Source organism: Glutamicibacter sp. NPDC087344, from assembly GCF_044744225.1.
In the GTDB taxonomy this organism is placed as follows: Bacteria; Actinomycetota; Actinomycetes; order Actinomycetales; family Micrococcaceae; genus Glutamicibacter.
Genome location: NZ_JBIUXY010000016.1, coordinates 1 through 48,797 on the forward strand (window position 1 = coordinate 1; position 48,797 = coordinate 48,797).

Annotated in this window: 45 protein-coding genes and 1 tRNA gene; 18 read left to right on the forward strand and 28 right to left on the reverse strand. The window is 59.9% G+C overall.

Going from position 1 to position 48,797, the window contains the following annotated elements; genetic code table 11:
* Window positions 1-123: 123 nt before the first annotated feature.
* Entirely contained in the window at window positions 124-2,022 is a 1,899-nt protein-coding gene (locus ACIOWL_RS19870; RefSeq protein ID WP_400389270.1) for a DEAD/DEAH box helicase, read from the reverse strand.
* Between the two features lie 304 nt (window positions 2,023-2,326).
* Here ACIOWL_RS19870 and ACIOWL_RS19875 point away from each other — a divergent pair, with 304 nt between their 5' ends.
* Window positions 2,327-2,755, forward strand: coding sequence for a hypothetical protein (locus tag ACIOWL_RS19875; protein ID WP_400389273.1), 429 nt, complete (start codon window positions 2,327-2,329; stop codon window positions 2,753-2,755).
* An 89-nt stretch (window positions 2,756-2,844) separates the two neighbouring features.
* Here ACIOWL_RS19875 and ACIOWL_RS19880 read toward each other — a convergent pair whose 3' ends face one another.
* Window positions 2,845-4,002 (reverse strand): cystathionine gamma-synthase, encoded by a 1,158-nt coding sequence (locus tag ACIOWL_RS19880; RefSeq protein WP_400389275.1) that lies wholly within the window; start codon window positions 4,000-4,002, stop codon window positions 2,845-2,847.
* Between the two features lie 25 nt (window positions 4,003-4,027).
* Window positions 4,028-5,392, reverse strand: a complete 1,365-nt coding sequence (locus ACIOWL_RS19885) for a cystathionine beta-synthase (RefSeq protein WP_400389277.1) — start codon at window positions 5,390-5,392, stop codon at window positions 4,028-4,030.
* A gap of 136 nt (window positions 5,393-5,528) precedes the next feature.
* Between ACIOWL_RS19885 and ACIOWL_RS19890 the strand changes: the two genes are divergently transcribed.
* On the forward strand, window positions 5,529-6,500 hold the full coding sequence (locus ACIOWL_RS19890) for a DNA-3-methyladenine glycosylase family protein (protein WP_400389280.1): 972 nt from the start codon (window positions 5,529-5,531) through the stop codon (window positions 6,498-6,500).
* Between the two features lie 18 nt (window positions 6,501-6,518).
* Here the strand turns inward: ACIOWL_RS19890 and trxA are convergent, their stop codons facing one another.
* Both trxA and ACIOWL_RS19900 read right to left on the reverse strand, forming a co-directional pair.
* A complete protein-coding gene (gene trxA, locus ACIOWL_RS19895) occupies window positions 6,519-6,893 on the reverse strand; it encodes a thioredoxin (protein WP_400389283.1) in 375 nt (124 codons plus the stop codon).
* Between the two features lie 127 nt (window positions 6,894-7,020).
* Window positions 7,021-7,102, reverse strand: a tRNA-Tyr gene (locus tag ACIOWL_RS19900).
* Between the two features lie 181 nt (window positions 7,103-7,283).
* Here ACIOWL_RS19900 and ACIOWL_RS19905 point away from each other — a divergent pair.
* Window positions 7,284-7,772, forward strand: coding sequence for a YajQ family cyclic di-GMP-binding protein (locus tag ACIOWL_RS19905; protein ID WP_400389286.1), 489 nt, complete (start codon window positions 7,284-7,286; stop codon window positions 7,770-7,772).
* Between the two features lie 93 nt (window positions 7,773-7,865).
* On the opposite strand, the gene htpX is transcribed toward ACIOWL_RS19905, so the two are convergent.
* Window positions 7,866-8,744: a zinc metalloprotease HtpX gene (gene htpX, locus ACIOWL_RS19910; protein ID WP_400389288.1), complete on the reverse strand. Its 879-nt coding sequence runs from the start codon at window positions 8,742-8,744 to the stop codon at window positions 7,866-7,868.
* A gap of 255 nt (window positions 8,745-8,999) precedes the next feature.
* Here htpX and rarD point away from each other — a divergent pair, with 255 nt between their 5' ends.
* Window positions 9,000-9,938: an EamA family transporter RarD gene (gene rarD, locus ACIOWL_RS19915; RefSeq protein ID WP_400389290.1), complete on the forward strand. Its 939-nt coding sequence runs from the start codon at window positions 9,000-9,002 to the stop codon at window positions 9,936-9,938.
* 111 nt (window positions 9,939-10,049) lie between these two features.
* On the opposite strand, the gene gabT is transcribed toward rarD, so the two are convergent.
* The 3 genes from gabT to ACIOWL_RS19930 all read right to left on the reverse strand — a co-directional run bounded on the left by gabT (window position 10,050) and on the right by ACIOWL_RS19930 (window position 13,328).
* Entirely contained in the window at window positions 10,050-11,393 is a 1,344-nt protein-coding gene (gene gabT, locus ACIOWL_RS19920; RefSeq protein ID WP_400389293.1) for a 4-aminobutyrate--2-oxoglutarate transaminase, read from the reverse strand.
* A gap of 195 nt (window positions 11,394-11,588) precedes the next feature.
* Window positions 11,589-11,726, reverse strand: a complete 138-nt coding sequence (locus ACIOWL_RS19925; RefSeq protein WP_400389296.1) for a methionine/alanine import family NSS transporter small subunit — start codon at window positions 11,724-11,726, stop codon at window positions 11,589-11,591.
* A 3-nt stretch (window positions 11,727-11,729) separates the two neighbouring features.
* On the reverse strand, window positions 11,730-13,328 hold the full coding sequence (locus ACIOWL_RS19930) for a sodium-dependent transporter (RefSeq protein WP_400389299.1): 1,599 nt from the start codon (window positions 13,326-13,328) through the stop codon (window positions 11,730-11,732).
* Window positions 13,329-13,444: 116 nt separating this feature from the next.
* Here ACIOWL_RS19930 and ACIOWL_RS19935 point away from each other — a divergent pair, with 116 nt between their 5' ends.
* The 3 genes from ACIOWL_RS19935 to ACIOWL_RS19945 are packed head-to-tail and all read left to right on the forward strand — an operon-like array spanning window position 13,445 to window position 15,814.
* Window positions 13,445-14,848: a PucR family transcriptional regulator gene (locus tag ACIOWL_RS19935; RefSeq protein ID WP_400389302.1), complete on the forward strand. Its 1,404-nt coding sequence runs from the start codon at window positions 13,445-13,447 to the stop codon at window positions 14,846-14,848.
* A 19-nt stretch (window positions 14,849-14,867) separates the two neighbouring features.
* Window positions 14,868-15,302: a hypothetical protein gene (locus ACIOWL_RS19940; protein WP_400389305.1), complete on the forward strand. Its 435-nt coding sequence runs from the start codon at window positions 14,868-14,870 to the stop codon at window positions 15,300-15,302.
* Entirely contained in the window at window positions 15,302-15,814 is a 513-nt protein-coding gene (locus tag ACIOWL_RS19945; RefSeq protein WP_400389308.1) for an HIT family protein, read from the forward strand. The genes ACIOWL_RS19940 and ACIOWL_RS19945 overlap by 1 nt, the downstream gene beginning before the upstream one ends.
* A gap of 79 nt (window positions 15,815-15,893) precedes the next feature.
* Here the strand turns inward: ACIOWL_RS19945 and ACIOWL_RS19950 are convergent, their stop codons facing one another.
* A complete protein-coding gene (locus ACIOWL_RS19950; protein WP_400389311.1) occupies window positions 15,894-16,991 on the reverse strand; it encodes a polyprenyl synthetase family protein in 1,098 nt (365 codons plus the stop codon).
* 308 nt (window positions 16,992-17,299) lie between these two features.
* Between ACIOWL_RS19950 and ACIOWL_RS19955 the strand changes: the two genes are divergently transcribed.
* The 4 genes from ACIOWL_RS19955 to ACIOWL_RS19970 all read left to right on the forward strand — a co-directional run bounded on the left by ACIOWL_RS19955 (window position 17,300) and on the right by ACIOWL_RS19970 (window position 21,292).
* Window positions 17,300-18,637 (forward strand): isochorismate synthase MenF, encoded by a 1,338-nt coding sequence (locus tag ACIOWL_RS19955; protein ID WP_400389314.1) that lies wholly within the window; start codon window positions 17,300-17,302, stop codon window positions 18,635-18,637.
* A gap of 170 nt (window positions 18,638-18,807) precedes the next feature.
* Complete coding sequence (locus ACIOWL_RS19960) at window positions 18,808-19,605, forward strand: ABC transporter substrate-binding protein (RefSeq protein ID WP_400389316.1); 798 nt, start codon at window positions 18,808-18,810, stop codon at window positions 19,603-19,605.
* A gap of 96 nt (window positions 19,606-19,701) precedes the next feature.
* Window positions 19,702-20,493, forward strand: a complete 792-nt coding sequence (locus ACIOWL_RS19965) for an amino acid ABC transporter permease (RefSeq protein ID WP_400389318.1) — start codon at window positions 19,702-19,704, stop codon at window positions 20,491-20,493.
* Window positions 20,494-20,506: 13 nt separating this feature from the next.
* On the forward strand, window positions 20,507-21,292 hold the full coding sequence (locus tag ACIOWL_RS19970) for an amino acid ABC transporter ATP-binding protein (RefSeq protein ID WP_400389321.1): 786 nt from the start codon (window positions 20,507-20,509) through the stop codon (window positions 21,290-21,292).
* A 102-nt stretch (window positions 21,293-21,394) separates the two neighbouring features.
* Here the strand turns inward: ACIOWL_RS19970 and menD are convergent, their stop codons facing one another.
* From menD to ACIOWL_RS19985, 3 genes are all read right to left on the reverse strand, one after another.
* Window positions 21,395-23,095 carry a 2-succinyl-5-enolpyruvyl-6-hydroxy-3-cyclohexene-1-carboxylic-acid synthase gene (gene menD / locus ACIOWL_RS19975; protein ID WP_400389324.1) on the reverse strand — a complete coding sequence of 567 codons (1,701 nt, stop codon included), beginning with the start codon at window positions 23,093-23,095 and terminating at the stop codon, window positions 21,395-21,397.
* Window positions 23,096-23,247: 152 nt separating this feature from the next.
* The gene (locus tag ACIOWL_RS19980; RefSeq protein ID WP_400389327.1) at window positions 23,248-25,347 is read right to left on the reverse strand and encodes a PhoX family protein; all 2,100 of its coding nucleotides are present in this window, start codon (window positions 25,345-25,347) and stop codon (window positions 23,248-23,250) included.
* Between the two features lie 122 nt (window positions 25,348-25,469).
* A complete protein-coding gene (locus ACIOWL_RS19985) occupies window positions 25,470-26,465 on the reverse strand; it encodes an o-succinylbenzoate synthase (RefSeq protein WP_400389329.1) in 996 nt (331 codons plus the stop codon).
* A gap of 80 nt (window positions 26,466-26,545) precedes the next feature.
* On the opposite strand from ACIOWL_RS19985, the gene ACIOWL_RS19990 reads away from it, so the two are divergent.
* A complete protein-coding gene (locus tag ACIOWL_RS19990) occupies window positions 26,546-27,400 on the forward strand; it encodes a phosphatase PAP2 family protein (protein ID WP_400389332.1) in 855 nt (284 codons plus the stop codon).
* Between the two features lie 12 nt (window positions 27,401-27,412).
* Here ACIOWL_RS19990 and ACIOWL_RS19995 read toward each other — a convergent pair whose 3' ends face one another.
* From ACIOWL_RS19995 to pdhA, 4 genes are all read right to left on the reverse strand, one after another.
* Window positions 27,413-28,399: a hypothetical protein gene (locus ACIOWL_RS19995; RefSeq protein WP_400389335.1), complete on the reverse strand. Its 987-nt coding sequence runs from the start codon at window positions 28,397-28,399 to the stop codon at window positions 27,413-27,415.
* Window positions 28,400-28,626: 227 nt separating this feature from the next.
* Window positions 28,627-30,063 (reverse strand): dihydrolipoamide acetyltransferase family protein, encoded by a 1,437-nt coding sequence (locus tag ACIOWL_RS20000; protein WP_400389338.1) that lies wholly within the window; start codon window positions 30,061-30,063, stop codon window positions 28,627-28,629.
* Window position 30,064: 1 nt separating this feature from the next.
* Complete coding sequence (locus ACIOWL_RS20005; RefSeq protein ID WP_400389341.1) at window positions 30,065-31,147, reverse strand: alpha-ketoacid dehydrogenase subunit beta; 1,083 nt, start codon at window positions 31,145-31,147, stop codon at window positions 30,065-30,067.
* A gap of 1 nt (window position 31,148) precedes the next feature.
* Window positions 31,149-32,312, reverse strand: a complete 1,164-nt coding sequence (pdhA, locus tag ACIOWL_RS20010) for a pyruvate dehydrogenase (acetyl-transferring) E1 component subunit alpha (protein ID WP_400389344.1) — start codon at window positions 32,310-32,312, stop codon at window positions 31,149-31,151.
* Between the two features lie 226 nt (window positions 32,313-32,538).
* Here pdhA and ACIOWL_RS20015 point away from each other — a divergent pair, with 226 nt between their 5' ends.
* Window positions 32,539-32,991, forward strand: a complete 453-nt coding sequence (locus tag ACIOWL_RS20015) for an Lrp/AsnC family transcriptional regulator (protein WP_400389347.1) — start codon at window positions 32,539-32,541, stop codon at window positions 32,989-32,991.
* Between the two features lie 291 nt (window positions 32,992-33,282).
* Here the strand turns inward: ACIOWL_RS20015 and ACIOWL_RS20020 are convergent, their stop codons facing one another.
* From ACIOWL_RS20020 to ACIOWL_RS20060, 9 genes are all read right to left on the reverse strand, one after another.
* Entirely contained in the window at window positions 33,283-34,068 is a 786-nt protein-coding gene (locus tag ACIOWL_RS20020) for an enoyl-CoA hydratase/isomerase family protein (RefSeq protein ID WP_400389350.1), read from the reverse strand.
* Window positions 34,069-34,086: 18 nt separating this feature from the next.
* The gene (gene paaE / locus ACIOWL_RS20025; protein ID WP_400389352.1) at window positions 34,087-35,247 is read right to left on the reverse strand and encodes a 1,2-phenylacetyl-CoA epoxidase subunit PaaE; all 1,161 of its coding nucleotides are present in this window, start codon (window positions 35,245-35,247) and stop codon (window positions 34,087-34,089) included.
* Window positions 35,244-35,741, reverse strand: coding sequence for a 1,2-phenylacetyl-CoA epoxidase subunit PaaD (paaD, locus tag ACIOWL_RS20030; protein WP_400389355.1), 498 nt, complete (start codon window positions 35,739-35,741; stop codon window positions 35,244-35,246). Before paaD ends, paaE begins: the two co-directional genes overlap by 4 nt.
* A 40-nt stretch (window positions 35,742-35,781) precedes the next feature.
* A complete protein-coding gene (gene paaC, locus ACIOWL_RS20035) occupies window positions 35,782-36,642 on the reverse strand; it encodes a 1,2-phenylacetyl-CoA epoxidase subunit PaaC (RefSeq protein WP_400389358.1) in 861 nt (286 codons plus the stop codon).
* Window positions 36,639-36,929, reverse strand: coding sequence for a 1,2-phenylacetyl-CoA epoxidase subunit PaaB (gene paaB, locus ACIOWL_RS20040; protein WP_400389361.1), 291 nt, complete (start codon window positions 36,927-36,929; stop codon window positions 36,639-36,641). The genes paaC and paaB overlap by 4 nt, the downstream gene beginning before the upstream one ends.
* A gap of 1 nt (window position 36,930) precedes the next feature.
* The gene (paaA, locus tag ACIOWL_RS20045) at window positions 36,931-37,917 is read right to left on the reverse strand and encodes a 1,2-phenylacetyl-CoA epoxidase subunit PaaA (protein WP_400389363.1); all 987 of its coding nucleotides are present in this window, start codon (window positions 37,915-37,917) and stop codon (window positions 36,931-36,933) included.
* Between the two features lie 166 nt (window positions 37,918-38,083).
* Window positions 38,084-38,506 carry a DoxX family protein gene (locus ACIOWL_RS20050; protein WP_400389366.1) on the reverse strand — a complete coding sequence of 141 codons (423 nt, stop codon included), beginning with the start codon at window positions 38,504-38,506 and terminating at the stop codon, window positions 38,084-38,086.
* A gap of 245 nt (window positions 38,507-38,751) precedes the next feature.
* Window positions 38,752-39,507 carry an amino acid ABC transporter ATP-binding protein gene (locus ACIOWL_RS20055; protein WP_400389369.1) on the reverse strand — a complete coding sequence of 252 codons (756 nt, stop codon included), beginning with the start codon at window positions 39,505-39,507 and terminating at the stop codon, window positions 38,752-38,754.
* Complete coding sequence (locus ACIOWL_RS20060; RefSeq protein ID WP_400389371.1) at window positions 39,504-40,970, reverse strand: amino acid ABC transporter substrate-binding protein/permease; 1,467 nt, start codon at window positions 40,968-40,970, stop codon at window positions 39,504-39,506. The genes ACIOWL_RS20055 and ACIOWL_RS20060 overlap by 4 nt, the downstream gene beginning before the upstream one ends.
* A gap of 202 nt (window positions 40,971-41,172) precedes the next feature.
* Between ACIOWL_RS20060 and ACIOWL_RS20065 the strand changes: the two genes are divergently transcribed.
* The 5 genes from ACIOWL_RS20065 to ACIOWL_RS20085 all read left to right on the forward strand — a co-directional run bounded on the left by ACIOWL_RS20065 (window position 41,173) and on the right by ACIOWL_RS20085 (window position 46,967).
* A complete protein-coding gene (locus ACIOWL_RS20065) occupies window positions 41,173-43,335 on the forward strand; it encodes a S9 family peptidase (RefSeq protein ID WP_400389373.1) in 2,163 nt (720 codons plus the stop codon).
* A 40-nt stretch (window positions 43,336-43,375) separates the two neighbouring features.
* Entirely contained in the window at window positions 43,376-44,389 is a 1,014-nt protein-coding gene (locus ACIOWL_RS20070; RefSeq protein WP_400389375.1) for a GNAT family N-acetyltransferase, read from the forward strand.
* Between the two features lie 116 nt (window positions 44,390-44,505).
* Window positions 44,506-44,952, forward strand: a complete 447-nt coding sequence (paaI, locus tag ACIOWL_RS20075) for a hydroxyphenylacetyl-CoA thioesterase PaaI (protein ID WP_400389377.1) — start codon at window positions 44,506-44,508, stop codon at window positions 44,950-44,952.
* 33 nt (window positions 44,953-44,985) lie between these two features.
* Window positions 44,986-46,305 carry a phenylacetate--CoA ligase family protein gene (locus tag ACIOWL_RS20080; RefSeq protein ID WP_400389380.1) on the forward strand — a complete coding sequence of 440 codons (1,320 nt, stop codon included), beginning with the start codon at window positions 44,986-44,988 and terminating at the stop codon, window positions 46,303-46,305.
* 32 nt (window positions 46,306-46,337) lie between these two features.
* Entirely contained in the window at window positions 46,338-46,967 is a 630-nt protein-coding gene (locus ACIOWL_RS20085; RefSeq protein ID WP_400389383.1) for a TetR/AcrR family transcriptional regulator, read from the forward strand.
* A 4-nt stretch (window positions 46,968-46,971) separates the two neighbouring features.
* On the opposite strand, the gene ACIOWL_RS20090 is transcribed toward ACIOWL_RS20085, so the two are convergent.
* Complete coding sequence (locus ACIOWL_RS20090; RefSeq protein ID WP_400389386.1) at window positions 46,972-47,841, reverse strand: Fic family protein; 870 nt, start codon at window positions 47,839-47,841, stop codon at window positions 46,972-46,974.
* Window positions 47,834-48,544, reverse strand: coding sequence for a helix-turn-helix domain-containing protein (locus ACIOWL_RS20095; RefSeq protein WP_400389389.1), 711 nt, complete (start codon window positions 48,542-48,544; stop codon window positions 47,834-47,836). Before ACIOWL_RS20095 ends, ACIOWL_RS20090 begins: the two co-directional genes overlap by 8 nt.
* Window positions 48,545-48,797 lie beyond the last annotated feature (253 nt).

The following is a 48,797-nucleotide window of genomic DNA, read 5'->3' on the forward strand; positions in this document are numbered from 1 at the left end:
CTTGATGGTTTGGTGTCGGTAAGCGGTCTCGATGAAGCAGGAACTAGACAGCATCAGGCTACTTGAAACCTGTTTGCATAGGTTCTAGAGAACGGTTTGTACTATTTCCTAAGCCGTTAGTGCTTAGTAGTCACGGCGTCGAGCCGAATCGCTGAAGCGATCCTTGCTGCGGCCGCCAAAACGCTTCTCGCCACCGCCACGGCGGTCATCACCGCGGAAGCCACCGGAGCGCTTGCGGTCGTTGAAGCTGCCACCGCGACCGCCGCGGTAGCCGCCACGGTCCGACTCGTCTTCACGGCGCGGCTTGCGGCCATTGTCCAGCTCCAGGTTGATTGGCTCTCCGCCAATCCGGGTGTTGGACAGTGCACGCCACTGATCCTTGCTCAGCTCTGCTGGCAGCTCGACCAGGGTGTGGTCCGAACGGATCTCAATGCCGCCGATTTCCGAGGAGTTGAAGCCACCCTCGTTGGCCAGTGCGCCAACGATGGAGCCCGGCTGAACGCGGTTGCGACGGCCAACAGCCAAACGGTACATGGCGTTGCCCTCGGCCGCGGTCTTGCCACGGCGTGGGCCGCGCTCGCCACGATCGCCGCGCTCCCCGCGCTCTGCACGGTCACGCTCCAGGCGGGCCTTCTTAGCTGGTGGCATGACCGGCTCGGTCATCAGCAGCGGGCGACCACCCTGGGCCATGAGGGCCAGGGCTGCCGCGATCTCCAGGTGATCAAGGTCTTCATGCTGAGAAGCGAACTGCTCAACGATCTCGCGGAAGGTTCCCAGGTCCTGACCGGTGATGGTGGCATCGATGCGGTCGGTGAACTTCTGGATACGACGGTTGTTGACCGAATCCAGGGAAGGCAGCTGCATCTGGGTCACCGACTGGCGGGTAGCCTTCTCGATGGCGCGCAGCAGGTACTTTTCACGCGGGGTCATGAACAGGATCGCGTCGCCCTTACGACCGGCGCGGCCGGTACGACCGATACGGTGCACGTAGGACTCGGTGTCGTGAGGGATATCGAAGTTCACCACGTGGGAGATGCGCTCAACGTCCAGACCACGGGCTGCCACGTCGGTGGCGACCAGGATGTCGATCTTGCCCGAACGCAGGTTCTCCACGGTACGCTCACGCTGCTGCTGCGGGATGTCGCCGTTGATGGCCGCTGCGGTGAAGCCGCGGGCCTTCAGCTTGTCGGCAAGGTCCTCGGTAGCCATCTTGGTACGGACGAAGGCGATCACACCGTCGAATTCCTCGGATTCGAGGATGCGGGTCATGGCGTCCAGCTTGTGGGCACCCATCACCTGCAGGTAACGCTGGGTGATGTTGGCGCCGGTCGTCTGCTTGGACTTGACCGCCACTTCCTGCGGGTTGCGCAGGTATTCCGAGGCGATGCGGCGGATGGTGCGCGGCATGGTGGCCGAGAACAGGGCAACCTGCTTCTCTTCCGGGGTTGCTTCCAAGATCTTGTCGACCTCTTCGGCGAAGCCCATGCGCAGCATTTCGTCGGCCTCATCCAGCACCATGTACTGGAGGTTGGACAGGTCCAGCGAACCCTTGTTGATGTGGTCGATCACGCGGCCGGGGGTACCGACAACAACCTGGGCGCCGCGGCGCAGGCCAGCCAGCTGCGGGCCGTATGGCGAGCCGCCGTAGACCGGCAGCACGGTGAAGTCAGGCAGGTACTTGGCATAGGAGGTGAAAGCCTCGGCAACCTGCAACGCGAGTTCGCGGGTTGGAGCCAATACCAGGATCTGCGGGGTGGTGGCCGGACCGTTCAGGTCGGCCAGCTCTGCCATGCGGGACAGGGCAGGCAGGGCGAAGGCGGCGGTTTTGCCGGTACCGGTCTGAGCCAGACCAACAACATCGCGGCCGTCGATCAACAGCGGAATGGTGGCGGCCTGAATTGGTGATGGCTTTTCATAACCAAGGTCAGCCAGTGCTGCAAGCACGCGGGCATCCAAACCAAGTTCGCTGAAGGTAACCGTTGGTTCCTCGGTGGTCTGGGCGTCGGCAGTGTTTACGGGCATGTCAGAAGACACGAAGAATTACCTCATTCGTTAGGGGAAAGGCCTAGCCGTCCCCAAAAGAAACGACGCAAGGCTACACAGTCAGATACAAGTCACGCTCATCAAGCGCTCCCCTATGACATAAAGACCCGCACACACTTTGCGGAAATACAACACGAGAAGGCTCTAACCTCAAAAATTGGGCCAGATGCAAGGGATACCCTGATGTTCGCGAACACTTAATGCTAGCGAACATTACCCCTGTTTGTCAGCGCCGGGGCTGTGTGAGATCGGGCACCGCAACAAAACCAGTAGGGTTAAACACGTGAATATTCGTGATTTTTTCAGGCGTCCGGACGAGCCAGTTCCCGGCGGGCTGCTGATCTCGCAGCTGCTCTGGGCGCTGGCGGGTTTGCTTTTTGTCGGATTCGGCGGCTTCCTGATAGTCGAGCAATCCAACCGCGGATCACTTGATCTTGGCTCCATTGCACTGGTCCTCGTGCTGTTGGCCGCCGGGGTTGCCTTCGGCATCTTGGGTTATCGACTATTCCTTGGCCAACGTTCGGCCCGCGCGCAGTTGACGTGGGTCGGCTTGATCGCCGCCCTGCCGATGGCGCTTCGGATGGGCAGGTATTCAATCCTTGCCGCGATTGTTTTGTTCAGTGTGGCCTTGATGTGGGCCCCGGCAAGCAATCGCTATTTCAAGATTGTCTCTCCCAAGCCACGCAAGCGCCCGCCCGGCCCCAGGCGCTAGCCGAACCTACCGGCTGGGAGCCCGCAAAAACTGATGCGCACCGAACCTGAGGGTTCGGTGCGCATCAGTTTTTTGGTGCTGTTTTTGAGCTACAGCGCGGCGAAGGCCCGCTCTAGGTCATCAATCAGGTCCGCGGTGTCTTCAATACCCACCGACAGGCGTAGCAGGTTCACCGGAACAGCCAACTCGGTGCCCTTGACCGACGCGTGGGTCATTTCCGAGGGGTAGTTCATCAACGATTCGATGCCGCCGAGCGATTCGGCCAGGGTGAACAGGCGAGTGCTTTCGGCCACCGTGCGTGCCGCGGCTTCGCCGCCGGCGAACTGCACCGAGACCATTCCGCCGAAGCCGCTCATCTGCGCCTTGGCGATCTCATGGCCCGGATGGTTTTCCAGCCCCGGGTAGAGCACCCGCTCAACTTCTTTACGCTCCAACAACCACGCAGCCACCTGTGCGGCGTTTTCCGAGTGGGTGCGCATCCGAACGCCCAAGGTTTTCAACCCACGGGTAGTCAGGAAGGCATCCATCGGGCCCGACACTGCACCCACGGCGAACTGGATGAAACCGATCTTCTCGGCAAGTTCGGCATCCTTGACGATGAGCGCACCACCCACCACGTCGGAGTGGCCACCGATGTACTTGGTGGTTGAGTGCACCACGATGTCGGCGCCCAGGGCCAAGGGCTGCTGCAAAAACGGGCTGGCGAAGGTGTTATCGACCACCAGCAGGGCGCCGGCCGCGTGAGCAATCTGCGCAGCCTTGGCGATGTCGGTGATTTTCATCATCGGATTGGAGGGGGTTTCCACCCAAACCAGCTTCGCGTTGTTTTTCTCGATGGCCGCGGTCAGGGCGGCCTCGTCGCTCATGTCTACCGGGGTGTTCCCGATCCCCCAGGCGCCCAGTACGCGGTCGATGAGGCGGAAGGTTCCACCGTAGGCGTCGTTACCCAGCACAATGTGGTCCCCTGGGCGCAAGATGGCACGGATCAGGGAATCCTCGGCAGCCAAACCGGACCCGAAGGAGAAGGCGTGGGTGCCGTGTTCGGCGGCAGCCAGCTGCAGCTGCAGCGCATCACGGGTTGGGTTGCCGCCACGGCCGTACTCGTAGCCGCTGCGCAGCTGGCCGATGCCCTCCTGCGCGTACGTGGAGGAGAAGTGCAACGGGGGCACCACGGCACCGGTGACCGGCTCAAACGCCTGGCCGGCGTGGACAAAACGAGTGTTGGAACCCTGAGGATTCTGAGTCATTGAATATATATCCTTTTCGAAATCTCTAGCGGGTGACGTATGCCAGGAGGTCCGACGCGGTCACGGCGGCGACAACCTCGCCATCTTCGGTTAACAACACGGCAGGATTTTCGGCCAACAGCGCCTGGGCATCTTCCAGGCTCTGCCCGACACCAAGTAGCGGAATGGGCAACGAGTCCAGCTGCGCCAGCGTGCTTTCCGGGGCGGCGCCGGCAAGCAATGCTTCGGTAAGCTGCGCGGCACCGATCACCCCACGGACTTCGCCGATGCGGGCGGGCAGCTGCGCACTGGCTGCCACCAACGCGTCCGCTCCCGATTCTCGCAATGACGCGGCGGCTTGCGCCAGGGTGGTGTCCACTGAAATGGTCATCACCGGTTCGGTGGCCAGAGCGGTGGCCATCCGGCGCAGCTCGGAGCTGTCATCCCCGGTGAAGCCCTGGGTCAGCATCCAGGATTCGTTGTAGATCTTGGCAAGGTAACCTCGACCGCCATCCGGGGCGATGACCACCACAACGTCATCTTCACCCAGGTCCTGGGCAACACGCAGGGCGGCGGCCACGGCCATGCCGGAGGAGCCTCCCAAGAGCAGGCCCTCTTCCTTGGCCAGCCGGCGGGTCATCGCGAAGGCTTCCGCATCGGTCACGGCCTCAACCACGTCCGGTACCGCCGGGTCATAGTTGCCCGGCCACATATCTTCGCCTACGCCCTCAACGAAGTAGGGACGCCCGGTACCCCCGGAATAAACCGAGCCATCTGGATCGGCCGCAATGACCTTAACCGGGCCCGTTGCACGGTCAGCAGAGATCTGTTTCAGGTAGCGTCCGGTGCCGGTGATGGTTCCACCGGTCCCCGCACTGATCACCACGTGGGTCAACGTACCGTCGGTATCGGCCCAGATTTCGGGGCCGGTTGTTTCAAAGTGGCTGTCTGGGGCGCCGGGATTGGAGAACTGATCTGGTTTGTATGCACCGTCGATTTCGGTGACCAAACGGTCGGAAACGCCGTAGTAGGACTCCGGCGAATCAGGGGCAACCGCTGTGGGGGTCACCACAACCTGCGCACCGTAGGCACGCAGCACATCACGCTTTTCCTCGCCAACCTTATCCGGGGTGACAAAAATGGTGTTGTATCCCTTGAGCTGCCCCACCATGGCAAGTCCCACACCGGTATTGCCGCTGGTTGGTTCGACGATGGTGCCGCCGGGCTTCAAGTCGCCGCTGCGTTCGGCACGTTCAATCATCTTCAGTGCAATTCGGTCCTTGATGGAGCCGCCTGGATTCAGGTATTCGAGCTTCACTAGGACCGTGGCTTTGATGCCTTCGGTAACACGATTAAGTTTAACGAGCGGTGTGTTGCCGATCAGGTCCAACACGGTAGGCGCATACTTCATGTCAAGAACTTTACCGGCGCGCGTCATACTTGTCGTTGCCCGTCGTAGCTTAACGTCACGCAGTCACCGGTTGGCCAATTGTGGTGTAGTTGGATGAGCCCTTGAAAGATCTCGGGAGCAAAGGAAACACTTGTCGGTGACTAAAGATCAGTCCACGCACAGCGGAACTTATGACCCTCAGCGGCCCGTTTCTTTAGCCAAGTCATTGGGTGTTCTACGGCGCGGGCTCGGAGATCCCACGATTCGTTTGTCCCCCACCGAGGTGTGGTTTGCGCTGGGAACACCAACCGGCGATGCCTCGTTACGAATTTGCAAGGCTTCGCTTAATGATCCCGCAATATTTCAGGCGTGGGGCCCTGGCGCAGAGTGGGCCGTGAGATATGCACCGGATCTTTTAGGTGCCGGCGACAATTGGAGCGAGTTTGACGCCCCGGAGTTCGCCGCGGGGCTCCCCGAAATTGTGCAGCATACACGCAGCCTGCACCGGGATGTCATTCTCCCCCGCACCAATCGAATTTTTGATCATCTGCTGGGTGCAGTCCTCGAACAGCGGGTCACCGGTATCGAGGCGAATTATGCGTGGCGGTGGCTCATCCGCCACAAGGGGCGCCCAGCGCCCGGGCCTGCGCCCGATGGGTTGCGCATCGCCCCGGGAGCCTCGCAGATCGCAACGATGACCCGCTGGGAATGGCAGGAGGCTCGGGTAGACCAGCAACGGGCGCGGACCTTGCGTCAACTCGCGCCGGTCGCCCGAAGCCTTGAATGGTGGGCGGAAAAACCGATGGAGACCAGCAAACCCGGAGCGCAACCGCCAGGCACCCTACAGGCCGCGCTGTTATCCCTGCCCGGCATCGGGGCGTGGACCGTCGCGGAGACGCTTCAACGATCCCACGGAGCCACAGATCTGATCTCCGTGGGAGACTTTCATCTGGCCGGATTCGTAGGCCAGGTACTGACCGGGCGCCGTGTAGACGATTCCGGGATGCTCCAGTTGCTTGCTCCGTTCGCCCCGCATCGACAACGGGTCATCCGCCTGCTGCAGCTTTCGGGCGAGCGAAAACAAAGCTTCGGGCCCCGCTACGCGCCATTGGACCACCGGGAACGCTAGAACCCGAAGCGCGGGTTCCTAGGACTCTGCCTGCGCGGCTTCCTGGGCGATCTGCGCGTGGACCTCACCCATATCAATACCCTTAACCGCGGTCACCAGGTCTTCGAGCTGGCTGGCGTTCAGGGCGCCGGCCTGCGAGAAGACCAGTACCTTTTCACGGAAAGCCATGATGGTTGGAATTGAGGTGACGTTCGCGGCCCGGGCCAGACCCTGTTCCGCCTCGGTATCAACCTTCGCAAAGACGACGTCGGTGAACTTTTCCGAAGTCTGCTCATACACCGGGGCGAACTGGCGGCAAGGACCGCACCACGCAGCCCAGAAATCCACGAGGACAATATCGTTCGCTTCGATCAGCTGCGCGAAGTCGTTTTCGCTCACATTTTTAGTTGCCATGCTTCCACGGTAGCGGACGAGCATGGTGAATTCCCAGAAATGGGAGATTTAACGAACCTTGGCCAGATCGGGAATAACTTCCGGATAATCAAAAAACTCCCAGATCTTTCGATCTGGGAGTTATTTGTGGCAGATACTGGATTCGAACCAGTGAAGGCGTTGCCAGCTGATTTACAGTCAGCCCCCTTTGGCCACTCGGGTAATCTGCCGAGTCGCTCCGTTTGAGAACATTTGTTCTTGTCGGAACGAGAAATAACTCTACAGGAGATTTCCGGTGTTGTGAAATCGAGAGGGCTCTTTTTGCTGTAACCCTGATCACAGACCGAATTCAGGGCCCAAAACCGGTAGTCTTGAACTCGAATCTGAACCGTTACATCTAGGAGTATTTACATGGCTAGCGATTCCACATTCGACGTCGTCAGCAAGGTTGATAGCCAGGAAGTCGCCAACGCGATGAACCAGGCCCAGAAGGAAATCGCCCAGCGCTACGACTTCAAGGGCGTGGGTGCCGAGGTTGATTTCAGCGGCGAGAAGATCTTGATGAAGGCCAGCTCGGAAGAGCGCGTCAACGCCGTCCTGGATGTCTTCCAGTCCAAGCTGGTCAAGCGCGGCATCTCCCTGAAGTCGTTGGATGCCGGTGAGCCTTTCGCCTCGGGCAAGGAATACCGCATCGAAGCCAGCATCAAGGAAGGCATCGCGCAGGACGTTGCGAAAAAGATCAACAAGCTGATCCGCGACGAGGCACCAAAGGGTGTGAAGTCCACCATTCAGGGCGATGAACTGCGTGTTTCCTCCAAGTCCCGCGATGACCTGCAGGCCACCATGGCGCTGCTGCGCGACTTCGAAGAAGCTGACCTGCAGTTCGTGAACTTCCGCTAGGCGTTTCGCACCGCGGCAAGGTAAAGGCGAGGAGCCTGCCCTCTGGGCAGGCTCCTCGCCTTTCTAGGTTCCAAAATCGTTGCCGGGCAGGAATTAGTACTGCGGGCCTCCTGCCATGGCCTCAAGCCGGGCAATGCGCTGGTCCATGGGCGGGTGGGTGGAGAACATCGACTTGAGCTTGGAGCCGAACGGGTTGGCGATCATCAGGTGCGAGCTGTTCACCAGCTTCTGGTCCTGGGCCGGCAGTGGGGCCGCGCTGATCCCTGATTCCAGCCGGCGCAGGGCGCTGGCCAGGGCCAGCGGGTCATTGGTCAGCTTGGCGCCATCTTCATCCGCGTCGTATTCGCGGGTGCGGCTGACCGCCATCTGGATGATCGAGGCGGCCACTGGTGCGAGCAACGACAGCGCGATCAGGGCGATCGGATTGACGTTGCGATTATCGTTGTTGTTTCCGCCGCCGAAAAACAGCAGGAACTGCGCCAGCGAGGTGATCACGCCGGCGATCGCCGCAGCCACCGAGGAAGTCAAGATGTCTCGGTTGTACACGTGCATGAGCTCGTGTCCCAGCACGCCGCGAAGCTCACGCTCGTTGAGCAGCTGCATGATGCCCTCGGTGCAGCACACCGCCGCATTCTGCGGGTTGCGTCCGGTGGCGAACGCATTGGGTGAGGCGGTGGGCGAAACATACAGGCGCGGCATGGGCTGCTGCGCATTCATTGAGAGTTCCCGAACGATTCGGTACATCGCTGGCTGCTGTTCTTCGGTCACCGGGTAGGCATGCATTGAACGCAAGGCAATCTTGTCGCTGTTCCAGTAGCCGTAGGCGGTGGTGGCGACACCGATCAGTGCGAAGATCCAGATGAAGCTCGCGTTACCGGTTCCGTTGGCAATGAGGGAGCCAATTGCCAGGAGCAACGCAAACATGCCACCAAGCAAAAGGGCCGTCTTGAATCCGTTGTTGTGTCCGTGCACGATGCCGTACTCCCCTTTAGGATAATTCTGCTTTTAGTCTTCCTAGTCTAATCAACGCACGGACTGGTCACAGCGTTCCGAGAACACTGAAAATCCGGCGCTAGCCTGTGGTGATCTTGGCGACATCGCGCGCTTGGCTGGCAGCCCGAGGAATATCACCGAGCGCAAGGTGTTATACGGTGAAGTTCAGATCTACATTCACAACACCTCATTTCCGGGCCCACAGCCCACTTTGTTCTAAGGGCTCTGCTTCGCATGACACCACGCACCGTCAAACCCATCCGTTCGCAGCACAGCTACGGCCTGATCCAAGGAACGACCGCGTACCTGATCTGGGGATTGCTCCCGGTCTATTTCCTATTGCTTCCGCAGATTTCCGCATTCGAATTTGTGGCAGTCCGCGTAGTTTTCTCCCTCATTTTCTGTGCCTTGCTCCTGCTGGCAACCAAACAACTGCGCCAGTTCGCCGCCATGTTCAAAGAAGGAAAAACCATGTGGCAGCTGGCGTTGGCCAGCTTTTTGATCGCCGCGAACTGGGTGCTTTACGCAATGGCCGTACTCACCGGGCATGTGCTGGAAGCCTCGCTGGGATACTTCATCAACCCGATCGTCGCCATTTTGCTCGGTGTGCTGGTGCTCAAGGAACGCCTGCGAACCCTGCAATGGGTGGCTGTGGGTTTCGCTTCGGTTTCGGTGATCGTCCTCACCGTCGGGTTGGGCCGGGTACCGTGGATTTCCCTGGGGTTGGCCTTCTCCTTCGGGTTTTACGGTTTAGTCAAGAACCAGGTGGGGCAAAGCGGAACCGCGCTGGGGACCCTGACCATGGAGACGTTATGGCTCACGCCCTTCGCCGCGGGGTTCATCGCCTGGCTCGCACTGGCAGATTCCTCGACACTCGTGAGCGCGGACCCGTCTACGGTGCTGCTGTTGGCCGCCAGCGGCATTATCACCGCCGTCCCGTTGCTGCTCTTCGGTGGTGCCGCGCGGCGTCTGCCGCTGAGCACCGTTGGGTCCTTGCAGTTCCTGGCTCCGCTGATCCAGTTCATCCTGGGACTCTTGGTTTTTGGCGAACACATGCCGCTGGAACGGTGGATCGGTTTTGCGCTGGTATGGGTCGCGGTGATCATTGTGCTGATCGACATGTTGCGCGCCCCAAAAATCGGTTCCATGCCGGAACCGAAACAGCTCGGGTAGCCTGCCGACGTTGACCGCCGCCCTTGTCACACACAGCCTTTAAGTAACAACGTCCCCGCACCATGGTGCGGGGACGTTGTTTAAGTCCGAGGCTATCGGCTTAGCTTGGGCCTAGGCTGCGTGCTTGCGGATTGCCGCTTCCAGCACGTTGAATGCATCGGCTAGCAGTTCGTCGCCAATGACCAACGGCGGCAGCAGGCGAACCACGTTGCCGTAGGTACCGCAGGTCAGGATCAGCACACCCTGTGCCAGGCACTCGTCGGCGATGGCCTTGGTCACGGCGGCATCCGGCTGCTTGCCACCGGCCTTGACGAATTCGAGGGCCACCATGGCGCCACGGCCACGCACATCGCCCAGTGCCGGGATTTCGCTCTGCAGAGCGGTGAAACGGGTGAAGAACAGTTCTTCGATCTCGCGGGCACGTCCTGCAAGGTCCTGCTCTTCCATGAACTTGATGGATTCCAGGGCCGCCGCAACGGCCACCGGGTTGCCGCCGTAGGTGCCGCCTAGGCCGCCGCCGTGAACCGAGTCGATCAGTTCGGCCCGGCCAATGATGCCGGACAGCGGCATGCCGCCGGCAATACCCTTGGCCACGGTGATGATATCTGGCTCAATATCTTCAATGTCTGAGGCGAACCACGCACCGGAACGAGCAAAACCAGCCTGGACTTCGTCGGCAACAAAAACAATGCCGTTTTCCTTGGCCCATTCGGCGATGCGCGGCAGGAAGCCGGTGGCCGGGACGATGAAGCCGCCTTCACCCTGGATAGGCTCGATGATGATCGCGGCAATCTGGTCGCCACCGATCTGCTTTTCCATGGCCAAGATGGCGCGCTCTGCGGCTTCCTTACCCGAAATGTTCGGGTTCTCCTCGCGGAATGGGTAGCTCATTGGCATCCGGTAGATCTCTGGTGCCAGCGGCCCGAACCCGCGCTTGTAGGGCGCCGCCTTGGCGGTCAGGCCCATGGTCAGGTTGGTACGGCCGTGGTAGGCATGGTCAAAGGCGACAACTGCCTGACGGCCGGTGGCAACACGGGCCACCTTGACGGCGTTCTCTACCGCTTCAGATCCCGAGTTGAAGAACGCCGCGCGCTTCTCGAAGGTACCCGGGGTGATGGCTGCAAGTTTTTCGGCCAGGGCAATGTAGCCCTCGTATGGTGCAACCATGAAGCAGGTGTGGGTGAAGCGCTGTGCCTGTTCGGCCACGGCCTTGGCTACCGCCTGGTTGGAGGCGCCCACGGTGGTCACGGCAATACCTGAGCCCAGGTCGATCAGCTGGTTGCCGTCGACATCAACAATGATGCCGCCGTCGACGTCTGCTGCGTACACCGGAAGTGTCGAAGCGACGCCGGCCGCGATGGCCTTGGCGCGGCGAGCGGTCAGCTCCTGCGACTTGGGGCCGGGGAAGGGGCCTTCGAGCTTGCGCTTCTGTTCAATGCGGTAGGTAACGTCCACCAGCTTTTCCTCTCACTATCGCTCAAGCATTCACCAAAGAATGCAATGTTCTAGTAGCAGAATATGTTGACAACTTTTGTAACACTACCGGTTTCGGCACAAGGGGCAAGCTGATTGGTAGTGCAAGTGCACAGATGCACCGCGCCCCCGTTGCAACGGTGCGAGCGGGGGCGCGGTGGGTGTGCCGTACCGGGATTACAGTGTGTGCGCCGGTTCGATCACATCGTCGTCTGTTTTCTCGGGATTGCGGGATAGGTTCAGCAGAGCCAAACCGAGTCCGCCCCAGATCGAGAGGATGGAAATCACCAACATGATAATGGCGCCAATACTCATGACTCAGTACTCCTTCGAGACGGTTTCGGGAACGGCTTCTGCTTGGACGTTCTGTTGATGCTGGTCATATTCCGGGTCCTCGAGCTTTGAGTTTTTGCTCCATGGAATCAAGGAAATGAGTCCGGCAACCACGATCAATAACCCGCACAGCCCCCAGCCGAAGACCCCGTTGAACCATGCCGGATAGCCGGAATACTGTTCGGTGATTTTCGCCTGGAACTCGTTGATCAGCATGTAGGCAAGGACTGCAGGTCCAATGCCGCCAACCAAAACCATCCAGCCGGTCCCAAGTTTGATGGAGCTGTGACGGTTCAGGTGTTTGGCCAGTTTTGGCAGCATACCCAGACCCGAACCGAAGACGATCACCATCACCAGTGCACAGGCCAGGATGCCGAACTGGTTGACGAACGCGTCGATGGTGTCGAGCAAATAGATGCCGGTGGTGGCAGAGAACAGCAGCAGGGATACGACGGCCACCGGAATCGAGACGATCAGAGTTGCCTTCACACGACCCCAACCCAGTTTGTCTTGGAAGGCCGCCACGATGACCTCAAGGATAGAGATCAACGAGGTCAGGCCCGCGAAGACCAGGGAGCCGAAGAAGAGCACACCAATCAGCGCGCCAAACGGCGCTGCGGACACGATGGTTGGGAAGGCGATAAACGCCAAGCCGATACCGCCGGAGACTACCGAGTCCACCGACGAATTGGCGTTGTAGGCCATGAATCCCAACGCCGCGAAGACACCGATGCCGGCCAGGATCTCAAAACTTGAGTTGGCCAAGGCCACCACGTAGCCGGAGCCGGTCAGATCGCTTTTGCGTTTCATGTATGAGGAGTAGGTGACCATGATGCCGAAGGCCACGGACAGGGAGAAGAAGATGTGGCCAAAGGCGGCAGCCCACACCGCTGGATTTTGCAAGGCGTCAAAGTTGGGTGTGAAAAATGCGTTCAGTCCGTCGATGGCCCCGGGAAGGAAGACCGACTGGACAACCAAGATCAGGAACATCACGATCAGCAACGGCATAAACACCGCGTTGGCGCGAGCGATTCCCTTGTTCACTCCGGCAACCATGATCACGATGGTGAAAATCCAGACGATCAGCATCGGGAAAAACACGTTCGGCACGAAGTCGAAGGAGACCCCTACGGTGTCTGCGGTGTTAAGGAACTCGCCGTAGAAGAATCCTTCGGCATCGTTACCCCACGCCTTGGTCACCGAGTACCAGCAGTACATGGCGGCCCACGCGATGATGGCCGCGTAGTAGATAGCGATTACGAAACAGATCAGGACCTGCCACCAACCGATGATTTCGGTTTTGCGGTTTGCCCTGCGGTAGGACAGCGGTGCCGAGCCACGGTAGCGGTGCCCGATCGCATAGTCGAGGAATAGCAGTGGAATACCGGCGCAGAAGATTGCGACGATATACGGGATCAAGAAGGCGCCGCCACCATTTTCGTAGGCGACGTAGGGGAAACGCCAGATGTTTCCCAAACCAACGGCCGAACCGATCGCGGAGAGAATAAAGAGCTTGCGTGAAGAAAATGTCTCACGCTTCTCTGGTGCGAGCGCAGCGCCCTGAGTGGATGATTGAGAGCTCATCCCACTAAGCTAGCGCAAAAATTTTGCAAAGTGATCAATTCTCAGCATTTTTCGACAATGATCTTGAGCATTATGCGTAAATCGTTTCAATCGCTATCGCACCATAGAATGAACCTATGGCGATTAGTTTACGCGGACTGCTAGATCATGGCGAGCTTGGTTTGAAGGCTTTAACCGATCCAACGCATGCCCTGGAGACCGTGATTACCTGGGGTGCGGTGACCGAGCTGCTCGATCCTTCCAAGTTCCTCACCGGACGGGAGATCGTGATGACTACCGGTGTTCGCCAGAAGTCTGCGTCAACACAGCGCGAGTTTGTCCGCACCTTGGCGGCAAATGATGTGGTTGCCCTCGGCTTCGGTATCGGGCTCGAACATGAAAGTGTCCCCGAGCCGGTCCTGGCTGCGGCCCGTGAGGTGGGGTTGCCGGTCATCGAGGTACCCTACAAAACGCCGTTCGCCGCCATTTCACGCCTCATCGCCGAAGCGTTAAACGCAGACCACGTCAAGCGGGTGGAAAACCTTCTCAAGGCCCACCAGAAGCTGGCGCAGTCCCTCTTGTCCTCGGATCTTGACCGCATGCTCACCGAGCTGTCTAAGATGCTGCACACGGATGTCGCCCTGAGCCTGCATGGAGAGGTGATCAGCGGGGACTTCGAGGCAACACGGAACTGGCATGAGCTGCCGGTGGCCACCGGATTGCGAGACCGCTGCACCCTGCACATCGCTGAACCTTATGCTCATGATCCAATTGTGGAATACGCCCAGTCGCTGATTGGCTTGGAGCTGACCAACAAGTCACGGCTGCGCGCCTCACAGCGTTTGGCCAACGGCCAGGTCTTAGCCGATCTTGCCTCAGGGGTGCTCTCCGGTTCTGACGCGGCGGTGCGTCTGGGGGCGTTGGGCTTGGAATCGCAACGCGAGCACTCGGTCGTTTTGGTTCAGGCCCATGGCCAGGCGGAGCGTTTGCAGACCCTGCCGCTGCCCGCCGACCTGGACTCACAGGTCACCGCCATCGTTGAAGACCGGCTGGTAGTCATCGTGGCCTATAAACAGGTTCAGCTCTCGGTTGACCGGCTCGATGCCTACCTTGCCACCGCCGGAATCCCCGCCAAGGTTGGGTACGGCGGGAGATACTCGAACACCACCGGAATCCGCTGGAGCTACTTCGAGGCGCTTGAATCATTGCGCCACGGCGAACGGGTGAACGTTCCCACCAAACTTTCCTTAACCTCGCTTTTGCTGGCCGCCCGGGATGTCCCGCTGCAGGATTTGGCGGCCGAGGCGTTGGGGCCGATTCAAGATTTCGACCTGTCCCATGATTCGGGGCTGATGAAAACCCTGCGCGAGTACCTAAACCGCGATGGATCAGTGGGGGCCGTTGCCGAATCTTTGGGGCTGCATCGCAATACCGTACGCTACCGCATGCAGCAGATCGCCGAGCTCTCCGGCTATGATCCAAACGTCACCAGCGACAGGGTTCAATTATGGATTGCGCTCAGTGCGCTTGAGTTGGGCTAGTTCTAGATAGGATTAACCCATGGCTGACATGTTTCTAGAGAAGTTCCGTTCACTCGTCCCGAAATACCTCGAAGATCAGTGGAACGAAGCCGATGGCCTGTCCGACGGCGAATTGGCTGACGGGCTGGCACAGTCCAAGGTCCAGATCCCTTTTGTCCTTGAGGAGTTTTACCTCGCGTTGGGCAATAACGAAGACTTCATGGAGGCCTACCACTACTTCTTCGACCCCGAAGAGCTGGAAATCGAAGATGGTTACCTGCTGTTTTTGGAAGATGAAGAAGAAAAATTTGTCTGGGGTTTCAAGCAATCCCAGCTTGAGGTACCGGACCCGATTGTTTACCGCCGTAACAACGCCAAGGGCAACTGGGTCAGTGAAGAAGGCACCTTCAGCGAGTTCACCTTGGACATGTTCGCATGGATTTTTGAGGAATTAGCAGCCGAGCTGGAGGACTAGTGCTCTATCGTTCGCACGAGCCACAGGGCTACCAGTGCCCGTTCTGCGAGCTGGTTAACGAGTTGCCGTTTAGCGAGACGAACCTGTGCGCACCCACCGACCTGATCTATCAAACCGAGCAGGTCGCCGCGATCATGGCCTGTGACGGTTTCGGGAACTTCGGCGGGCACGTGATGATTATCCCCACCGCTCATCTGGAGTCGCTATACGACCTGGATGAAGAAATCGGTGCGGCCATCATGCGGGAAACCCGGCGTATTGCGCTGGCCATGAAGCTGGCGTGGAATCCGGATGGCACCAGCACCCGGCAGCACAACGAACCGGCCGGCAATCAGCACGTGTGGCACTATCACCAGCACATTTTCCCGAGGTACTGGGACGATGAACTGTACCGCCAGCTTCGCCACCGGGTTCCGGTTGAAGATCGCGCGCTCAAGGCGCAGCAGCTGCGGGCCGTGCTCTTTTCCGACGCTCATCCTCAGCGGCTCTTCGAGACCGACGTGCAACGCTAGGAGCGCCTCGCATAAAAATAGTCCTGCATTTCCCCCAAAGGAAAATGCAGGACTACTTCTATTGTGCAGGCAACCTGGCTCAGGCCTCGCGGGTCACCACTGCATCTGCGAAGGAAATCAATGCGGATTTCACGGTGCCGTCCGGCAAGGGTGCGAGCACCTCAATTGCGTCATCAGCCCACCGGCGGGCCACATTCCATGCGTCCTGGACCGAACGGTGGCTGGCGACAGCATCCACTGCCTTCGCCAGGGCTTCATCGGTCGTCAGGTCCGAGTCCACCAGCTGAACGGCGGCCTGGGCCTGGGCGTCGCCGTTCTCAGCGGCTTGACGCAGCAGCAAAACCGGCAGGGTTGGCACCCCTTCACGCAGGTCCGTGCCCGGGGTTTTGCCCGAATCGGCTTCCTTGGAGGCAATGTCGATCACGTCATCGGCCACCTGGAAAGCCACGCCGACCTTTTCACCGTAGTCGCGCAGCACCTCGATAAACTGGGGAATACCGCCGAAACGTGCGCCGAAAGCACCGGAGGTTGCCAGCAGTGATGCAGTTTTGTCGCTGATCACCTGGATGTGATGGGCAATGGGGTCTTCTCCATCGCGTGGGCCGATCGATTCATGCAACTGGCCTAGGCACAAACGTTCAAAGGTCCGCGACTGCCAGTTCACCGCTTCCGGTCCAAGATCGGCACCGAAGACCGAAGCCCGGGCAAAAATCAGGTCTCCAGCCAGAATCGCAACTGAATTACCCCAGACCTCGTGGGCGGTCGGAGCCCCGCGGCGCATCGGCGCGGAGTCCATCACGTCGTCGTGATACAGGGTTGCCAAGTGGGTCAGCTCCACCACGGCGGCCGCCTTGATCACCTCATCGGTGACACCATGTCCCAGCAGGGCGGTGAGCAGCACCAGCAAGGGGCGCACCCTTTTGCCGCCGGCCTCCACCAGATGCCGGCTGGAGGCATCAATCAACGGATCGGAGTTGGCCAACGCGTCGCGCAGCAGCTTCTCCACCTTGGCCATGCCGGTGGAGATGGCGGGCCCAAAGTCAGGATCCTCGGCGATCATTGCAAAGCCCGAGGGAAGATTAATGGCCGCAGCAAGCACTGCGGTTTCAGGATTCAGCTCAATCGAGTCGGACACCTCGTGTCCGGCTGCGGTCCAGTTGCTCTTGGAATCAGTCACTGTTTTACGGCTTACTTATCTTTCATCGGGTTGGTCATCGCATTGAACGAGGACAATCTATACACGCTGTGGGTGCATAAACATCACTTCACTCTATCCGATGCGTTCCACTGAACGCTCGCAAACCTTGAATTGCCGTGTTTTATGGCATGTCTATTAGGCCGCGAAACTGGTCAACACCGAGTTTACCGGGTCGTGCGCATTCGCGAGACTCAACCCGCTGAAAGTCACAGCCGCGCGCCGTGCTGGTGAGCACGGACACCCCGGCAGGTGTTTGCCGGTCATAGCGCGGTAGGCTTAGCCCTATCATGTCTGCAGATTCGTCCGTTCTCGGTGCCAGCGGCCTTTACGCCTCGGCACCCGTGTTAACCAGCATCACTTTCGAGTACGAAGGTGCCTCCGAGCACCTCATTTCCGATTCCCTTCGCCATGGCAGCATGGTCTGGACGCGGCGTGGACGCGGGCTGGTCGGTTTCGGAATCGCCGCCAGGCTCACCACCCGTGGGGAGCACCGGTTTCTCGATGCACGAACGTGGTTTAGCCAGTTATTAAGCCAGGCGACGATCATCGATCCGATCAGCCGTCCCGGCAGCGGCCTGATCGCCTTTGGCTCCTTCGCTTTTTCCTTCACCAGCAGTTTCAACTCGCGTCTTGTGATCCCGGAGATCGTGCTGGGGCAAGATGATCAGAAATCCTGGATCACGGTGACCGGCAGCGCCGAACAGCTTGCGGGCCTGACCTTGGAGCAGGCCCTGCAACGGGCCGAACTGGCCATGGACAATGCCGCACTGCCAGCAACCGAGCAAGGCGAGATCGAATTGTCCAGCGGACAGCTGACCGCCGGCGCCTACCTGGAAGCGGTGCGCCAAGCGCTGGGCACTTTCGGTGAGTCCGGCATCTCCAAGCTGGTGCTGGCCCGGGATATCCTGGCGCGCAGCAGCAAACCCATCGACCTGTCACAGGTGGTGGCGGCGCTGACCGACCAATACGGCGACTGCTGGACCTATGCAGTGGACGGCTTGGTTGGAGCCACACCGGAAATGCTGGTCCGTGTCACCAATGGAGTGGCCGAAGCCCGGGTCCTGGCCGGCACCCTGGACCGCGCCACAGAAGGCGCCGAGCATCCAGACTTCGCCAAAGATCGACTTTTTGACGATCCCAAACAACGCCATGAGCATCAGCTGGCCATCGATTCATTGACCGAATCCCTGAATCCCATCTCCCACGGGATGCAGGCCCCCGACCAACCATTTATCCTTCAGCTGCCCAACGTCTGGCACTTGGCCAGTGATGTCCGCGCCCAACTTCGCCCCGATGCCACCGGAGCCCTGCCCTCCGCCCTGGACATCGCCGAGATCTTCCATCCCACCGCAGCTGTGTGCGGCACACCCACCAAACGCGCGGGTGTGGTTCTGCGCCAGCTGGAGGGCCTTGACCGCGGGCCGTATGCCGGCCCGGTGGGCTGGGTGGATTCGCGGGGCGACGGCGAATTCGGCATCGCCTTGCGTGGCGGCATCCTGGAGGAGAATAATCTGATGCGCCTGTACGCCGGGTGCGGCATCGTTCCCGGTTCGGTGCCCGAAGACGAGTTGGCAGAGTCCTGGGCCAAGATGCGTCCGATGCGCCAAGCGCTGGGTGCCGAGTAGCGAAAGCTAGAACACCTACCGGCCATCGGGTAATGATCACTTTTCGAGCCTAAGTATTGCTTATTCTCGTCAAGATGTGTGTGAGGTGAATCTCATCCTCGTCATCGCGTGGTTATGATTGTGCGTACGCAACGATCCACTCGCATTACCCGAAAGTAGGTTTTGATCCTATGCGTCTGACCACCAAACGATTCGCCACCACCCTGGCTGCAACCTCCGTGGCCCTGTTGGCCCTGACCGCCTGCGGCTCAGACAACGGTGCAGCCGAGCCATCAGCAGAGGCCTCGGGCGAGGCAAGCTTCATCAATGCCGGCAAGCTCACCGTCTGCTCGGACATTCCCTACGAGCCATTTGAATTCGTCAAGGACGGCCAGAACGTCGGTTTCGACATGGACGTTGCCGCAGAACTTGCCAAGGACGCAAACGTTGAACTCAACGTCATCGACGCAAGCTTCGACTCGATCGAATCCGGCTTGTTCAAGTCCCAGTGCGATATCGCCATCTCCTCGATCTCCATCACCGATGCCCGCAAGGCAAAAATGGATTTCTCCACCCCCTACATGGATGACGACCTGGTGCTGATTGCCAAGGAAGGTTCCGGGATCACCGATCTGGCTTCCGCCGCGGACAAAAAGGTCGGCGTTCAGCAGGCCACCACCGGCGAAAAGTACGGCAAGGAAAACGATCTGAACAACATTGTCGGTTACGAGGATGCGGGACTGCAGACCCAGGCCTTGCTGGCCGGACAGGTTGAAGCGTTGCTGGGCAACCAGTCCGTCCTGGGCTACGCCATCAAGGACAAGCCGGGCTACTCGGTCGTCGCCGATTTCAAGACCGGCGAGCAGCTGGGTGTGGCCGTTCCGAAGGACAAGGCGGCAACCCTTGAGCTGGTCAACGGCACCCTGAAGCGCCTGACCGACTCGGGAGAGATGGAAACTCTGACCGTGAAGTGGTTCGGCGAGAAGTAAGCACTCGCCGCTAACGGACTATTTTGACGCGGGGGCCACGGTAAATCCTGGTTCAGGTGCCGCCTTGGCCCCCGCGACCTTTACGAGAGGTACACCATGGCAATGACCACTAGTCAGCGCGCCCGCCTGAGTAAGACCATCCAGATTGTCGTTTTTTTCGCGATTATCATCGCGGTCCTGTTGTCCCTTGACTGGGAGAAAACCCGCTACGCGTTTTTCTCCTTTGACAAACTCGGGCCGATGTTCCCGGACCTGATCATTGTTGGGCTCAAAAACACCATCTTCTACACCGTCATCTCCTTCGCCTTCGGTTTGGTTGTCGGCCTGATCCTGGCTTTGATGAAGATGGCCTCCTTTGCCCCCTACCGGTGGTTCGCCACCGGATTTGTTGAGTTCTTCCGCGGAATCCCCGCGATCTTGGTACTGTTGGCCTTCGGTTTTGGCCTCCCCCAAGCGTTCGGCACCACCTGGCCGCAGCCGGTGAACATCATGTTGGCCTTGGGCCTGGTTTCCTCGGCGTACATCGCAGAAACATTGCGTGCCGGCCTGCAGGCAGTGCCCAAGGGCCAGACCGAGGCCGCCCGCTCCCTAGGCATGCCTGCCTGGCGCGCGATGGTCACCATTGTGATTCCCCAGGCGTTCAAGATTGTGCTTCCGCCGATGACCAACGAAATCATCTTGCTGACCAAGGATTCATCATTGGCGTTCATCCTGGGTGCGTCGATGGCCCAGTACGAAATGACCAAGTTCGGCCGCGACGGTATCCAGTCACTGGACGCCGGCATCACCCCGCTGGTGGCCGCCGGCCTGTTCTACCTGGTCATCACCATTCCGTTGAGCCTGGTGGCACGGAAGTTTGAATCTCGCTCGGCTCGGACCAAGCGTTAGGAAGGGACTGAGAATGACCGCTGAAAAGAACACCATGGCTCAACGAGCCGCGGGTGTGGAAATCAAGGATCTGCGAAAGTCCTACGGCAACAACGAGGTGCTCAAGGGCATCAGCCTCGATGTGAAACCTGGCGAGGTAGTGTGCCTGATCGGGCCTTCGGGTTCGGGCAAGTCCACGCTGCTGCGCTGCGTGAACCTGCTGGAAAAGCCTAATGGCGGCTCCATCCATGTAGGCGGCTTTGAAGCCACCGATCCCGAGGTGAACCTCGATAAGATGCGCCAGAGTGTCGGCATGGTTTTCCAGCAGTTCAACCTGTTCCCGCACCTGACCGTGCTGGAAAACTGCACCGTCGCTCAGATCAAGGTGCTCAAACGAGACAAGGTCCAAGCCAAGGCCACGGCGGAACTAAACCTTGCGCGCGTTGGGCTGGGAGACTTCGGGAGCCGCTACCCGGATGAGCTCTCCGGCGGCCAGCAGCAGCGTGTGGCGATTGCCCGTGCGCTGTCCATGGAACCGACCTTGATGCTCTTCGATGAACCGACCAGTGCCCTGGATCCGGAGACCGTCGGCGAAGTTTTGGCCATTATGAAAAACCTTGCCCGCGAGGGCATGACCATGCTCGTGGTCACCCACGAGATGGGCTTTGCCAAAGAAGTCGCAGACCGCGTATTTTTTATGGACGGCGGCGTTGTGGTCGAAGAGGGCCCAGCAGCCGAGGTGATTGGCAATCCTCAGCAACCGCGCACCAAGGACTTCCTGCGTCGAGTCCTTGATCCGACCCACGTGGATATCGAATGATTCCATAGATAGATGCATGACTAAAGCCCCGGCGGGGTTTCCAGAATCTGGATACCCGCCGGGGCTTTGTGCTGTCCTCCAGCACGGATGCTTCGAATCAGTTTAATACTCTGGCCAGGACAACTGGGCAATTCGTTGGTTGAGTTCCAGCTGATCTGCGCGCAGGCTCTGGCGTTCCGCCGGGATCTCTATTAGGCGAAGCTGCTGTGGTGTACTTTGTGCCAAGAGCGAGGCCAGCTCGGCCGGGTCTGAGACCCGATGGTATTCCCAGCCGTAGCCTTCGGCGAGCGCTGCCAGGTTCATCTGCTGGGGTGTGGCGAAAAGCCGTTCCACGCTGTTCCCATAACGGTGCGAGAGCTCAACCTGACCGTGTTCCAAGGTGGAGAAGATCGCTCCTCCCCCGTCGTTGTAGACCACCACGTCCACGGTGGGTTTTTGCTCGTCAGGGCTGAAGATCAGGGAACTGGCATCGTGGGCGAAGGTAATATCCCCCATGACCGCAAGGGTTCGTTCGCCACTGCCGATCGCTAGGCCCAGCGCGGTGGAGATGGTCCCGTCAATGCCGGCCAACCCACGATTGGCATGGCAGCGGCCCGCGCCTGGCTGCAGCGGGTCGGCTGCGAGGTCGAAGTCGCGAACAATATTTGAGGAACCCAAAAGCAATTGGGGAACCGCCGCGTTCCAAATCTCAGTGGCCGCACCCGCACCGGTGAGTGTCGCGGGGTCCTGCATTGCGCTGCGAATTTCCTGCGCCTGGACATCGAGGTGCTGCCAGGATGCCAGCCATCCTTGCGCTGCATTACCGGCGAAGTCCACCAATTCTTGCCGGTTGGCCACCGGCACTTCGCGCCGGCGTCCGGATTCATACCAGGGTGCAGGTGATGGCTCCCAGATCACAGAGTCAAGATGCTCAGCTGCCAGGAGCTGCCCGACTGGTCGGCTGAGGGTGGAACGGCCAAAAAGCACCACGCGCTCGATCTGTTCAAGCCCTACCGCGATCAGCGGGCGGTAGTGGCGAATTGCATTCGCGGAAAAGCGTGCGTTGGAGGACGGTTCGGCAAACAGCGGGAGCCCCAGGTGCTGGGCGAAGGCTTGGGCTTCGGCCCCCGCCCCATGCCCGGCCACCACCACTGTGCGCCGTGTGGTGGCAGCTTCTGGGCGCGGCCACGACATGTCGGGGAGTTTGTCCGCGGCCGGTTTCCAGTTTCCGGGGTGGATCTGAGTCCACGGCTGGTTATCGATGCTCGCGTCGTCTTCCGGCGTTAATGGGTCACGGAATTGGAGGTTGAGCTGGACCGGGCCGGGGGCGGTGAGTGCGTTGCCTCGCAATGCCGCCAGCGACGATTCAAGGGCAGTGGCGGGGCTGTGCCCTGCCGGGACGTTCAGGGCGGCGCGCACGTGCTCTCCGAAGAGGTTTTTCTGCCGGGTGCTTTGGCTAGCCCCGGTGCCGTGCAATTCGTCGGGACGGTCTGCGGAGAGGACCAGCAACGCGGTGCCGGTGTGATTCGCTTCCATCACGGCCGGCAGCATCTGCCCGATGGCTGAGCCGCTGGTGGCCACGATGGCTACCGGGGTTTGGGTGGCTTGGGATATACCCAGTGCCATGAACGCCGCAGAGCGTTCATCGATGCGTACATGGATCTGCAGTTTCCCCGCGGCTTCAGCTTCTGCTGCGGCGTAGGCCAGCGGGGCGCTGCGTGACCCCGGGGAGATCACCAGGTCCCTGATTCCTGCGGCGATCAGTGCGCAGAGCACTTCGCGGGCTGTGGCAATGGCACGCTGTCCATCTTGCTGCGCACTCACGCGGTCGGTCACCTCAAGTCTTGGCCGGAAAACATCCTTCCAAGTCTATCCAGTGAACGAGCCCTTAAGATTCACGTTCGTTTTTCGGTTCCCAGCGCGGCGGGAGGAAGTGTTATGCTTCCCCCGCCACCGCACCGTTGCACCCGCGGGGTTTAGTTTTTGCCGTGCCCGTGACCCTTGGAGCCCTTCTGTTCCTTGAAGACCTGGACAACAGTTGGCCGTGGACCGTAGAACTGTCCCTTCTTTGCCTTTCCAGCGTTCTTCACAAAGTCAGGGAAAAGGGATGCCGGTTGGTCAAAGGTGCCGCCTTCTCCGGGGTGTTGCACCGAAACGAACACAGAACCGTCCTTGTCATGGATGACCGGCCCGCAGGTTTCTGCGCCGGTGGGCACCGCGAGGAACTGTTCCACCCTGCCGCGATTCTTTCCACTGAGCGTGACCTTGTGCAAGGCATCGGAGTAGCCAATGGTGCTCGGTGCTCCGTCGGTGGAGATCCACAGGTTGCCGGCCGAATCGAAGGCTAGATTATCCGGGCAGGAGATCGGGGAAACCTTATTCGCCGGGTAACCGGAGAAATACGTGGAGGAGTTGACCTTCGGGTCACCGGCAACCAGCAGGATGTTCCAGGTGAACTTGGTCGCGGTCGCATCGTTTCCGGCTTCGGTGAGTTCCAGCACGTGGCCGTCGCGGTTGGCGTTGCGCGGGTTCTGCTCGGTGGCTGATTCTTTTCCTTCTTTTCCTCGGTCGGTGTTGTTGGTCAACGCCACGTAGAGTTTGCCGGAGACCGGGCTTGGTTCCACATCTTCGGGGCGGTCCATCTTGGTGGCGCCTACCTTATCTGCGGCCAGGCGCGTGTAGACCAGCACCTCTTCCAGGCTCATGCCTTCCACCATTGAGACACCGGCGCGGACCAGCGGCACCCAGGTGCCGGTCCCGTCGAAGGCGCCGTCGCTGGGCAATGCGCCGCTTCCATCGATCTCGCTGGCCGGTGAGTTACCTGCGAACTTGGCCACATACAGGTCGCCTTCGGAGAGCAGTTTCATGTTGTGCCGGCGGTCGTTTTTTCGGTATTTCGACGCCGAGACGAACTTGTAGATGTATTCGAACCGTGAATCGTCACCCGAGTAGGCGACCGCCTTGCCGTTGCTGGCGATCCGCACGTTGGCGCCTTCATGCTTGAAGCGGCCGAGGCTGGTGTGTTTGACCGGGGTGGAGTCCGGATTCTGCGGGTCGATTTCCACCACCCAACCGAAACGGTTTGCCTCGTTCTCATACCCTTCATGGTGCAGGCCGAACCGCGGGTCGGTTTCTTCCCAACCGCGTTCGGTGGCTTGGGCGGCAATGCCGTAGCGTGCCTCCTGCTCGGTCCCGCGTCCGCGGAAGTATTGATCGATATTTTCTTCCCCAGACAGGATGGTTCCCCAGGGGGTGGTTCCGCCGGCGCAGTTGTTCAGAGTGCCCAGAATCTTTGTTCCCTTGCGGTCGGCACGGGTTTTGAGCAGGTTGCTTCCTGCCGCCGGACCGTCCACCGCGAACTCGGTGCTCATGGTGATGCGGCGGTTTCGTTCGCCGCCTCGAACATAGGTCCATTTTTTGTTGTTCTTTTTGCGCGAGACCTCCACGATGCTGAATCCATGGGCGTTCATGGCGATACGGCGTGCTTCGTCTTTGTTGTTTTCAAACCAGTCGGAGGCGAACATCATGTCTTCATTGGTGTACTCGTGATTCGCGACCAGCACACCGGTGCGGCCGGAGTATTTGTCCACGATGATGTCCAGGTAGTCGCAGTTGTAGCCGAACTGTTCGGCCTGTTTGCGGGCGCTCTGCTTCTGGGCATCAAATTCCGCGGATCGTTTGAACAGTGGGTCACCCCAGCGGATGATGCTGTGCCAGTCGTAACCTTCGGGAACACTCATGGTGTCCACCGAACGCGACACCGGGCCGATGGCCTCAAAGGCCAGTTTTCCGCCACCGCTCGAGTTTTTGCCGGCTACCGCGACTTCTGCCGCCTGCGACGCTGGTGCACCGAACAGCTGCGGGCCGATGACCAGGGCGGAGGCTCCAACCGCTCCTAGGCCAAAGATTTGGCGGCGAGAGAGTGCCGCGTCGGCAATGTCGCGGAAATAGTCGTTGGATGAGTTATTGCAATCCGGCTTGGCGCAGGCATCTGCGCATTTGAAGTGGCAGGTCGCCGCGGAACGTCCGCCACGGGTGTGGCCAAGCATTGGCAGCTGGGTACGGGTGGGATTCATGGATCCGTCACTTCCTCGGTGTGGCTCGCTCGTCAGGGGGTGAAGCGATTCGAGGTTTTCATCCGGACATGGTCAAAATTTGCACAGGAGGTTAACGCAAGGCTAATTCCCGCCCCAGCGTCCTATGGCTCCAGCAGCTGTTGGTAGCACTCGCGCACCCGCAGGTGCCACCATGCTTCACGCTCACGGCCCGGATACAGCGTGGAGAGCTTGTGAGCTTGCGGTTCGACTCGACGCACCGGCAGGTAGCCTGCGGTGGCTAGCAACGGCGTGTCGGTCACGTCGTCTGCGAAAAGGTTTCCGGTAGACAGGCCGCAGGCATAAGGAAGCTCGGGCAGGGCGCTGGCTAGTGCGGCCGCCTGCGCTAGTCCCACGGAGGTGTCTAGCGCGCTGGAGACCACCACATCCAATTCGGCGTGCGCAGCGATGTCCAGGACCGCCTGAATCCCTCCCAGAGGCTGAGCCTTGATGATCATCAAATCGGCGGCCCCCAACCGGGAGACTTCCAGCGGGTCGGTGTGTTTACGCACGGCTTCATCCGCCGCAATTTTCAGGCCGATTCCGGCGTTGCGCAACTGCGATCGAACTTCGGCAAGTCCGGTAATCCCGGGAACCGGCTGTTCGGCATACTGCAAATCGAATTCGCTGAGCGCACTGAGTGCGTGAACCGCGGTGGGGATATCCCATCCCATGTTGGCGTCCACCCGCAGTGCCGCTTCCGGGTAGAGGCGGCGAGTCTCGGCGACACGGGCGAGGTCTTGGGAAAGGTCCTGGCCTTGCTCGGCGACCTTGATTTTGATGGTGTGCGGATCATCGTAGCGTTCTAGCACCCTGCCAACGTCACCGGCAGGGACTGCTGGCAGTGTCGCGTTGACAGGGATGCTGGTGCGCCGTGGTTCCGGGAATGGCTGATACGCCGCTTCGATAGCCGCCGCCAGCCAGCGCGAGGCTTCGGCCGGCCCGTATTCGAGGAAGGCGGAGAATTCCCCCCACCCGGCGGGTCCTTGGATCAGCAGCGCCTCACGTTGGGTCACTCCACGAAACTTCACCTGCATGGGCAAGCGAACCACGTGGCTGTTGCTGAGGATTTCTTCCACGGCTGGCAAGGGAAAATTCATACTCCAAGCCTAGCCATGGTGTTGATGGTTACACACCGAATGCATGCCGTGAAACACGTGAGTTATGACAGTCTAGAGATATGAGTCGCCATTCCGCCGCCCCGAAGCCACACCACGTGCAGTGGTGGTGGGGGCTGTTGCTGCTCTTGGCGCTCTTCGTGATCGAATACGTCTTTTTTGTTCAGCTACGTGCCGGCCAGTGGGCTGACCAGGTTGGTTTTGTGGTCTGGTCCCAATGGTGGCCTTCCACAGACCTGCAAAATCCGGTGCGCCGTTTCCTGGATTTGTTGCCGATGATTTGCGGCATTATCGCCGCAGTTTTCCTGCTCTACCGGGTGATCCGCGACCGCAGCTTCCTGCGTGCCTTGATTGCCCTGGCGGCCGCCGGAGCCGCCATGGCTACCACACAGGTCCTCAAACATCAGCTACTGGTGCGCCCGGACTTCAACTTCGGGACGGCCGGAAACTCTTTTCCTTCGGGGCACACCACCGCCGCGGCCGCGGCTATGGGGTTGATGTATCTCATTTCGCCGCCTCGGCTGCGCCCGGTGGTTCAGCCGGTTGCCTGGATTTTCGCCACGGTTACCGGCGTCGCTACCTTGGTGTGCGGCTGGCACCGCCCCAGCGATATTGCCGCCGGCTTTTTGGTCGCCGCGTTCTGGATGATTGTCGCCGCGGCGTTGCTGCAGCGGATTCAGCCGCTGAGCGGCGAGGTGAACCGAACCAGTTGGTCGCGAACCTTGGGAGTAGCCAGCTTCGTTCTCTGGGTGCTGGTTATTATGCTTTCATACGTGCTCCCCCACCCGCATATCCAAAAGGTTCCTCAGCTGTTGCTGGCGGTCTATGCGGTCCTGGGTCTTGTGCATGTGGTCACCGCATCCCTTTTCTCCGGGCTGGTCCTTCGTTCCATGGTGATCGGTCCGACCCGCAGCTGAAACGCGTGGCGGTTAGCGCCCCTGCGCCATCAACGCATTGAGCTGGGCGGCTGCCCGGGCTGAGTCCGGGATGGTGACGGCGAACCGGCGTTTGTCCTTGAGCTCAACCGCCAGACCTTCGTGGCGGCGCATCACCACAGCGGAGCCGCCCGGGAAAAATCGCCATCCCCAACCGCCCCATTCCATCGGCTGGATTTCTTCGGAAATCACCGATTGCATCTGAGAAACCTCGATGGTGCGCAGCGGGAACCCCAATACGGCGCTGGCCACTCGAAGCTTCCCGTTGGAAATCGTCACACGGATCCGGGCTATGCCCAGTACCAGCGGGGTGAGCAGCACAATAACGGCGATTCCCATGATTTGGCTGACCACGTCGCCACCTTCGCCTGCACTCATCACAAGCATAAAAACGCCCAAGCCCGCAGTGAAAATCCCCAGGAACCACAACCACCACGGTGCATTCATGGTGACGTTGAACCCGTCTATAGGGACGGTTGCCGCTGCGCCCGGGACTTCGGCCTGTGGCTTGACGGGCTTGTTGAGGTTCTGGGCGCCATACTCACGACGCCGGTTCTGCCGATTTTGCTGGTACTGCTGGAAAACTCCACAGAGCCATAGCGGCACGAAACTAATCACGGTGGCAAGGATGCTCGCAACAATCCAGGGCCCGGAAACGGCCTGCGTAGGGTCCCCGGCGAGCGCGGTGGGAACCGAGCTTGAGACATACACGCCTGCGGTGGTCCAGGCGGTCAGGCTTCCCACAAAAAGCAGGCCCAGCAACGCCAGGGGTTTACGAGTTAAGAACAGGGCACCCCAGCCAACCAAGCCGCCAATGACCGCGAAGGTGATGGATGCAGTGAACAGCACCGAACTGTCGGTGAACCCGTCCGGGTAGGAACTATCCGACCAGTGGGTTGCCGTGATGCTTGGCAGGTTGGGCCCCAAGATCCGCTGCGTTGCCACGATGACCACGATGGGCACAAAGAGCAAGATCAGCACTGCTCGGCGGCTTCTAACCTCTACACGTTCGGTGGAAATGATCGGCTCCTTTCGGCTTCGGCACCCTACTCGTTATTAAGCACGGCACCCTGGCGGTCCATCTCAAGTCTAAGAAATGGATCATGACTTGCCAATTAAGCCTCTGAATCAGCGAGCGCTTAGGGGTTTAGAAAGACCCCACGGCCACCGGACTTCACCGGCTCACCGTGGGGTCTTGCGGCACCTGGCTACAGGGTTGCCAGGGCGTTTTTCGGATCGGTCATCGCATCGGCAACGTAGCGCAGGAATCCTGCGGCAGTACCGCCGTCGCAGACCCGGTGGTCAAAACTCAGTGTCAGCTCGCAGATGGAACGAACCTTGATTTTTCCATTAACCACCCACGGCTTCTCAACGATTCGTCCCAGGCCGAGGATGGCCGCTTCGGGATAGTTGATAATCGCCGCGGAGCCGTCCACGTTGAACACGCCGTAGTTGTTGATGGTGAACGTGCTGCCTGACAGCTCGGACACACCGGCCTTGCCCTCGCGGGCGATGCCGGCCAGCCGGGCGAACTCGGCCGAGAGTTCGTTGGCGTTGAGTTTATGGGCTCCACGCACGTTCGGAACCACAAGTCCTCGATCCGTTTGTGCCGCGAATCCCAGATTCACGCCCTCGAAAACGGTATGGCGCAGCGAGCCATCAGCCAGCACCTCGATGCGGCTGTTCAATTCAGGGAATCGTTGCAGGCCTGCCACGGCGTAACGGGAGATCAATGCCATGATGCTGGGGGCTTGGCCCGCAGCTTCTTTGATCTTGCCACGCAGTTTGAGCAGCTTGGTCACATCCACGTCCACCCACACCGTGGCCTCGGGGATTTCGCGGCGCGAGGTGCTCATGGCCGTGGCAATGGTTTTGCGAACCCCTGACAGCATCTGACTGGAGGCTACCGGCAGTCCGGTGCGTTTATCGGTTTCACCGCTCTGAGCTGCGGTGTCCACGGCGGGGACAGCCACCAGCGCTGCGGCGGCTGCCGGGGTGGCGACCGCTGGGGCTGCAAGTGCATCGGCCGGCTGCTGGTGGGTCCCGAAGAGAGCCTCAACATCGGCGCGCAGCACCAGCCCTTCCGGGCCGGTTCCGCGGACCGTGCGGATGTCGATGGAGTGTTCCTTGGCCAGCTTGCGTACCAGCGGGTTGATGACACGCACGGCCTGGGTTGAGGTCTCGCTGGAAGCCGCCGCGGTGGTGATTCCGCTGCGCGGCCGGCGCCGACGGCTGGAGCTGGGTTTCGATGCCCCGGTGCCGTAACCGATCAGTACATTTCCGCTGCCCTCGTCCTCGTCGGTGTCTTCCGGTTTCTGGGTTCCGGCGAGTTCCTCGTCGCGGTAGGACAACGCGCCCTCGACTGGTTCAGCCGGGGCAGGTGCTTCTTCCGTTGGCTGGTCCCCCGCGGTGTTCACCGAAATGAAAGGTTCGTCTACCAGCATCATCTGTCCTGCATCACCATGCAGGGTCGAGACCACACCTTCGAATGGGCATGGGATCTCCACCAATGATTTTGCGGTTTCCACCTCGGCGATCGGCTGGTCCACGATCACCGCATCACCTTCGGCGATCATCCAGCGCACCAGCTCCGCCTCGGTGAGCCCTTCGCCCAAGTCCGGCAGGAGGAACGTTTTGATACTCAATTTAAGCCTCCCACTGAAGCTGATCGACGACGTCCAAGATGCGTTCGGCACTTGGCAGGTTGTATTTCTCCAGCGTTGGCGCCGGGAAAGGAATGTCGAAGCCGGTCACGCGCAGCACGGGGGCGGCCAACGAATGGAAACACCGTTCCTGCACACGCGCTACAATTTCGCTGGCGACCGAGGCGAAACCCTGGGCTTCGGCCACAACGATGGCGCGCCCGGTTTTGCGGACCGAGGCGGCAACCGATTCGTCGTCAAATGGCACGATGGTGCGAATATCAATGACTTCCAGGCTGATACCTTCCTCGGCGGCCAGCTTGGCCGCCTGCAGGCAGGTGGACACGCTCGGTCCGTAGGTGATCAGGGTGGCGTCGGAGCCGGCCCGCGCAATCCGCGCTACGCCTTCGGTACGGGCGGCCTTGCGCGCCTCGTATTGCGCGGCGAGCGCTTCGAGATCCACCTGTTCCTTGGACCAATACAACTTCTTGGGTTCGAAAAAGACCACCGGATCTTCGGAATCAATGGCCTCGCGCAGCATCAGGTAGGCATCTTGCACGGTCGCCGGGGTGAAGACCTTCAAGCCCGGGGTGTGGGCATAGTATGCCTCGGAGGAATCACAGTGATGCTCCACGCCACCGACACCGCCGGCATAAGGAATACGGATGACCATCGGCAACGGCAGGCGCCCCTGGGTGCGGTTGCGCATCTTGGCTACGTGGGAGGCAATCTGCTCGAAAGCCGGGTAGGCGAAGGCATCAAACTGCATTTCGATCACCGGACGCATCCCGTTCATTGCCATGCCGGCGGCCATGCCTACAATGCCCGACTCGGCCAAGGGTGTGTCGAAGCAGCGTTCGGAGCCAAAGCGGGCTGTGAGCCCATCGGTGATACGGAAGACACCGCCGAGGGTTCCCACGTCCTCACCGAAGATGACCACCGACTGATCCGCGCTCAAGGCATCGGCCAGGGCGGTGTTCAGGGCCTTGCCGAAGGTCACCGGCTGGTTTTCGGTCGCTGCCTTGGCTGCCGCACGGGCGGTCGCGTCGGAGACGTTCGGGTTCACACGCGAAGTGGTGGTAGTCATGCTAGGCCTCCTCACGGGCTAGTTCGTCGGCGAGCATTGCCTGTTGCTCGGCCAACTGCGGGGTCTTTGAAGAAAAAACATGTTCAAACAGTTCACGCGGATCGGTGTTCGCGTCCTGGTTCATTCCATCTCGCAGGGTTTTGGCCACCGCTTCAGCCTTCTGGGTGATCTCGGCCGCGGCTTGCTCGGTCAGCAGCCCCGCATCGTCGAGGTAGGACTGCAGCCGGATTACCGGGTCCTTGGCTTTCCACTCGGCGACTTCCGCGTCTTCGCGGTAGCGTTTGTCGTCATCTGCATTGGTGTGCGCCTGCATCCGGTAAGTATGGGCTTCAACCAGCAGCGGGCCGTTGCCTTCACGAGCCAAACGCACGGCACGGGTCATCACGGCCATCAGCGCCATGAGGTCGTTGCCGTCCACCCGTTCGCCGGCCATGCCGTAACCCACGGCCTTGTGGGCCAGGGACGGTGCCGCAGACTGCTGGGAGAACGGTACCGAGATGGCGTATTTGTTGTTCTGGACAAAAAAGATCACCGGGAGGTTGAACACTGCGGCGAAGTTCAGTGCTTCGTGGAAGTCTCCCTCGCTGGTGGCGCCATCACCGCACATCGCGACCACCACCGTATTTTCGCCGCGCAGCTTGGCCGCGTGGGCAACACCCACGGCGTGCAGCAGCTGGGTGGTCAGCGGGGTGGCCATCGGTGCGCAGTTGTAGGCTTTGGGGTCATACCCGCAGTGCCATTCACCGCGGAAGCTGGTCATCACCTCCATCGGCGCAACCCCCTTGGTCAGCACCGCCACGGTGTCGCGGTAGGTGGGGAACAGCCAGTCGCCTTCTTCCAGGCACAGCGCGGCGGCTACCTGGCAGGCCTCCTGTCCGTGGCTTGAAGGATAGACGGCCATACGGCCCTGACGGACCAAGGCGGAATTCTGGTCGTTAACACGCCGGCCTGTCACCAGTGCCGAGTAGGCTTCCATCAGCCGTGCGGGGCTCGGCAACGGGTATTCGTGTCCCGGTTCGGTTCCCTGTTTGTCCTGTGGACGCAGGCTTCCATCTGGGTCCAAAAGGTTGATCATGTGCCGAGCTGGCAACATGTAGTCTTCCGGGGTGATTCCGAATTTTCTGCTGACTTCACTCATGCGGTCCGCGTGTGCGTCGGTGCTCATGTTCTCCCACCTTTCGTAGTGCTGCGAAGGTCCTGCGTCACGTAGCTCTGTGACTGGCTTCACTCAAACAACATTTGCAAACAATTATGCGTATCAGTGGCAATCTGTATCCAGTCTCGATGAGAATCATGGAAAGTTGAGCATGAGATACGTATACTCATAGACGATTCGTTTCAAGAAAATGAGTTTGACGATGACTCGTCCGTCCCGTTTAAAAGGAGAATTAATGGCCGCCGACGCGGAACTGAAACTGGATGATGTTGACCACGCAATTCTGGCCGAACTCACCAGCGACGGGCGGCAATCCGTCACAGCGGTGGCCCAGAAGGTCCATGTTTCCCGAGCCCACGCCTATTCACGCATCGCCAAGTTGCAAGATGCCGGGGTGATCACCCGGTATACGGTGGTGATTGATCCGGTGAAAACCGGCCTCAAAGCCAGTGCCTACGTGACTTTGAGGCTGAGGCAGCACTCGTGGCGGGAGTTGCGTGATCATCTGGCGGCAATCCCGGAGGTGCACCATATCGGTTTGGTTGGCGGGAATTTCGACGTGATTCTTTTGGTGCGCGCCAAGGACAATCTTGATTTGCGACGTGTGGTTTTCGAAGAACTCCAGGCCTTGCCGACAGTCATCGATACCCAGACGCTGCTGATTTTCGAGGACACCGACACCCGTTAAATTCCTCGGCCCGTCAAAGACAAAACGTCCACCGGATTCGTTCTGGTGGACGTTTTGTCGTTGGTGTGCGAAAACAGCACGGGCAGGCGCACAGCTTGTCAGGTCCACTGAGCAAACGATCGTAAACACCCGTTGTACCCGGATGCTGCAGACACGACTTCACGCTTCGGCGTGGCCAGCAGCCCCAGCACGGGCCTGAGGCTTTCGTTTCACGCGCACCTGCGCATCCGGTGGCAGAGGTGCCAAACGCCCGCCAGAATCGAACTGGCGGGCGCTTGGCTTGCTACATATTTACTTCTTGCCGGTAAAAACCGGCGGACGCTTTTCTTGGAATGACTTAAAGCCTTCCGCGTAGTCGGCGGTGTCGCACAGCGCCGCCTGCGCACGGTTTTCGGTGCGCATTGAGTTCCACAACCCCACACGTTGGTCTCGGATTTCCGCCACCAGTTGTTTGGAGGCGACAAATGCCTGGGTTGCGCCCGCAGCGACCTTGAGGATGATCTCCTCGCCGCGTGCAGTCAGTTCCTCGGCAGGAAATGCCCGGGAGAACAAGCCCGAGCGTACCGCCTCGGCCCCGGAGATCAGCTCCGCGGTGTAGATCATGTCCAGGGTGCGGTGCGCCCCCAGCCGTTCGGTGAACAACCAATGCCCGCCGGAGTCCAAGGTTGCCCCCAGATTGGCGAACGGTGAACCGATTTTCGCATTCTCGGCCACATACACGACGTCGGTGGCGACGGCCAGGCCCAGCCCTACACCCAGGCAGGCGCCCTGCACCAGAGCGAAGGTCGGCGCCGGGAAGCTGGACATCTTCTCAAGCAATGGCTGCACCTTGCCTTCAAGGTAGCCAATGACGTCATCATCGGCCGGGTTGACCCCGGAGATGTCACGCCCGGCACAGAAGCCACGACCCTCACCGGTCAGCACCAGGGTACGGACCTCACCGGATTGAACGGCCGCCGCAGCGGTGTCATAGGCTTCGGACAATTCGGCGAGCGCCGCCTCGTCCAGCGAGTTCATCTTCTTCGGTGCGTTCAGCACCACCCGGGCAATCGAATCGGCAATTTTCAGTTCAATCATGAATGTGTCCTACCGCGTCTAGGCGTCGAAATCGACGCTGAGTTTTTCGGTGGTTGGGTGCGACTGGCAGGTCAGCACATAACCGGCCTCGACCTCGTCCGGTTCCAGCGCGTAGTTTTCAGCCATGGTGACGGTGCCGCAGGTGACCTTGGCGCGGCAGGTGCCGCACACCCCACCGGCGCAGGCAAACGGAACGTCCGGGCGCACGCGCAGAGCCGCGTTCAGCACGGTCTCATTGGCTCGTACCGGGGACTTGACCTCGCCTTGCAGGCCGTCGAGGGTGAAGCTGATCTCGTAGCTTTCCTCATCCTCGTCGATGGTGACCGGGCGGCCGATGTTGCCCTGCGGTTTGCTTGGCTCACCGGTGGTGAACAGTTCGAAACGAACCTTCTCGGCGGGAATCTCCATGCCGGCCAGCTGGTCGCGGACCAGCTGGACCAGCTCGAACGGGCCGCACAGGAACCACTCGTCCACGTTGGGTGCCTGGACAACGGTCTGCAGCAGTGTTGACAGTTTTTCTGCATCGATTCGCCCGGAGAGCAACGGCGAGATGCGCTGCTCGCGGCTGAGCACGTGGTGCAGGGCCAGCCGGGAGGGGTAACGGTCCTTGAGGTCGGCCAGTTCTTCCAAGAACATCACGTCCATGGCGGCCTTGTTCGCGTAGATCACATCGAAGCGGGTGTGCTCATTGGCCGACAGGATGGTGCGGGCGATGGCCAGCACCGGGGTGATCCCCGACCCGGCGGCCACGGCCACAAAACGGTCCTGGGCGGTGGTGTCGATCTGGGACGGGTCGTTGATCTCGGTCAGCCGGTGCTTGGAGATGAAAGCTCCGGCAGGGCTCATCACATCCATCTGGTCACCTGCGCTCAGGTTTTCATTGGCCCAGGTGGAGAAGAGGCCACCGAGGTCGCGTTTGATGGCAACCTTGATCTCATTGCCGGTAGGTTCGGCGCAGATCGAGTAGGAACGGCGCAGCTCGTGCAGCTCGCCTTCCGCGTTCGGGATTTCTTTGCGCAGGGCAACATACTGCCCGGCAACATAGTCGTACTCGTCGCTCAACTGCTCGGGAACCTCGAAGGTCACCTCAATGGAGTCCTTGGTCAGCCGGCGGACGTTGGAAACGGTGAGCCGGTGAAAGGCGGCGCGGCGACGAGTTGGTGTGGTTTGGTCGGTCATGAGAGCACCTTGAAGTAGTCGAAGGGTTCCAGGCAGTCTTTGCAGGTGTAGAGCGATTTGCAGGAAGTCGACCCGAAGCGGGCCAGTTCGCGGGTGTTCAGCGAGTGGCAGCGCGGGCACTTGACGCTCATGCCAAGTGTCACGCGTCCGGCATGGCCCCGCCCGGTGGGCGGGGCGATGCCGTAGGCTTCCAGTTTGGCTTTGCCACCGGCGGTCATCCAGTCAGTTGACCAGGCGGGGGTGAGCACCAAGCGAATATCGATCTGTTCGTGGCCGGCGTCGTGGAAAACCCGGTACAGGTCCTCGGTGATGACGTCCATGGCCGGGCACCCCGAATAGGTGGGGGTGATGACCACATGGATCTGGCCGTCCTCATCCTGCTGGACTTCACGCAGGATTCCAAGGTCGGCGATGCTCAGCACGGGAATCTCAGGATCCGTGACCTTCGAGGCGATGGCGAACAGATCTTCGGTGTTGGTGATCAGGTTGCTCAAGACTGCTCCCCCTTAGCGGGCGAAAAGGGTTGGGTGGTGGCTACCAGCTGGCACCGGGGTGCTTGCGGGCAAGGACTTGCATTTCGGCCAGGATGAACCCGAGGTGCTCGGAATGCTCTCCACCGCGGCCATTGGCCATGGCCTGTCCGGTGGCTGGAATTTCCAGTCCCGAGTCGGCGAGGACCGCGGTGATTTCCTCTTCCCAGGCGGCGCGCAAGGAAGAAGGAAGCACAGCCACACCATCTAGTTCGCGGTGCATCGGGAGGTCGGTGAACATTTCGTCCACGTATGGCCAGAGAATTTCCAGCGCATGACGCATCTTGGCCGCCGATTCCTCGGTCCCCAGTCCTAGGCGCACGGTCCATTGGATGGCGTGGTCGCGGTGGTAGTCCACTTCCTTCACGGCCTTGGCGCTGATCGCCGCGAGGGTCTCGTCTCCCGATTCGGTCAGCTTGGAGTACAGCAGGTGCTGGAAAATCGAGACGATCAGCTGGCGGATGATGGTGACCCCGAAGTGGCCATTGGGCTGCTCGACGATCCACAAGGAGGTGAATTCCTCTTCGTCGCGCCAGTAAGCCAGGTCGTCTTCGGTTTTGTCCCAGGCCAGTCCGGCGTAGGTCAAGAAGGAGCGAGCGTGTCCCAGCAGGTCGAGGGCGATGTTGCCCAGGGCGACATCCTCTTCCAGCTCCGGCGCCCGGGAAATCCAGTGCGAAAGCCGCTGAGCCAGGATCAACGCGTCGTCACCCAGGGTCAACGTGTACCGGGCAATTTCATCGCTGGGCTTGAGGCCGTCAACGGCAATGTCTTCGGGGCGCAGGGCGTTTCCGGGGGTCACACGCGTGGCCGAGGCCAATGCATCACCGAAGCTGTCCAATTCGGCTTCGAGTTCGTCGTGGTTCACAGGTGCTTCACTCCCTCGCTGGCCTTGTAATAGGTCGCGTGGCGGTAGTCCTTACCCTGCGGGGACTCGAAAAATGAGTCCTTTTCGTCCGGGTCGGAGCTGATGATGTCCTCGGACTTCACTACCCACAAGGACACTCCCTCGTTGCGGCGGGTGTACAGATCGCGGGCGTTGCGCACCGCCATCTGGGCGTCCGGTGCATGCAACGATCCGGCGTGCACGTGCGAGAGTCCTCGGGAGGAACGGACAAAAACTTCCCACAGGGGCCAATTGCTCTGTTGGCTCATGTCAGGCAACCTCACTTTGTACTTGCTTGGCGGCGTATGCTGCGGCGGCTTCGCGGACCCAGGCACCTTCGCGGTGGGCTTCGCGGCGACGTTCCAGACGCTGCGCATTAACTGGGCCATTGCCCTTGATAACTGCCATGAACTCGTCCCAGTTCAGATCCATGTGGATCCACTGTTTGTTTTCTTCGTCGTACCGCAGTTCGGGATCCGGCAGGGTCAAGCCCAACACCTTCACCTGCTCGGCGATCATGCCGACAAAACGCTGACGCAGTTCATCATTGGAGAAACGCTTGATGTTCCAGGCCATTGACTGCTTGGAGTTCGGCGACTGGTCATCTGGCGGGCCGAACATCATCAATGCTGGCTCGTAAAAACGGTTGACGGCATCCTGCGCCATCTTCTTCTGGGCTTCGCTGCCGCGCGAGAGCGAGAGCAGAATCTCGAAGCCCTGGCGCTGGTGGAATGATTCTTCCTTGCAGACTCGTACCATGGCTCGTCCATAGGGTCCGTAGGACGCACGGCACAGCGGCACCTGATTGGCGATTGCCGCTCCGTCAACCAACCAACCGATGGCACCCATGTCTGCCCAGGAGCGTGCCGGGTAGTTGAAGATCGAGGAGTACTTGGCGCGACCGGTCAGCAGCTGGTCATTCAGCTCATCGCGGTTGGTGCCCAGGGTCTCGGCGGCGGAGTAGAGGTACAGGCCGTGACCGGCCTCGTCCTGGACCTTGGCCATCAGGATCGACTTGCGCTTCAACGATGGAGCGCGGGTGATCCAGTTCGCTTCTGGCTGCATTCCGATGATTTCCGAATGCGCGTGCTGGGAGACCTGGCGGGTCAAGGTTTTGCGATAGGCATCTGGCATCCAGTCGCGTGGTTCAATACGCGAGTCCTTGCCAATCAGGGCATCAAAACGCGCCTGGGACTGCTCTTCTTCGTAGCTTGGGACGGCACTTAGTCCCGGCTCCTGCGGTGTGGTCGGGGCCATGGTTCACCTCACTGAAAAATATTTACATACTGACCGTTCGTTCAGTATGTCAGAGTGGGATCTGTCACGTCAACACGAGCGCGGGAACATGACCAACAAAAGCTGTCCGATCAACAAAAAAGACGCCCCGAAAGCAATTCTCTCGGGGCGTCGATTCGTGGAACAATCAGGCGTTCACCAGCTGCTTGGCAGCGGCTTTCCGCCCGAAGATCAACTGGTCCGCGGAATATGCACCGGGCCCGGCCAGCGCCAGGGCAACGGCTCCGGCACCAAGGATCGCCACCAGTTCATACCCTCCGTTGTCAACAAAAAGCCCCGCCGGGAGGTGCACCATAAAGAGCGCACCGAGCATATCCAGCGCAAGCAGGCCTGCCGCAACACGGGTCACCACACCCAGGATCAGGGCGATGCCGCCGGCAAGTTCAAGCGTGGCAACTACCGGAGCGACCAACGCGGCCAGCGGGACTCCCATCTGCTCAAACGAGGCGGTGACACCCGGCAGGGTGAATTGGAAGTATTTCTGCCATCCATGGGCAACGAGGATGAGCCCCAGGACAACACGGAGCACCAGCAGTGCAACAGAAGTCATTGTCGGGTTGTTTCGGGTGGTCATTTCAATCTCCATCAGTTCTGCATCGGGGATGAGCGGCTTCGTAACAACTCACCATCAACCCTAGCCAAATAACTTGAAGCTTCAATGATAATTCTCTATGTCGCACCTGTGATTAAGTCCGCACACAGCAAAACCGCCCGGTCAACAAGCAACAACTGTTGACCGGGCGGCTGAAGGAAATACCTCGGCAGCAACGCGGAGGCCATATGGCCTCGGCGCTCCTATAGCACCTTAGACAAAAAGTCCTTGGTACGTTCCTGCTGCGGGTTGCCAAACAGGTCTTCCGGTTTGCCTTGTTCGCAGACCACACCATCAGCCATAAAAACTACCCGGTCCCCCACCTCGCGGGCGAAGCCCATCTCGTGGGTCACCAGCACCATGGTCATTCCCGAATCAGCCAATTCCTTGATGACCTGAAGCACCTCGCCAACCATCTCCGGGTCCAAGGCACTGGTGGCCTCGTCAAAAAGCATGATTCCCGGGGCCATGGCCAGCGCACGGGCAATCGCCACACGCTGCTTCTGTCCGCCGGAAAGCGAGGACGGGCGGGCATCCGCCTTCTCCCGAAGCCCCACTCGCTCCAGCAGTTCCAGTGCCTTCGCCCGGGCTTGGGTCCGGTCCATCTTTTTCAGCTCAACCGGAGCCAGCATGATGTTCTCCGCCACCGACATATGCGGGAAAAGATTAAAGTGCTGGAACACCATTCCCACGTGGCGGCGAACCTCGTTGATGTCCACCTTCGGATCGGTCAGCTCAAAACCGTCAACCACCACCGTGCCGGAGGTGATGTCCTCCAACTTGTTCAGGCAGCGCAGCAGAGTGGATTTACCGGAACCCGAGGGCCCGATCACGCAAACCACTTCGCCTTCACGGATATCCAAATCGATGCCCTTGAGCACGTTGTTGGATCCGAATGACTTGTGAAGGTCGGTGACCTGAATTTTTACCTGCGAGTTTGTCTCGCTTGCGGTGCTCACTTGTTGAACCTCCGGTCGGCGTAGTTAGCCAATTTGGTCAGGGCCGTGATGGCGATGAAGTAGATGAAGCCCACGATCAGCAGGGTCTCGGTGACTCGGAAGTTCGCCGCGTAGATCTGCTGGCCCTGGTACAGCAGCTCGGTGAAACCGATAGCCAGCAGCAACGACGAATCCTTTAACATGATGATCAGCTGGTTGATCAATGACGGGGTCATGATCTTGAAAGCCTGCGGAACAACCACCTTCTGCATCGACTTGCCATACCCCAACCCCAGGGAGCGCGAGGCTTCAAGCTGGCCGGGATCCACCGATTGGATACCGCCGCGGACAATTTCCGCCACATAGGCGCCGGAGTTCAGCGACAGCGTCAACACACCGGCGGTCCAAACGCTGATGTCCCACCCGGTGAGCTGCGGCAAGCCGAAGTAGAACATGAAGGCCCACAGCAGCAGGGGTGTGCCGCGGAAGATGCTGATGAACGTGGTGGCGATGCCACGCAAAACAATGTTGTTGGCGATCTTCAAGAAACCAAAGGCCAGGCCGAGGATCATCGCAACCACAAAGGAGATCGCGGTAACCAGCAGGGTGTTCCACAACCCGGTCATCAGTGCAGGGAAGGACTTGACCACGAGATCAAAGAAGTTGCTCGGAACAGCGGCGGTGGGGTCAGCCAGGTACTTATCCAGAATCTGCTGGTACTCGCCGTTGGCCTTCAGCTCCGCCAATCCGTCGTTGAACGCGGCAAGCAGGGCGGTATTCTCCCCCTTGTTCACCGCGAAGCCATAGGAGCCACCGGGAACCTTGTCGGTCACGGTTTTTAAGCCATTGCCCTGGGCAATGCCGTAGGCAAGAACCGGGTAATCATCAAAAACCGCCACCGCGGAACCGGCTTTAACCGATTCATACATGGTCGCCGACTGATCCAGTGATTTCACGGTGAAACCGTACTGGTCTGCGATCGACTTGGCGTAGGTCTCGCCTTCAGAACCGGTTTTGGCAACGACAGTTTTTCCCTGCAGGGCATCGTAGCCGGTGGTTGTTTCGTCATCCTTGGCCACGGCCATCTGCACGCCGGATTCGAAATACGGCTCGGAGAAGTCGTAGATGGCCTTGCGTTCATCGGTAATCGACATCCCGGCAATCACGCCATCCACCTGGTTGGCGGACAACGCAGCCAACGCCGCGCTGAATCCCAAGGAGCGGACCTCGACGTCAAACCCTTCATCCTCGGCGATTGCCTGCAGGATATCCATGTCGATACCCGTCAGTTCCCCGTTTTCACGAAATTCGAACGGGGCAAATGTGGTGTCGGTGCCAATAACGTAGGTCTGGCCCTCAACGCTCTCGGTGCCTTGGGCTTGGGAAGCCGGGGCGCCGAGAACCAATGCCAGCAGACCGATAGCCGTTCCGGCAATCCACCGGGTAAGGCGACCTGTCCGGGCCGGTGTGTATGTGTTTTTCACTTATCTCAATCGCTTTCTCATGATGAAGGGCGAGTAACCCATGGGGCAGATTGATTCACTCTGATTGCTAGCCTATGACCAATCCGCCCATGTCGGTACCCTGTCCGTTGATCGGCACGTGTCTGTCCCTGATGCGCGGCGCACTGTCCGCGCTGAGCTTAGTAGCCTGCCAAACACAGCGGCGGTGGGATTGAATAGGTATATGACTCCAGAACCGCTTACCGCCAGCGCGCCGATCGCCGCGAAAATTCCAGTCACCCGTACCTTCCACGGTGATACCTTCACCGATGACTATGAATGGATGCGGGATAAAACCAGCCCGCAGGTCTTGGAGCATCTGAACGCGGAGAACAGCTACACCGATCAGGTAACCGCCGACCAGGAGCCGCTGCGCCAAGCGATCTTCGAGGAAATCAAGGCACGCACCGTAGAAACCGATCTGTCGGTTCCCACCCGACGACGCGGTTGGTGGTACTTCACCCGCTCGGTCGAGGGTAAACCCTACACCATCCAGAGCCGGGTCAAGGCGGAGTCTACCGGGGATCTTCAGGCCGACTGGACCCCACCGGTCATCGACCCGCAGGTTCCGTTGGAATCCGAGCAGGTGCTGCTGGATGGCAATCAGCTTGCCGAAGGCCAGTCGTTTTTTGCATTGGGCGGAATGAGCCTGAATGAGGAAAGCAACCTGCTGGCCTACTGCATTGACACGGCCGGAGACGAACGTTTCACGCTGTACGTCAAGGATCTGCAGACCGGCGAACTGCTCCCCGATGTCATCGAGGGGGTGTTCTACGGTCTGGCGTTCTCCCCGGACTCCTCCACCGTGTTTTACGTGGTGGTTGACGAGACCTGGCGGCCCCATCAACTCAAGGCCCACGTGTTGGGTACTGATCCAGCCACCGACACCGTGGTGTATGAGGAAAATGATCCCGGCATGTGGTTGGGATTCGATGTGAGCGCCGACCGGACCAAACTGCTGATCTCCAGCGGCAACTCTGAATATTCCGAGACCAGCGTGCTGGACCTCACCGATTCCCAAGCCCAGGTCCAGTTGCTGGTTCCGCGTTCGTTGCACCTGTTGCACGGGGTGGACCTGTTGCCCGGGGCCGCCGGCCAGGCAATCATCACCCACGATCATCAGGCTCCGAACAATATGGTTTCCCTAGCCGAGCTGGGACAGCTTGGCGCGGATACCGAACCCGCACAATGGCGCACCGTGGTTGAACACCAGCAAACCGTCAAGGTTGAAGGCACCGTGGTGACCAGCACCCACCTGGTGCTTTCGGTGCGGCGTGAGACCTGCGAGCGGGTCCAGCTGATCGCCTTGGACGGGCTGGGCACCGACGCGCAGCAAGCAGCCCTGGAACCTGCTTTTGACGACGAACTGTTTACCGCCTCCCCCACCTTCGCCTCCCTTGAAGCTCCGCTGATCCGCATCGGCTACACCGCGGACTTCACCCCGGCGCGGGTTTACGACCTGTGGTTGGAAGACCAGTCGCTGGTGCTGCGCAAGCAGACACCGGTGAATGATTTTAACGCCAAGGATTATCTTTCCACCCGCGAGTGGGCCGTGGCCGCCGACGGCACCAGGATCCCGCTGACCATCATGCGCCGTGCGGATCTGGACACCTCGGTCCCCAACCCGGTGCTGATCTATGGTTACGGCTCCTATGAAGCCTCCATGGATCCGGGTTTCGGGATCCCTCGGCTCAGTGTGCTGGATCGCGGAGTAGTTTTTGTGATCGCCCACGTGCGTGGCGGCGGAGAGCTGGGCCGCGACTGGTATCTACAGGGCAAAAAGCTGCACAAAAAGAACACCTTCACCGATTTCATCGATGCCACCAACTACCTGGTGGATTCCGGCTGGGCCGACCCGCAACGCCTGGTCGCGCTCGGCGGCTCGGCCGGCGGCCTGCTCATGGGCGCCATCGCCAACATGGCTCCGCAGCTGTATACCGCCATCGTGGCGCAGGTCCCATTTGTCGACGCGTTGACCTCGATCCTGGATCCGGAGCTTCCGCTCTCCGCCCTCGAATGGGAGGAGTGGGGCAACCCCATCCAGGACGAGGAGGTGTATCGCTACATGAAGTCCTACTCGCCCTATGAAAACGTGAGCGCGCAGCCCTATCCAAAGATCGCGGCAGTGACCTCGTTGAATGACACCCGTGTGCTGTATGTCGAACCAGCCAAGTGGGTCGCGAAGCTGCGCGAGCTGACCACCGGGGATCAGCAGATAGTGCTGAAAACCGAAATGGACGGCGGCCATGGCGGTGCGTCGGGCCGGTATGAATCGTGGAAGTCGCGGGCGTGGGACTACGCGTTCATTTTGGACGCGCTGGGCTGCCGTGAACTCATGACCCGATAATTCACCGCCGTATCACTGCAACAGCTACCGGAAGGCGGCCATGCGCCACATACACATCTCGGACTATCGCGGCCATCAGGCCGTACGGGAACTCCTGGCGCTGGCCGCCGACCCGGCGGATGAAGCCGCCCTCCAAGCACTTTTTGACCACTGCCAGCAATTGCAGGTCCTCGTCGAGTTCTCCCCCGGGAACGAACCGATAGCGCTGGCAGCTTATGCGCTGCACGACGAGTACAGCCTGCGCGTTGAATACCTCGCCGTACGTGAGAAATTCCAGCACCAGGGCCTGGGTTCTGCACTGATGCTTCGATTGCAGCAAGAGCACCAGCGCAGCATCTGGGCCACCACCGACGCAGACGCGGTGGATTTTTACCGTGCGCTGGGTTGCGTGGTGACCACCAGCGCCACCGACCCGCGTTGGCCGGCGAACCCACGGTTCCTGTGCACCCTTCCCTTTCTCCCGCTGCTCTCCGGGCAACCGGAGACCGATCCCGCCTATGAGGCAGTCGACGGCCAGCTGCTGCGCGGACTGGTGAAAATTGTTCCTCCCAAACCGCAGTGGCCAGCAGACTTCACAACCATTCATGCCGCCCTCAGCACAGCCTTGGGATCAACCGCGTTGGCCATTGAACACACCGGTTCAACCTCGGTGCCGGGCCTGCCGGCCAAGTCACTGATCGATGTGGCCTTGCTGGTTCCAGATGCCGACGACGAGTCGAGTTATGTCCCGCAGCTGCGGGCCGCGGGCCTGGTTTTCTGGCACCGTGAACCTGGCTGGTACAAACACCGGATGTTCAAGCCGTCCCCGGACGCGGGGTTGGCCGACGCCAACATTCATATCTTCAGCGCCGGAAGTCCGGAATTCCTCCGGATGCTCCTCTTCCGTGATCATCTGCGCACCCACCCCGCCGACAGGGAAGCTTACGCCGCGATCAAATACCGCGCCGCCGCGCAGTTGGCGGCATCGGATGCCGACGCAGGCTTGATGATGGACTACAACCGGATCAAGGAACCGTTCATCTTAGAGCTGCACCAACGGATTTTCGGCGGCTAAGACTTTTCCCCGCGATCCCCACCTTTTCGCAGACGATTCACCCCTAGAACTTGACTTGCCTCACATTTTGTTATTACCTAATGATCGTTCGGTAAATAATTCGGTGAAGGAAGTCCATGAGCGAAACACAGGTCGAGAACCCGCTACCCCACGCAATTCTCGAGAATGACTACGCCACGCAATGGATGGGCATCGAGGTGCTCAATGTCAGTGATGGCCAGGCAGTGATCACCATGGAGCTGAAGCAAGAAATGCTCAACGGCTTCGGCATCGCCCACGGTGGAATGATCTTCGCCCTGGCCGACACCGCATTCGCCCTGAGTTGCAATCCCCCGGAAGGTTCGGAAGAAACCATCACCGTTGCTTCAGGGGTTGATATCAACTTCCTCAAGCCAGGTATTCCCGGACGCCTGCTGACCGCCTCGGCCCGCCGAGTTTCGCAACAGGGTCGCAGCGGTATCTACGACATCACGGTCACCCAACCGGGCACCAACGGGAGAACCGAGACGGTGGCAGAATTCCGCGGGCGTTCACGAACCATCCCCAAACCCAAGAGCCGCTAGCCTTTTCCGCCACCACCACACGAAAGTACGAGCATGTCACAGAACATCGACCGCGACAGCCTGCCGAATCCGCTGGATGCCGAAGAAACCATGAGCCGCGATCAGATCGAATCGATCCAGCTCACTCGCCTGAAAGAGACCCTGCACCTGGCCTACAACAAGGTGCCGTACTACAAAGAAAAGTACGACGCCGCCGGAGTGCACCCCAATGACCTTAAAGAGCTCTCCGACCTGACGATCTTCCCCTTCACCGAAAAGGAAGACCTGCGCAAGACCTACCCGTTCGGAATGTTCGCCGTTCCGCAGCATGAGGTGGCCAGGATTCACGCATCCTCCGGCACCACCGGCCGCGCGACCGTAGTGGGTTACACCCAGCAGGACCTGGATGACTGGGCGAAGCTCGGAGCCCGCTGCCTGCGTTTGTCCGGGGTGAAGCCGGGCTGGAAGGTCCACAACGCCTACGGGTACGGCCTATTCACCGGCGGCATGGGCGCCCACGCCGCCGCCGAACGGCTCGGCACCACCGTGATCCCGATGTCCGGCGGGCAAACCGAAAAACAGATCACCCTGATCAAAGACTTCGAACCGGATGCAATCCTGTGCACCCCGACCTACCTGCTGACCATTGGCGATGCCATGCAGCGTATGGGTGTCGACCCGCGCAGCACCTCGTTGAAGGTGGCGGTCCTGGGTGCGGAACCGTGGACCGAGGAAATGCGCCACGAGCTGGAAGAGATGTTCGGCATCGACGCCTGCGACATCTACGGCCTCTCTGAAGTGATGGGCCCCGGCGTGGCCGGCGAATCGCGCGAACGCAAGGACGGCAGCCACATCTGGGAGGACCACTTCCGCCCGGAAATCCTGGATGCCTACGACCCGTCCAAGGTTTTGCCAGACGGTGAGCACGGAGAACTGGTTTTCACCTCGCTGACCAAGCAGGCGCTGCCGATCATCCGCTACCGCACCCACGACCTGACCCGCCTGATGCCGGGCAGCGATCGACCGGGCCACCGCCGCATGGGTCGCATCACCGGGCGCAGCGATGACATGATCATCTTGCGTGGTGTGAACCTCTTCCCAAGCCAGATCGAAGAACTGATCCTGAAGGTGCCGGCCCTGTCCCCGCATTTCCAGCTGGTGCTCACCCGCCCGGATCGGATGGACCAGTTGGCAGTGAAGGTTGAACGCCGCGCCGATGCCTCGGCGGATGATGCGGCCAACGCCGCCAAGGCCTTGGCTAAGCTCATCAAGATCCATGTGGGCTCCTCCTGCGCGATTGACGTGGTGGACCCGGAGACCCTTGAGCGTTCAATGGGCAAACTCAAGCGCATCTACGACCTGCGTAACAACTGATTCGCGGGTGGACGTGAAATAATCGAGGAACTATGCAATCTACCCAAGCAGTGACCCCACCGGTCAAACGCGGCCGTCCCGGTTACGACCAGGAAACCGTGCTCCAGATCGCCGTCGAGGCGTTTAACGAGTACGGCTACGATGCAACCTCGATGGGCAAGCTCGCCGACCGACTGGGAATCAGCAAGTCGGCGATCTACCACCACGTCCCCTCCAAGGAAGACCTGTTGCGCCTGGCACTGGATGAGGCACTCATCCCGCTGGAATCGATGATCGAGCAGGTACGCCAGCATGCTGGCAACGCGGACGAACGCCTGGAGTTCTTTTTGCGTTCAACCGTGCGCATCCTGATTGCCAAACGCTCGTATGTGACCTTGTTGCTGCGCCTGCGCGGCAATACCGAGCTGGAGCGCAAGGCCCTGGAGCGTCGCCGCCAGATGGACCGCGAGCTCTCCGCGCTGGTGACCTTGGCGCAGAGTGAAGGGCAGTTGCGCGAGGACTTAGAACCGCGCGCAACCGCCCGCCTGTTGTTCGGCATGATCAACTCGGTGGTGGACTGGTATCGGCTCGACGGTGTGATCGATGCCATCACCCTGGAGAATCAGGCGATCTCCTTGCTGTTCAACGGGCTGCACACCCAGCCGCCGGAGCCCACGTCCTAGAAAGCTAAGGGCGCGGACGGCAGTCAACGATGAAATTCATGAGCCCGGTGGCATCCTTCCCCGTGTACATGCTTATCAGGTGCTGGTTCAGCTCTAACCGGCGAGCCGCTGGAATAGAAATCGCATCGTACCCTTGGGCCATAAGCCAGCCATTCATCATCAACCTCGAGGTGCGTTTGTTCCCGTCGAAAAAGAACTGCCGAAAGGCTCCGATGCCGAAGTAGGCGATGGCTCGCTCCGCTGGATGAAGCTCAGCAGAACTCAAATACACGATGGCCGAGTCGAACTCCTTGCGTAAATCGGCTCCCCCATCCGCAGAGCTGGTTGCTTGATATTCTCCCTGTCCACCGAGGTTTACCAGACCACCACCGCGGGTAGGCCCTTCTCCGCGGAACATACCCGCGTCCAAAGCTTCAAAGCGTGCCACGAGGTGGTGAATTTGATTAATGGTGGGCCGGTCCATGACAAATTTCCCATGCCGCACCATGTGCGCCAGGGCCTTAGATGATTCAGCCAATGCCAAAACTTGCTCTGCTTCATCTTGCCGGCGGCCGCCGACCGTGATGCCTTCTAAAAGTGTTTGAACTTCAGGCAATGTGAAGGTGTTTCCTTCCAAAGCCGCAGCATCCCATACGTGGGCTGGTAGAACAGCTTTGAAGCGCGCCAACACACGCTCAGGTGCACTTTTCTGCAACAGGGTCCAATCGATCGCTGTTGAGTCCCATGAGATCCCAGTAGCCACTTCTCTGGCCATGTCGCGCGGCGGTGCCGGGGAGAGAACAGGCTCCAGCAAAGATGCGGAGTTTCCAACAATTGGCTTGTGCTGTTTTTGGTATTGATCAGAGCGCCGGTTGAATCGCGAATTCTTAGCCACGTGATTCCTCCAGCCTGCTCAGCATCCGAAGCCCAAGTTCCTCGGTTCGGTGATCCGCACATAAGTCGAGGACCACTTGGTAGGAATCCGCCCAGGAAACCCCATCCGAGACCTGTGCACCTTGCTCGCTGACACCGTCAAAGGGAAGAATACACACCTCGCGCCCGCCGTTCGGGTCATGCGGGAGAGCCAATCCCAGCGCAGCCGCTCCTCCGTCAACGTAGATCACCAACGGGTTTTGGGTAGCGTCCGGCACACCATAGGCAACTGCCGCCGCCCAACCACTAGCAACGTAGCGGGTGCCGGCTGCAGACACTGCACCAAAAATGCGCAGTGGTGACCATGAGGTTCTAATCGACACAGTTTCGGGCCGCTGTAGAATCGGCGCTGCTTGTCCCGCGGTAAGCACCAGGTCGGAGATAGTGCAGGCCCATCGGTCTAAGGTCTCAACCCAGTAACCCTCCGCTTGTTCCTCCATGATCAGACTCCGCGCGGCATGAACGGCTCGGGTGTCGCACAGCCGAGGCATCTGGGACGGGAACTGGTAGCCCAAGGCATTAATCAATCTCGTAGCTGTTCCGATGGTCGGATCCAGCTCGCCGGCCACGATTCTGGTAACGGTCGAGGTCGAAACACCAGCCCTGCGTGCGATTGCACTTTTTGAGAGCCCCGATTCATTGATAAGCCGGACAATTTCCTGCATGGTGCTACCCTACTCCCAGCTTTGCGTAAATGCAACGAATCTAAAATAATTGCGTATACGCAACAGAATTTTGTTGCCTGATGGTGCGGCTAACACCCTCCTTTCCGTGGTTCCGAGGCTATCGATGTCTTAGAAATTGCGCCGATAGATAGCCAACACCACTCATTGATACCAATGATCGTGTAATTAAACTCAACCCAAACGTCATTAAAGTCAAAGGCAGGCACGGACAGTGTTAAACATATTTCGACCA

Excerpts from the sequence above, each read along its gene's own strand:
- ACIOWL_RS19870 (WP_400389270.1), bottom strand. The coding sequence starts at position 2,022 with ATGCCCGTAAACACTGCCGACGCCCAGACCACCGAGGAACCAACGGTT.
- ACIOWL_RS19880 (WP_400389275.1), bottom strand. The coding sequence starts at position 4,002 with ATGACTCAGAATCCTCAGGGTTCCAACACTCGTTTTGTCCACGCCGGC.
- ACIOWL_RS19885 (WP_400389277.1), bottom strand. The coding sequence starts at position 5,392 with ATGAAGTATGCGCCTACCGTGTTGGACCTGATCGGCAACACACCGCTC.
- trxA (WP_400389283.1), bottom strand. The coding sequence starts at position 6,893 with ATGGCAACTAAAAATGTGAGCGAAAACGACTTCGCGCAGCTGATCGAA.
- ACIOWL_RS19905 (WP_400389286.1), top strand. The coding sequence starts at position 7,284 with ATGGCTAGCGATTCCACATTCGACGTCGTCAGCAAGGTTGATAGCCAG.
- rarD (WP_400389290.1), top strand. The coding sequence starts at position 9,000 with ATGACACCACGCACCGTCAAACCCATCCGTTCGCAGCACAGCTACGGC.
- ACIOWL_RS19925 (WP_400389296.1), bottom strand. The coding sequence starts at position 11,726 with ATGAGTATTGGCGCCATTATCATGTTGGTGATTTCCATCCTCTCGATC.
- ACIOWL_RS19930 (WP_400389299.1), bottom strand. The coding sequence starts at position 13,328 with ATGAGCTCTCAATCATCCACTCAGGGCGCTGCGCTCGCACCAGAGAAG.
- ACIOWL_RS19935 (WP_400389302.1), top strand. The coding sequence starts at position 13,445 with ATGGCGATTAGTTTACGCGGACTGCTAGATCATGGCGAGCTTGGTTTG.
- ACIOWL_RS19940 (WP_400389305.1), top strand. The coding sequence starts at position 14,868 with ATGGCTGACATGTTTCTAGAGAAGTTCCGTTCACTCGTCCCGAAATAC.
- ACIOWL_RS19955 (WP_400389314.1), top strand. The coding sequence starts at position 17,300 with ATGTCTGCAGATTCGTCCGTTCTCGGTGCCAGCGGCCTTTACGCCTCG.
- ACIOWL_RS19960 (WP_400389316.1), top strand. The coding sequence starts at position 18,808 with ATGCGTCTGACCACCAAACGATTCGCCACCACCCTGGCTGCAACCTCC.
- ACIOWL_RS19965 (WP_400389318.1), top strand. The coding sequence starts at position 19,702 with ATGGCAATGACCACTAGTCAGCGCGCCCGCCTGAGTAAGACCATCCAG.
- ACIOWL_RS19970 (WP_400389321.1), top strand. The coding sequence starts at position 20,507 with ATGACCGCTGAAAAGAACACCATGGCTCAACGAGCCGCGGGTGTGGAA.
- ACIOWL_RS19980 (WP_400389327.1), bottom strand. The coding sequence starts at position 25,347 with ATGAATCCCACCCGTACCCAGCTGCCAATGCTTGGCCACACCCGTGGC.
- ACIOWL_RS19985 (WP_400389329.1), bottom strand. The coding sequence starts at position 26,465 with ATGAATTTTCCCTTGCCAGCCGTGGAAGAAATCCTCAGCAACAGCCAC.
- ACIOWL_RS19990 (WP_400389332.1), top strand. The coding sequence starts at position 26,546 with ATGAGTCGCCATTCCGCCGCCCCGAAGCCACACCACGTGCAGTGGTGG.
- ACIOWL_RS20005 (WP_400389341.1), bottom strand. The coding sequence starts at position 31,147 with ATGACTACCACCACTTCGCGTGTGAACCCGAACGTCTCCGACGCGACC.
- pdhA (WP_400389344.1), bottom strand. The coding sequence starts at position 32,312 with ATGAGCACCGACGCACACGCGGACCGCATGAGTGAAGTCAGCAGAAAA.
- ACIOWL_RS20015 (WP_400389347.1), top strand. The coding sequence starts at position 32,539 with ATGGCCGCCGACGCGGAACTGAAACTGGATGATGTTGACCACGCAATT.
- ACIOWL_RS20020 (WP_400389350.1), bottom strand. The coding sequence starts at position 34,068 with ATGATTGAACTGAAAATTGCCGATTCGATTGCCCGGGTGGTGCTGAAC.
- paaE (WP_400389352.1), bottom strand. The coding sequence starts at position 35,247 with ATGACCGACCAAACCACACCAACTCGTCGCCGCGCCGCCTTTCACCGG.
- paaB (WP_400389361.1), bottom strand. The coding sequence starts at position 36,929 with ATGAGCCAACAGAGCAATTGGCCCCTGTGGGAAGTTTTTGTCCGTTCC.
- paaA (WP_400389363.1), bottom strand. The coding sequence starts at position 37,917 with ATGGCCCCGACCACACCGCAGGAGCCGGGACTAAGTGCCGTCCCAAGC.
- ACIOWL_RS20050 (WP_400389366.1), bottom strand. The coding sequence starts at position 38,506 with ATGACTTCTGTTGCACTGCTGGTGCTCCGTGTTGTCCTGGGGCTCATC.
- ACIOWL_RS20065 (WP_400389373.1), top strand. The coding sequence starts at position 41,173 with ATGACTCCAGAACCGCTTACCGCCAGCGCGCCGATCGCCGCGAAAATT.
- ACIOWL_RS20070 (WP_400389375.1), top strand. The coding sequence starts at position 43,376 with ATGCGCCACATACACATCTCGGACTATCGCGGCCATCAGGCCGTACGG.
- paaI (WP_400389377.1), top strand. The coding sequence starts at position 44,506 with ATGAGCGAAACACAGGTCGAGAACCCGCTACCCCACGCAATTCTCGAG.
- ACIOWL_RS20080 (WP_400389380.1), top strand. The coding sequence starts at position 44,986 with ATGTCACAGAACATCGACCGCGACAGCCTGCCGAATCCGCTGGATGCC.
- ACIOWL_RS20085 (WP_400389383.1), top strand. The coding sequence starts at position 46,338 with ATGCAATCTACCCAAGCAGTGACCCCACCGGTCAAACGCGGCCGTCCC.
- ACIOWL_RS20095 (WP_400389389.1), bottom strand. The coding sequence starts at position 48,544 with ATGCAGGAAATTGTCCGGCTTATCAATGAATCGGGGCTCTCAAAAAGT.